We start from the raw sequence: 55388 nt of genomic DNA, 5'->3' as shown, positions 1-55388 counted from the left end.
CAGTTCCTGCAGGGCTTTATCAAGTTCGCTGGCATCTAACCGGTTGCGTGCCATTATGGGTTTCCTCATATACATCAAATCATTTTCCTCCAGACCATAGTGCAACCGCCCATGAAAACCCATCCGCTTCGCTCTGTTCTTTTTGTCTGTCTGGGCAATATCTGTCGCTCTCCGCTGGCCGAAGGCGTGTTTCGCTCGGTGCTTGCCGAGGAAGGAAAAGGGCAGGGGTTTCTCATCGATTCCGCGGGAACCAATGGCTATCATACGGGCGAAGCACCGGATGAACGCTCGATTCTTGCAGCGAAGCAGCATGGGATTGATATTTCCGGCCAGCGCTGCCGACAGCTCAAAGCTGAGGATTACTCGGACTTCGACCTGATCCTTGGTATGGATCGCGCCAATGTGGCAGCCATCGAGGCTCGGCGTCCGGCAAAAGCGACGGCGAAGACCGGTCTGTTCAATGAGGTCGCACTTGGTGAAGCCAGTCAGATACCCGATCCCTATTATGGAACCGGGGCAGACTTTGAGCGTGTCTATCTGATGGTTCTTAAGGCTTCCAAAGGCCTCTCAAAACTCTTCTGATAGGTGCGAGGTGATTCCAGAGGCCAAGCCTCCTCAACGATGTAGGGGCCTCCCCCCACAGAATCGCGCGACGACATCAGGACAAAGCGCCCGATGTTGAAGGGCATCGTAGAGAAATTACCGCGTGAGGCGAGATAGTGCGCGACTTCCTCGTTGCGGGCATTGCGCAACCGCGCCAGCGTGACATGCGGTGTGAATTTGCGCGGATCAGCCGGCAGCATCAGCCGTTGGCAGATGCGCTCGATTTCGCCGTGCAGCGCCTGAATGTCTGGCGATGGTGAAACGGCGGCAAAAACGCTATGGGGCTTCTTTGATCCGAATGCATTCACGCCCGAAAGCTGAAGTGTGAATGATGGTCGCCTTATACGGTCGAGCGCATTGGCTACCTCATCGGCCACATGGCCTTCGACATCACCGATAAAGCGCAGTGTGATGTGATAGTTTTCGACATCGATCCAGCGAGCGCCTGGCAAACCACCGCGTAAGAGCGATAGTGAGAGAGCGGCGTCCCTCGGGATCTCGAGGGCAGTAAAGAGACGCGGCATAAAGCATCCTCCCCGAATCGAGTTGTAACCTCAGGGAATCATTGAATGAGTCCAAGAGCAAGGCACAATTTCACATTCTTTTGCGCCGCGACAAATAAGACACGCAAGATGTGGTGTTAAGATGACAACATTGTGGATAGCTTGCCCCCAAGGTTAAGGAGCATCCGGGTGGTCAGTCAGGCCCGTGGCTGGTCTTGTCGCGGGCTCTATGCAACCTTACTGATCGGTACTATCCGATGTATCTGACGTAACCGTCGGCTGCTTGATTGTTTTTTGCATGATCGGAAGGAAACCCTTCACCATCACGGCGACACCTTCCGTCGTCGGATGCATGCCATCGGCCTGTAGCAGCGATGCCTGTGTCGCGATGCCATCCATGAAGAACGGATAGAGTGGAACGTCATATTTCTTGGCAAGATCGGGGAAGATTGCATTGAACTTCTGTTCGTAATCGCCGCCCATATTTGGCGGAGCGAGCATTCCGGCAAGAATAACCTGAATTTTGCGCTTCTGCAGTTTCTCAATCATCTCAGCCAGGTTCTTTTCGCTAATCTCTGGCGAGATGCCCCTCAACGCATCATTGGCACCAAGTTCGAGAATGACGAGATCAGTACCATCCGGAACGGACCAGTCGAGACGTGCAAGGCCGCCCGTCGTCGTGTCACCGGCGACACCGGCATTGGCGATTGAAATCTCAACACCCTTGCCTTTCAGCGATTTTTCCAGCTGTGCGGTGAAGGAGTCCTGCACCGGTAATTCAAAGCCTGACATCAGGCTGTCGCCAAATCCGACGACGGAGAGCGCATGACCGGACACGGCATTTTGATTGGCCAAGGCGAGGGATGGCAGGGCAACAAGGCCGAGCGACACAATGATCTTTATCAATGGTTTGAATATCATCTTCGGGTACCCATATCTGACCGGATGCGACTAAAGTCAGTGTCGACCATATCGTAAAGGATCTGCTTTCGTGACTAAATCCGTCATCACGCTCGATCACATTGAGTTGACTCTGGGGTCGGGTGCTTCCTCCGTCCACGTTCTCAAAGGCATATCGCTTGCCATTAATAGCGGGCAATCGGTGGGAATTGTCGGGCCATCGGGTTCCGGAAAGTCAACCTTGCTGATGGTTCTGGCCGGGCTTGAACGGATCGATTCCGGCTCGGTCGAGATTGCCGGGCAAAAGCTGGAGACGATGACCGAGGATGCCACGGCAGCCTTTCGCGGCACGAATATCGGTATCGTTTTTCAGTCCTTTCATCTCATTCCGAATATGACCGCGCTTGAAAATGTTGCTGTTCCGTTGGAGCTGGCTGGCAACCCCGATGCGTTTGCCATCGCCGAGCGTGAACTGGCAGCGGTCGGACTGGCAGATCGCGTGACCCATTATCCCGGAGAATTGTCGGGCGGCGAGCAACAACGCGTGGCCATTGCCCGCGCCCTTGCACCATCGCCGAAAATCCTGATTGCCGATGAGCCTACCGGCAATCTTGATACGACCACCGGCCGGCAGATTGCCGACCTTTTGTTCCAGAAACAGAAAGATCTCGGCCTCACCCTCGTGCTCGTCACCCACGATCCCGCACTATCTGCACGGTGCGATCGCGAAATTCGTGTTCGTTCCGGATTGATCGAGGCGGATGAAGATGCACCGGAGTTGAAGAAAACCGCATGAGTGCGACCAGTTCTCCCAAGTCGCCGTCTTTGCGATTGGCGCTGCGTTTCGCTCTGCGCGAGATGCGCAATGGCCTGTCAGGGTTTTACATTTTCCTTGCTTGCATCGCCTTGGGCGTTGCCGCCATTGGCGGGGTCAACTCCGTTGCCAATTCGGTGACATCAGGCATTTCCACACAGGGCCAAAGCATCTTAGGTGGCGATATCCGTTTTCAACTCAACCAGCGTGAGGTCAATCCTGATGAGCGCGCCTTTGTAGAAAGCAAGGGCCTTGTTGCGGTCAGCGCCAATATGCGATCCATGGCCCGTCTGGCTGATGGCTCTGATCAATCGCTGGTGGAAGTGAAGGCGGTTGACAGCACCTATCCGCTCTATGGCGCGCTCGATACGGCGCCGACGCTGGACAGAGATGCGCTCTTTGCTGACAAAAACGGAGCATTCGGCGCCGCCGTGGCACAGATTTTTCTCGATCGGCTTAACCTCAAGCTGGGTGATCGGGTATTGCTCGGTTCTGCAACATTCGAGTTGAGGGCTGTGATCAACAACGAGCCGGATGTTCTGTCGGATGGTTTTGGGTTCGCGCCGCGTTTTCTGGTGTCGCTTGATGGATTGCGTGCTGCCGGACTGGTTCAGCCGGGCAGCCTGGTCGAGCACAGCTACAAGATTGCCCTGCCAGCAGGTGCCAGTGAAGGTGATATCACTGCTATTCGCAACGAGGCGCAAACGAAGTTCCCGCAGGCAGGGTGGACCATCCGCAGCCGTACCAATGCCGCGCCGTCTTTGAGTGCCAATGTCGAGCGGTTCTCGCAGTTTTTGACACTGGTTGGTCTAACGGCGTTGATCGTCGGAGGCGTAGGCGTCGCCAATGCGGTGCGCGCCTATCTCGACGGCAAACGCGGCGTCATCGCCACCTTCAAGTCGCTGGGTGCACCGGGTTGGTTTGTTATTGCCGTTTATCTGATCCAGATTGTGCTGATTGCTCTTATCGGTATCGCAATCGGGTTGGTTCTCGCGGCAATTATTCCTTATGTGGCAGGCTACGCCCTGCAGAGTGTGCTGCCAATCGCGGCCAAGGGCGGCTTTTATCCCGGAGCGCTCGCCTGGGCTGCGCTATTTGGCCTGTTGACTACGCTCGCCTTTGCCATTCTGCCACTGGGCCGGGCGCGGGACATTCCGGCAACTGCCCTGTTCCGCGAGCAGGGTTTTGATCAGCGCGGCTGGCCGAGGCCCGTCTATATCGCTGTGGCGGTCGCCCTTGTCGCCATCCTTTGTCTGTTGGCAGTGTTCTTCGCTTACGACCGGCGTATAGCAGTCACATTCATTGGTGCCGTTGCATTTTCGTTCCTCGTGCTGCGCGCAGTTTCCAGCCTCGTGCAATGGCTTGCGCGCCGCGCGCCACGGGTTCGCTCCACGGCACTTCGCCTTGCCATCGGCAATATTCACCGACCGGGTGCGTTGACGCCGTCGGTTGTCCTGTCGCTTGGTCTGGGTTTGACACTTCTGGTGACACTCGCCTTGATCGACGGCAGCCTGCGCCAGCAGTTGGCAGGTAATTTGCCAGAAAGAGCGCCAAACTTCTTCTTTGTCGATATCCAGAGCACGCAGGTCGACCAGTTCACCAGCCTTCTGCAGAAGGCCGCGCCACAGGGCAAGATCGTCAGTGCACCGATGTTGCGTGGACGTATCGTTGCCTTCAACGGCACGGATATTGGCAAGCTCACCATACCGCCGGAAGGGGCATGGGTATTGCGCGGCGATCGCGGCATTACCTATGCGAAGAAGATACCTGAGAATTCGGTCCTTACAGCCGGCAATTGGTGGCCGGAGGATTATGCGGGTGAGCCGCTGGTGTCATTCTCGGCGGAAGAGGCGCGCAATCTCGGCCTTAAATTGGGCGATACAGTCACGGTGAATGCGCTTGGTCGCAATGTTACGGCACGGATCGCCAATTTCCGGCAAGTTCAGTGGGAATCTCTGGCAATCAATTTTGTCATGGTTTTCTCGCCCAATGCCTTTGCCGGCGCTCCTCACGCATGGCTCGCCACTTTGACTGACCCTTCGGCAACCACGCAGGAAGATGCAACGGTCATGCGTGACGTTACCCGTGCCTTTCCGGCTGTCACATCTGTGCGGGTCAAGGATGCAATTTCAATTGCCAATGAACTTGTGGGCCAGCTGGCCGTTGCCATCCGTGCGGCGGCATCGGTGGCGCTGATTGCCTCGATCCTTGTGCTTGGCGGAGCGCTTGCCGCTGGTAATCGTGCCCGTGTACACGATGCGGTGGTATTGAAGACGCTTGGCGCGACCCGGCGCACGCTCATAAAAGCTTTCAGCTATGAGTACGTGATCCTTGGATTGGCAACGGCGACCTTTGCGCTTTTCGCCGGCGGGCTGGCTGCCTGGTACGTGATTGTACAGGTCATGAAGTTGCCTGCTTCATTTCAACCCGAAGTGGCCATTTCAACAGTGGTGCTGGCTCTGGTTTTGACTGTAGGATTCGGTTTGGCGGGAACATGGAGAATCCTAGGTCAAAAGGCTGCGCCAATCCTGCGAAACCTCTGAAATTGTTAAAAAAGCGTAATATTTGCACGTTTTACGCCCGTTTGGTGGCCCAACACGCGATCTTGAGCAAAACAGGACTTGTTATCGCCCTGTTGAGTCCCCATAATTCAGCACAAGGCATGCTGGGGTCCCGCCAGCGGCGCCTGGGAATAACCCCCGACACCCGACGGGACGTAGCAATGAGGAAAACCATGGCTGACTATCGCAACATCCAGGCCCGTACATCGGCCGGAGTGCGTGTGGACGCGGGGATCGATCAAGGTCTGCGCAGCTACATGCTGAAGGTCTATAACATGATGGGGATCGGTCTCGCAGTGACCGGTCTGGCCGCACTCGCAATCGTTTATCTCGCAACCACCAATGATCCTTCCCTTGCCGCAGCACAAATGTCAAACGGCAAGATGCTGACGAGCTTCGGTGTTGTTTTCTATACATCGCCGTTGAAATGGGTTGTCATGCTCGCACCGCTCGCCGCAGTGTTCTTCCTGAGCTTCCGCATTGAAAAAATGTCGGTTCCTGCAGCCCAGGCAACATTCTGGGTTTATGCTGCGCTTGTAGGTCTTTCACTGTCGACAGTCTTTCTGGTGTTTACATCGGGCAGCATCGTCCAGACATTCTTCATCACCGCTGCATCTTTCGGTGCTTTGTCGCTCTACGGCTACACAACGAAGCGCGATCTCTCCGGAATGGGCTCGTTCCTGTTCATGGGCTTGATCGGCATTCTGCTTGCAGGTTTGGTCAATATCTTCCTGCAGTCGAGTGCTTTGCAGTTCGCAATCTCGGCGATCGGTGTTCTGGTCTTTGCTGGCCTGACTGCCTATGACACGCAGAGCATCAAGGAAATGTACTACGAGGGTGACAGTTCAGACACTTATGGCCGCAAGGCTATCATGGGTGCGCTGCGTCTCTATCTCGACTTCATCAACATGTTCATGTTCCTGCTGCAGTTCCTGGGCAACCGTAACTGATCGCAGACGACATAAACGGACGAACGAGGGCAGCGGAAACGCTGCCCCTTTCTTTGGACGTTGCGAAAAGCATAGTGCGTGGTTCGACAAGCTCACCATGAGGGAGAGGGGTGGGCTGCAATGACAATAGCAAAAGTTGCAGAATATAACTCCCCTCATCCTGAGCTTGTCGAAGGGCCTCATGGTGAGCTTGTCGAACCACGCACACCATAATCTTATGTTTACAAACCGATTGTGCTCCATGACCAGCCTCCATATCCGTCCTGCCCAGCCCTCCGACCTACCCGCAATCACTGCTATCTATCGCGATGCTGTTTTGTATGGCACCGCCACCTATGAAATCGAACCACCTGATCTGACCGAAATGACGCGCCGGTTTCACACGATCACCAGTGACGGCTTTCCCTATTGTGTGGCGGAGATCAACGGTGTGGTCGCCGGTTATGCCTATGCAAGTTATTTCCGCACCCGCCCGGCCTATTGGTGGAGCGTGGAGGATTCGATCTACATCGCACCCGAAGCCAAGGGCAAAGGCATCGGCAAAGCCCTGTTGCAACGGTTGATTGTCGATTGCACGGCGCTTGGCTTCCGCCAGTTCATCGCTGTCATTGGCGATGGCCACGACTCATCGGCATCAGTGCGTCTGCACGCAAGTTGCGGGTTCAAACATTCAGGGATAATCAAAGGTTCCGGTTTCAAGCATGGCCGCTGGCTCGATACGGTCCTGATGCAGCTCGACATGAACGGCGGTACGGATACACTTCCAGGTACAGCGCCCCTGAAAGGTTGAGTATGTCTAGCTCTTCACGATCCGCAGGGATTTGTCGAAAATCTTCAAGACGCGGTCGAGTTCCATGCCACGTTTGAGAATAAGGCCGCTTGCGGCAATCACGCTATAGGCACCTTGCTTGCGCGCCAGTCGCGGATTCTTTTCAATACGGTACATCGGCACTTCGCTGGTGCGGCGAAACACGGAAAACACGGCGCGGTCACTCAGATGATCAATGGCATAATCGCGCCATTCACCTGACGAGACCATAAAACCATATATTCTGAGGATTTGATCAAGTTCCCGCCGATTGAATGTAACGGGTAGATCGCGTGCGCTGGAGAGTGAAATGAGTTTTGCCTGCTGTTGCGATTCGTCGCCACCTGCATTGCTGTCCATCAATCAATCCGCCTTTAGATTTGCTGTATGACAACTGGATGACAGAAGGGTGACCTGTTCCGCCCATATTTACAAGGCCGTATCGCGCAACGCCTCGATAAATGAACATAAAACCTGTCGCCAGAGGACTTTCTCACGAAGCAATACGTGTTGTTTCGATTGGTGATACAGGGTCACACTTTCGCCACTTTACCTTCGCATTGCCGCCCGATTCCAGACCGAACTTGCACGTGTTGTCTGAGACGGTTCGGCCTTGAGCGGTCCGATACCCCAAGCCCCCCGCCCAAACGGGCTGTTCTGGCCGAACCATTCAGTCTCCCAGATGACAACAAGCCCCAAGACTCTAGGCTGGTTCTACCCAGCCTTTTTTCTTTTTCAGGAATAGCTTTTAAAATCAGGGCTTTGTCATGATCGATGCGCCGATAATCGGGCCCGGTTTGCCCTCACCAAGCATCTCCTGCAACAGGACAGCGCAGCCCGAGGCCTTCTTGCTGGCGATCTCGGTCAACGGAATTTCGATCTTCTGTGATTTGCCATCCCACATACCAACCGTTTCCATGGCGCGCACACTATTGGCATAGCTCACATTGCGTCCGCCATTCTCCCCATCGGGGATGGAGACAATGGTTTCCTTGTTGAAATAGGCAAGGAGAACGCGCACCGGATTTTTTGCGGCCGGACCTTCACCAATATTGATAATCAGCCGATCAGGCGCCGTTTTTTCGATGGAAACGGGTACGGTCAAGCCAGAATCATTACTGCGCATCTCATCGATTCGGCGGCGGATACGCGTGCCATCCTGACCATTGACGTGTTCGCGGCCATTGAGGATTGCTTGAGGTGTATAGACACCTGTCAGGCCAAGCGCCTTGCGATAGGCATTCTGGCGCGCGGTATTTTCGGGCAATGCGAGATTGTCGATCCAGCCACGATAGTCCCAGTAGTCCACGTGAAAAGCCAGAGCGACGACCTTGCCTTCCGCAACCAGTTGCTTGAGCACAGCATCGGCGGGAGGACATGAGCCGCAGCCCTGCGACGTATAGAGTTCGACCACGCCATCGGGTTTCTTGCCAATGTCCTCAGCGCAAACTGGCCAAGCAAACGCAGCAGCCGCAACGAGCGGGCTGGCGACGAGAATGGCTTTGAACAGAGGGCGCAGGGTCAAGGGTACGAGCTTTCTTCCCGAATTCTTCTTCGATCTTCTATGAGAGTGATTGCCAGATAATTGATAGGGATGCGTTATATCAAGAGGAAGTCACTTTGAGGTGAATTCAATCACGTTTACAGGCAAAACCTTATAAATATTGGATAAACCGCGCAAAAAAGGCCGCCGGTTGCCCGGCGGCCTTTCATTTCTTCATATATTCGCTGGTTTAAGCAGCAAGATCTCGCAGAACGTATTGGAGGATGCCGCCGTTCTTGAGGTATTCGAGTTCATCGATTGTATCGATGCGGCAGATCAGCGGGACCTGTTTGACGGCGCCATCGGCGAACGTCACCGTGGCATGGGTCTTCTGGCGTGGCTGGATCGTGGCAAGCCCCTCGATCGAAACCATCTCGTCACCTTTCAACCCAAGTGACTGCCAGCTGGTGCCATCCTCAAGCACGAACGGGACAATGCCCATGCCGACGAGGTTCGAACGATGGATGCGCTCGAACGACTGGGAGATCACCGCGCGAACACCGAGAAGGTTGGTGCCCTTGGCCGCCCAGTCACGCGATGAACCGTTGCCATATTCAATACCGGCAAAGATGACCAGCGGGACATTCTCGGTGCGGTACTGCATGGCCGCATCATAGATCGGCATTTCCTCTTTCGAGGGGTAATGGATCGTGTAACCGCCTTCACGGCCGTTCTCGCCGAGCATGTGGTTGCGGATGCGGATATTGGCGAAGGTGCCACGCATCATCACTTCGTGATTGCCACGCCGTGTGCCGTACTGGTTGAAGTCCAGCGGTGCCACACCATGATCGGTAAGATACTTGCCCGCAGGCGAAGCCGCCTTGATCGAACCGGCCGGAGAAATGTGGTCGGTGGTGATCTTGTCGCCGAACAGACCAAGAATGCGCGCACCCTTGATGTCATTGACGATGCCCGGTGTCTTGCCCATGCCGACAAAGTAAGGCGGGTTCTGCACATAGGTGGAATTGTCGTCCCATGCATAGGTCTGGCCTGCCGGAACCTTGACGTCCTGCCAGTTCTGATCGCCCTTGAACACATCCGCATATTTGGCGGAGAACAGCTTGCGGGTAACGTTTTTGGTGATGAACTCCTGAATCTCATGCGAAGACGGCCAGATGTCCTTGAGGAACACCGGATTGCCGTTCTGGTCTTCGCCGAGCGGTTCTGTCGTCAGGTCCTTGGTGACCGATCCGGCCAGCGCATAGGCAACAACCAGTGGCGGTGAAGCCAGATAGTTGGCCTGCACATCAGGCGAGACGCGACCTTCAAAGTTGCGGTTGCCGGAAAGAACAGCCGCCGCAATCAGACCCTTGTCGTTGATGGTTTTGGAAATCGGCGCCGGCAGCGGACCCGAATTGCCGATGCAGGTGGTGCAGCCAAAGCCAACCAGATTGAAGCCAAGCTTGTCGAGTTCAACCTGCAAGCCTGCGCTTTCCAGATAGGCAGCCACAACCTGCGAACCGGGAGCGAGCGAAGTCTTGACCCATGGTTTTGACTTCAGGCCCTTGGCAGCAGCATTGCGGGCCAGAAGACCAGCTGCAATCAGCACGCTCGGGTTTGACGTGTTGGTGCAGGAGGTGATTGCCGCAATGGCAACATCGCCATGACCGAGATCATAATCCTCGCCTTCAACCGCATAGCGGGCGTCAAGCTGGGTGGTCTTCTTGTATTCCTTCTGCAGCGACTCGCGGAAACCGGCAGCAATGCCTTCCAGCGCAATGCGACCTTCCGGGCGCTTCGGACCAGCCATGGATGGAACAACAGTGCTGAGTTCGAGTTCCAGCGTATCGGTGAAGACAGGATCGGCGGAACCCGGCTCACGCCACATGCCTTGTGCCTTGGAGTAGGCTTCAACCAGTGCCAGACGCTCTTCATCGCGGCCGGACATGTGCATGTAGTTAATGGTTTCGCGGTCAATCGGGAAGAAGCCGCAGGTCGCACCATATTCCGGACCCATATTGCCGATGGTGGCGCGGTCAGCCAGCGTCATGCTTTCAAGGCCGGGGCCGAAGAACTCGACGAATTTGCCGACAACACCCTTCTTGCGCAGCATCTGCACGACGGTCAGCACCAGATCGGTTGCTGTCACGCCTTCCTTGACCTTACCGGTCAGGCGAAAGCCAATAACCTCTGGCAAAAGCATGGAAACTGGCTGGCCCAGCATGGAGGCTTCGGCCTCAATGCCGCCAACACCCCAGCCAAGCACGCCAAGGCCATTGACCATGGTTGTGTGCGAATCGGTGCCAACGCAGGTATCGGGATAGGCAACGGTGACGCCGTCTTCTTCCTTGGTCCAGACGGCCTGTGCCAGATATTCCAGATTGACCTGATGACAGATACCGGTGCCGGGCGGAACTACGCGGAAGTTCTTGAATGCCTGCTGGCCCCACTTCAGGAAGCGATAGCGCTCGCCATTGCGTTCATATTCCAGATCCACATTGCGCTTGAATGCCTGCGCATTGCCGAATTCATCAACGATGACCGAGTGATCAATAACCAGATCGACAGGCACCAGCGGGTTGATCTTCTCCGGGTCACCACCCAGATTGACCATCGCATCGCGCATGGCAGCCAGATCAACAACCGCCGGAACACCGGTGAAGTCCTGCATCAGAACCCGCGCCGGGCGATAGGCGATCTCCGCACCCGCACTCCCGCGGTCAACAAGCCATTTGGCAACGTTTTCAATGTCCTTCTTGAAAACCGAGCGGTCATCTTCAAAGCGAAGCAGGTTTTCGAGGAGGACTTTCATGGAGAAAGGAAGTTTGGAAATGCCTTCCAGGCCGTTTTTCTCAGCTTCGGTCAAGCTGTAATAAACATATTCCTTATCCCCTACGGTTAGGGTTTTACGGCATTTGAAACTGTCGATTTGAGACATGTTGCGTCGTCCTTATGCTACTGGCCTCACCCGGGACGAACGCCTTTGCCGCGTTTCAAGGACGCGCTAAGGTGCGGGTGCAGTCATTTCCGCTGTCCGTCCCGCTACAGGTCCGAAAAGGTGCCCGTATGGAGATCGGCCAAAAATGGTTTCCACACCGACCGCTGGTATGGTTGACTGCTATATAGAGATTTTCGTCGATCTGTGCCAGACCGACATTCGTCAAAAATACGGGCTGCGTCGAAATGCACATGCGCTGGTCCAGATTCAATAAAGAGCGGGAACTTCATGCGGTTAGTCGCCGAAAATCTGGCAGGAGAGCGGGGCGGGGAGATTTTATTTTCCGGGCTAAACTTCACCATAACAGGCGGAGAGGCGCTGATGATTACCGGACCCAATGGTGCGGGAAAATCTACACTGCTGCGAATCATTGCAGGACTTCTGGAGAAGGCAGAGGGAAGTATCCGGCTTGATAATGCACCTGCCGGTTTCGAGAGCCTTGTTGGTGCCTGTCATTATCTCGGTCACCTCAATGCCATGAAGCCGGTTTTGAGCATCGAAGAGAATTTGCGTTTCTGGCAGTCATTTAACGGCGCTGGACAACACACACTTCGCGAGGCGCTGGACCGTGTCCAACTCGGTGATATCGGACATCTGCCTTTTGCTTATCTCTCAACCGGGCAAAAACGACGGGCAAGTATTGCACGGCTATTGATCAGCCATCGGCCGGTCTGGTTGCTGGATGAACCGACGGCAGGTCTCGACAAGGCATCGGAAGAGCAATTTGCCGGATTGATGCGTGGGCATCTGACGAGCGGAGGAATTGTAGTTGCCGCGACTCATTTGCCCCTGGGGCTTGGCGACGCACAAGAGCTCGTGATGGGAGGCAATGGGCAGAATCATGCCGGAAGTCGGGAGTATAGCGCCTGATGCTCTCGCTCTTTCTACGCGACACACGATTGGGTCTGCGCGCCGGTGGTGGTGTTCTTATCGGAATATTATTCTTTCTGGCAGTCATTGCTGTTGTGCCATTCGGTGTTGGGCCGGATCTCAAGCTGCTAAGTCGCATCGGCGCAGCCATGCTATGGATCGGTGCATTGCTGGCAACGCTGCTTGGTCTTGACCGGTTGTTTCAGGCGGATCGCGATGATGGCTCTCTCGACCTGCTGATCATGGCTTCAGACCGGCACATCTTGGCTCTGACCGTTCTCATCAAATGTCTTGCGCACTGGACCACCAGCGTATTGCCGCTTGTTATAGCTTCACCGCTGCTCGGCCTTTTCATGAATATGGAGCCCGCCGCCATCGGCGCTACTACACTGACGCTGCTTGTTGGTACGCCTGCAATCACGTTGATAGGGGCTGTCGGTGCGGCGGTCGCTGTGGCACTGCCGCGAGGCGGTCTGCTCGTATCGGTGATCATCCTGCCGCTGACCATTCCAGTGCTGATTTTTGGCGTATCGGCGGCCTATGGCGCTGTGGAGGACCCTGCGCCTTTTGTCGCGCCCTTCCTTATTCTGATTGCAATTACACTGTTCTTTGCCGTCATTGGACCATTGGCTGCGGCTGCGGCGCTGAAATCGTCAGCCGATTGACATGGGTGAACAGGCGCACGATGTGATGGTGAATTGCGAAACAGAGCGGGGGAAGCTACAAAATCGCCATGAGTGAAGCAGTGTCAAAGGCTCGCCGCTGGGTCGATCTGGCTAATCCCACCCGGTTTATCAATTTCGCGGGTATCGTTCTGCCATGGCTTGTCGGAATCACCTTGCTGGTTCTGGCTGCGGGATTGTGGATGTCGTTTCAGGCGCCTGATGATTATCAGCAGGGCTCGACCGTCAAGATCATGTTCATCCATGTGCCTTTCGCGTGGCTGTCGATGATGTGCTACACGGTCATGAGCATTTCCGCGATTGGAACGCTGGTGTGGCGTCATCCCCTGGCGGATGTTTCAGCCAAGGCGGCAGCGCCTATTGGTGCTGCTTTTACCGCACTCGCCCTGATAACCGGTTCGCTGTGGGGTAAGCCCATGTGGGGTACCTGGTGGGTCTGGGATGCGCGTTTGACGTCGGTTTTCGTGTTGTTCCTGATGTATCTCGGCATTATTGCCCTGACACGGGCGATGGACGATCCAGCGAAATCCTCCAAGGCAACGGCTATCCTGACGCTGGTCGGTTTCATCAATATCCCGATTATCAAATTCTCCGTCGACTGGTGGAATACGCTACATCAGCCCGCTTCCGTTATTCGGATGGGCGGGCCGACGATACATCCGTCATTGCTCTGGCCGTTACTGGTCATGGCTGTTGGTTTCACGTTGCTGTTTTTCACGCTGCACATGATGGCCATGCGCAATGAAATCTGGCGCAGGCGCGTCGTTGCCATGCGCCGTATCGCGGCCCGCAGTGCTGAGCGGAGGGGAACGCAATGATGACCCATACCGGCTTTGTTGTGGCGTCTTATGGCGTTTCCATTGTTGTGCTCGTGGCGCTTGTCAGCTGGATATTGATCGATCAGCGGGCTCAACGGCGCGCATTGCAGGAACTGGAAACGCGCGGCGTGCGCCGTCGTTCCGAGGCTCGAACGGACGGCGCATCGTGAGCGGACCTGATATTACGGAGCAGGCACCCCGCAAGCGCTTCTCGCTGTTTGCCTTCCTGCCTCTGCTGCTTTTCGTGGTTCTCGCCGGTATTTTTGCCTTTCAGCTCGCGCTGGGACGCGATGAAAGTGTTATTCCATCGGCATTGATCGGCAAGCCGGTGCCAAAGCTGACGCTTCCGGCGCTGGCAGGTTTAACCAAAAACGGTCAGCCTGTTCAGGGGATCGATCCCGCATTGTTCAAGGGGCAATTGACGCTGGTCAACGTGTTCGGTTCATGGTGCGTGCCGTGCCGGGCTGAACATCCCCTGCTGATGCAACTGTCTAAAGACAAACGTTTCCGCCTTGCTGGTCTTAATTACAAGGACAAAGACGAGAACGCGCTGCGTTTCCTTGGCGAGCTGGGCAATCCGTTCGACGTGATCGGGGTGGATGCAAGCGGTCGGGCGGGAATTGAATGGGGCGTCTATGGCGTGCCGGAAACTTTTCTTGTCGGCCGTGACGGTACGATTCTTTACAAGCACGTCGGACCATTCAGCGAGGTCTCGATCCGGGACGATCTGATGCCCGCGATCGAGAAAGCTCTGAAGCCATAAATCCGTTATTCGCTGTCGAGCATCGCGTAACGGCGGACCCATCCGTTTGCGCGCGAGGCGGCTTCCGCCGTGCTGTCATAGGCATGGGCCAACGGCACCTCAATCATCCGGTAGCCGAAGGAGGTTTTCTGCGCGACGGTTACGGGGGCATCAATGGGCGTGCCCAGTGCGATGGTATCAAGTGGTCGATCCGGTGCGGGCTGGGGAATAGCAAATGAGCGGCTTGCGACCAAGGTTGACGGATGTTTCGCCTTGATGGTGCAGGTCGCGGTCACCAGCGGATAGCTTGCCCCTGCAGTCTTGCGAATCTGATTTTCAAGATCTGTCCGGCAATTCTCGACGCTGGTCCAGCCCGCATCTGCGGTCTTGATGTATTCGCAGATTTTCGCATCGCAGTCGCAACCCATGAGGGTCATGACGATGAGGGCCGTTTTCATGGTTCGCGCTCTTTCCGGATAGAATTGCCGTAAGTGCGATATCTGAGCCAGGATCGCGGCGGGATTTCGTCGCGATCTGTCAGGAATTGCGGTTCTTTTCAGCTCAATTGTGGCAGCTATTTTTCTTTGCGTTTGTCCAGCAGCGGCTCAAGCGAATGTCTCATCACCAGCGGCATCTGCGCGAATGTGAAAAGCAGGGTGATCGGCATGGTACCCCAGACCTTGAAAGCAACCCAGAAATCCGTGGAGAAACTGCGCCAGACCACTTCGTTCAATACAGCCAGAAACAGGAAGAAAATGCCCCAGCGCATGGTGAGCTTGCGCCAGCCCTCTGCGTCAAGCTTGAAGGCACTGTCGAAGACATAGCCAAGCAAGGATTTGCCGAAATAGAGGCCGCCAAGCAGAATAATTCCGAACAGCGCATTAACGATGGTTGGCTTCATCTTGATGAAGGTTTCATTGTGCAGATAAAGCGTTAGCGCACCGAAGATCAAAACGACAATGCCTGAGATAAGCGGCATGATCGGCAGGCTGCGCGTCATTATCCAAGATGTGATCAGCGCAATGGCGGTCGCGGCCATGAACAGGGCCGTAGCGATAAAAATCGGCTCACCAATAGTAGACAGCACTGGAAATCGCTCGATCAGCCATTCACCGCGGGCATTGGCAAAGAAAAAGACCATCAATGGCCCGAGTTCAAGTGCCAGTTTGAGAAGTGGCGCGACTTCCTTACGGGAGGGATCGGAAGGGTCACGTTCGAATACGGATTGGTCCATCAAGCAACTCCTGCGATGGCTTTGGCAAAATCTTTGGCAGCGAAGGGTTCGAGGTCTTCGACCTGCTCGCCGACACCGATGAAATAGACAGGTAATTTATGCTTGGCCGAAATGGCAACAAGAATGCCGCCACGCGCCGTGCCGTCCAGTTTGGTCATGACGAGGCCGTTGACACCGGCAATGTTCTTGAAAATTTCGACCTGATTGAGCGCGTTCTGGCCTGTGGTGGCATCAAGCGTCTGTAGCACCGTGTGCGGCGCTTCCGGATCGTTCTTCCCGAGAACGCGGACAATCTTTGCGAGCTCGTCCATCAGTTCCGTACGGTTCTGCAGCCGTCCGGCTGTGTCGATAATCAGGACGTCACTTCCAGCTTCTTTCGCCTGCTGCCATGCATCATAGGCAAGGCCTGCGGCATCAGCACCAAGCTTTGATGAAACCACCGGTGCGCCCGTCCGTTTACCCCAGATATGCAGTTGTTCAATAGCCGCCGCGCGGAATGTATCGCCTGCGGCCAACATGACGCTCAGACCGCCCGCGGTCAGTTTTGCAGCAAGCTTGCCAATGGTCGTTGTCTTGCCGGTGCCGTTGACACCGACGACCAGAATCACGTGCGGCTTGTGCGACAGGTCAAGTTCCAGTGGTTTTGCCACTGGTCCGAGCACCTTTTCGATTTCCGTTGCCATGATGGTTCGGACTTCTTCCGTGCTGATGTCCTTGCCATAGCGGGTCGCGCTCAGGGATCCAGTGATGCGGATAGCTGTTTCCATGCCGAGATCCGCCTGGATCAGCACATCTTCAAGGTCTTGCAGCGTGTCTTCGTCAAGCTTGCGCCGCGTGAAGATGCCGCCGATGGAATCGCCCAATTGTTGCGATGAGCGCGCAAGACCCTTGCGCAGACGTTCGAACCATGAAAGCCGTTTTTCCGGTTCGGCAGCAACCGGCTCCTCAGCCTGCTTTTCCTCAACCGTCTTGGTCACGGTTACTTTTGACGAGGCAGGTTTTGCCGGTGCTATTGGTTCAACCGGTGCCGGTACGTCTATGGCGGGTTCAATCTCGGGTACGTGGACCGGCGGTATGACCGTCTCGGCAATGGTCTGTTCGAAAGGTTCTTCCGGCAAAGTGATTGGAACCGGGCGATCTTCTTCAACAACTGGTTCTAGTTCTGGTTCCGGTACCGCTACTATTTCGGGTTCTGCCGGAGGTGCCGCAGGTACAGGCTCGGGCAGGATTTCCGGTTCAACGGGTTGCTGAAGTTCTGCCGCGGTTTCGGGTTCCGGTTCCAACACTGCAGGTGCTGGTTCTTCTGTGATAGCAGGCTCTATCACAATCGGCTCTGCTTCGACCAGCACCTCCGGCTCGGCCGGTTGTTCGACGAGATTTGCTTCTGCTACGGGCGTGGGCTCGTCTTTTGGTCCGGCTTCGATGATCTCAGTTTCAACAGGTTCTGGATCTGTCGAAAGGGGCAATGATTCCTGCGCAGTCGTGTCTTCATAGACCTGTTCGGTTGTCTGATGAATGGGCGCTTCGAGCGCTGCAACGGGCACTTCCGCCGGCGCCTCTTCGACAACTTCCTTTTTGCCGAATGAAAATATCTTCTTGATAAAACCCAGAGCCATGAATGCTGCTTTGCTCGTTGTGATTACGCTGCGCGCCGGTCGCTGTCTGCGGCCAGCAGCTTGTCGCTATCATGTCCGCTGATCGGCCGTTCAATAATTTCACCCGGAGCACCGCCATTCAGGCCGACAAGGGTAAATCCTTCCGAACGGCCAAGACCTTCGCGTTCGATGAGTATTCTTTGGGTCGTACCGACAAGACGGTCGAGATGGGCACGATAGGCTGTCTCGCCAGCCGCACGCAGCCGGGCAGCGCGGGCCTTGACGATTTGCCTGTTCACCTGCGGCATGCGGGCAGCCGGTGTGCCTTCGCGCGGGCTGAAGGGGAAGATATGCAGATGTGTCAGTCCGCATTCTTCGACAATGCGGATGGAATTTTCGAACATTTCATCGGTTTCAGTGGGAAAGCCAGCGATAATATCAGCGCCGAAAACAATGTCGGGCCTGATATTGCGAACATTCTCACAGAATTCGATGGAGTTTTCGCGCAAATGACGCCGCTTCATCCGCTTCAGAATCATGTTGTCACCCGATTGCAGCGACAGATGCAGGTGCGGCATCAGGCGGCTTTCCGTCGCCAGTGCTTCCATCAGGTCATCATCTGCCTCAATGGAGTCGATGGATGAGAGGCGCAGGCGTTTCAGATCGGGCACTTGGCCCAGCACTGTTTTTACCAGCTTGCCAAGACGCAGGCTACCCGGCAAGTCGGGGCCATAGCTGGTCATATCGACGCCTGTCAGAACCACTTCATTATAGCCATTGCCGACGAGCCGCTTGACCTGTTCGACAACACCGCCCATCGGCACGGAACGGGAATTGCCGCGGCCATAGGGGATGATGCAAAAGGTGCAGCGATGATCGCAGCCATTTTGCACCTGAACAAAGGCGCGGGCACGGCCCTCGATGGCATCGACCATGTGGGAAGCCGTTTCGCGCACTTCCATGATGTCGTTGACGCGGACTTTCTCGAACTGGTTCACACCAAAATCCGGCAGCATACGATAGGAATTGGATTTCAGTTTTTCTTCATTGCCGAGAACGAGATCGACTTCATCCATGGCGGCGAACTCGTCGGCGCCCGTTTGTGCGGCGCAGCCGGTGACAATAATGCGTGCCTGCGGATTGTCGCGGCGTGCCTTGCGGATGGCCTGACGCGCCTGACGGACTGCTTCGCTGGTGACGGCGCAGGTGTTGAAGATGATCGCGCCATTTTCCAGCGTGCCAAGTCCGGCTGCATCGGCTTCGCGCTTCATCACCTCGGATTCATAGGTGTTGAGGCGGCAACCAAAGGTAACGACGTCCACAGCCATCAGGCAGCTCCCTGCGATGGTGTTGCTTCGTCGCGCTGCCATTCGCCGGTATGCGGATCAAATGAGCCGGAGAATTCCCATTCAGCCGGGCCGGTCATCAGAACGTGATTGTTTTCCAGCCACTCGATTACGAGCGGACCACCGGGGACAGTGACTGTCACCGTGCGTTCGGTGCGGCCGGTACGGGCAGCCGAAACAGCTGATGCGCAGGCAGCCGAGCCACAGGCGCGTGTAAGGCCGGCACCGCGTTCCCAGGTACGCAAAGTAATTGCGTTGCGGCTGGTCACATGGGCAATCGAGATATTGGCGCGCTCGGGGAAAATCGGGTGATTTTCGAGCAACGGGCCAAAACGCTCCAGATCATAGGTCCAGACATCCTGATCGACCCAGAAGATCGCATGCGGGTTGCCCATGCTGACAACGGAAGGTGAATGCAGCACAGGCGCATCGATGGGCCCGATCTGCAATTCGATCTTGCGCGTGTCGTGGAAAGGCTCAGCCAGCGGAATATCCTGCCAGTCAAAACGCGGCATTCCCATATCGACGGATATCAAGCCATCGGGATGCTCGTGGGCTGTGATGATTCCAGAAATCGTTTCGAAAGTGAATTCCCGCTTGCCGGTTTCAGTGGCAAGCGCCTGCACGACACAGCGCATGCCATTGCCGCAGGTCTGCGCCTGCGTACCATCCGAATTGATGATCTCAATGTAGGCATCCGCATCTTGCCTGCGTGGTGCGTGGATCGCCATGATCTGATCGAACTTTGTCGCAGGATCATTATTGAGCGCTATGGCTGCACCGGGTGCAACATGGTCGGTATGGTGACGCATGTCGGCAACGATTATCTCGTTACCAAGTCCGTTCATCTTTGCAAATTGCGCGCGCACTGCCATGCTTCCGTCAGCCTGTATTGCCATTCTGATGTCGATAGAGGGCTTATATGGCGGAAAAGGTGAAGAATTGCCAGTACCAGCCTTATCAAAGCTACGAAACTGGCAATCAGATACATCTGCTATCAGGCGACGCGGATGACCAGCTTGCCGAAATTATGCCCTTTCAGAAGCCCCATAAAAGCTTCGGGCGCATTGGCGAGCCCATCAACAATATCTTCGCGGTATTTGACTTCACCGCTACGCAACCATCCACTCATGGTTTCAAGGAATAAGGGCCGCTGATCGACAAATTCGCGCTGGATGAAACCGCGTACCGTCAGGCTCTTCTTCAGAATGTCGCGCATGAGCACGGGCAGGCGATCCTTGCCCGACAGGTCAAGTTCGTCATATTGCGCGACGAGACCGCAGACGGGGATGCGGGCGAAGGTGTTGAGCAGCGGAAAAACCGCATCCCAGACGGCGCCACCGACATTTTCGAAGTAGACGTCAATGCCTTTTGGGCAGGCCAGTTTCAACTGCGCTGAAAAGTCAGGCGCCCGGTGATCAATGGCGACATCGAAACCAAGCTCATCGCGGATGTAGGCGCATTTTTCCGCGCCGCCCGCAATGCCAATGGCTCTCGCCCCTTTGATTCGTGCGATTTGACCAACCGTTGCCCCAACTGCACCGCTGGCAGCCGCTACAACAACTGTTTCTCCGGGCTTGGGCTGACCGATGGTCAGAAGGCCCGCATAGGCGGTGAAGCCGGGCATGCCGAGAATACCGACAGCGGTCGAGAGGGGAGCGGCGTTCGGGTCAAGCTTGCGCAGGCCAACGCCATTGGAAATGGCGTAGCTTTGCCAGCCGGAGTGAGAAAGAACGATATCACCGGGATGAAAATCGGGATGCCTGCTCTCGACCACCTCGGCAACAGTCCCGCCTTCCATCACGGCGTTGACGGCGACTGGAGCGGCATAGGATTCTGCATCATCCATGCGACCGCGCATATAAGGATCAAGGGACAGGAACAGGATCTTGAGTAATATTTCGCCGTCACCGGGTGCAGGTATCTGCTGGGTTTCGATGCGGAAATTGTCAGGCTTCACAGGGCCACTCGGCCGGGATGCAAGCACGATACGGGTATTTTGCGGCTGAGACATCGTTTTGTCCTTATGGGGAGGGCGTCTACCCTACCCCAGCACTGTCAGCCCGGCAATGTAAGTATATGTCAGTGGGGTTCGTGTGCGTCAGCAACGCCGCGCAGCCAATAGCCAGCGGCCTTCACCCATTCGCTGTTGAAGCCGCGCTCTTCAACGAGGTGATTGCGCACCGATTTCGAAATCCCGCTTTCACAGGCGATAAAGGCATAGCAATCGCCTTCCGGCAGGGCGAGGCTTTTGACGGTTTGTAGCAGAAGATCGTTATTGCCCGCTTCCGCTCCGTTGCGGTGAACCCAGATGATCTCGGCCTTGGCGCTGGTCTTGATATTCTGTTCCTCGGCTTTGTCAGCGACCTCAATAACCGCAACGACGCGCGCCGATGCCGGTAATTCTTCCAGTCGGCGGCTGATAGCGGGCAGGGCCGTTTCATCACCTGCGAGGAAATACCAGTCATAGGCATCCGGAATGATCATCGAGCCGCGCGGCCCGCCGATGACAATCTGCTGGCCGGGTTTTGCCTGTGCTGCCCATGTGGAAGCCGGGCCGTCACCATGCAGCACAAAATCGACATCGAGGGTGTTGGTTGCCGGGTGATAGTTTCGAGGTGTGTAGTCACGCATTTCCGGACGTGGCTTGTCTTCCGGAAAGCTGATGCCATCGGGACCCAGAACCGGGACAATCGGTCCGCTGCCGGCGGGCGGGAAGAAAACCTTGATATGATCACCGTAACCGGCGCTGACAAACCCATCCAGCTGATCACCGGCGAGTGTCACGCGCACCATGAGGGGCGTCAGATGTTTGACGTCCTGCACTTCAAGGAGGCGCAGGCGGGTTTCGTGGCGGATTCTTTGGGGTGTTTTATTTATGAGTGTCATACTCAACAAATACCTTTCGGTCTTGCGGACTTCAATGGGGTTCTTCACACATTTGCGTCATCAGTCGTTTGCGCCATCATAAGACTTTATTCACCTTAAAATGATTGACTTGAAACAAGCGTATGGTTTCCACCAATCGGAAACAGACCTGAACAGTGTGGCGATATTGCCAGTTCGGCAAGTTTTTGACGCTTCTGCCACGGGCATCGGCCGCAAACAGGCCGGTTTTGCCGCGTGGCGGGTTGAAATTTGGCCGCGATACCCTTTTATCGTGGTTAATAAATGCCAAGTCGAATCGCATTTTTTCTGTTTGATGCGTAGATGGAGAGTAAGACTATGGGGACTTTGAACGTCAATTTGCTGGCCGTTGCCGCTGTCGGCATGGTTCTGGCAGGATGCCAGAGTACGCGTTTTGACAACGATATGGACCGTGTCACACCCTCACCCGCCCCGTTGCAATCTGCGCCGGCCGGATCGGTGACCCAGAGCCAGTTGCCGCCTCCCGGCGGCGCCAACCAGTTTCCGACAGCGCCGACTACGGGCAACGGTGCAGCACCAGGTGGTCAGGGGACGCAGGTTGCATCGCTGCCGCCGGCAAATGCACCTGATGTTACGGCCAGCAGCGTCGCAGGCGTGTGGAATGCTTCGCTTGGTGGCCAGAGCTGCAAAATTGCGACGCCGCAGACAAAGTTTGGTCAGGGTTATCGCGCCGGTCCGTTGCGCTGTCCGGGTGAGCTTGCAAACCTCACATCATGGGCAGTCAGCGGCAAGCAGCTCACCCTTTATGATGCAGCGGGTGGCACTGTCGCTCGGCTCTATTCATCCGGGTCGTCGCGGTTTGATGGTCAGACCACTGGTGGACAGAGTGTGAGCCTGTCACGTTAAGCCCAAAATGGGAGTGTGCAGCACAGGTTCGCCCGCCGCACACGTCCGGAGACTGCAGTTCGCATGTCGCACGATAATCTGAAAGTGTTCCCCTCCGTGCGCGAGCGCTATGATTCGCTCGTGCAAGCCGGGGATATTGATGCGGACCCAGCCCAACAGCTTCTTGCAAGCCGGTTCGACCGGCTGATCCGTGAACTGGCGACAAAGCGGCTTGCGACCAAATCCAGCGCGCTGGGCTGGCTGTTCAGCCGCCGTTCGCCGCGCCACGAGGTGATCAAGGGTCTTTATATTTTCGGTGAGGTCGGGCGCGGCAAAACCATGCTGATGGACATGTTTCATCAGCTCGTTCCAGCCAAACGCAAACGCCGTGCGCATTTTCTCGATTTCATGGCCGACGTGCACGAGCGCATCAATGCGCATCGAAAAGCGCACAAGAATGGCGAGACCAAACAGGATGATCCTATCCCACCCGTTGCCGATGCGCTGGCGGAACAGGCTTGGGTACTGTGCTTCGATGAATTCACCGTGACTGATATTGCTGATGCAATGATTCTGTCACGGCTGTTTAAGGCATTGTTCGAGCGCGGTGTTGTCCTCGTCGCCACATCCAATGTGGAACCGGACAATCTTTATCGGGACGGGTTGAACCGGCAGCTTTTTCTACCCTTTATCGATCTCTTGAAAACCAATGTTGACGTTATCAATCTGGACGCGCGTACGGATTACCGGCTGGAAAAACTCAACCGCATGCCGGTTTATCTCTCACCTCTGAGCGAGGATACAACGCGCAAAATGGATGACGCCTGGCATGCGGCGACCGATGGGGCGACCGTTGCCGAAGACAGTTTCAAGGTCAAGGGCCGCACGGTTATTGTTCCGCAGGCGGCCCGTCATGTGGCGCGTTTTACATTCGCTGATCTTTGCTCAAAGCCATTGGGTGCCTTGGACTATGCAGCCATTATTTCGCGGTACCAGACAATCTTTATCGATGACGTTCCGATTCTTGATTACTCAAGGCGCAATGAGGCCAAGCGGTTCATCATCCTCATTGACATTCTCTATGACCACCATGTGCATGTGGTAATTTCCGCGGCAACTTCGCCTGACAAGCTTTATGAGGCCAATCGCGGCACGGAGGCTTTCGAGTTTGACCGGACAGCTTCGCGCCTCTTTGAAATGCAGAGCGCGGACTATCTCGCGGAAGCAGCACCGGCGCCTGAAGAACCAAGACCCGCAGAGGCCTGAGTTCGCTATCAAATGACTGTGATGCGGGTCGCCCTTATTTCATCATTTTGATATGTTGCCTATGTTAGATAACTCCAGAAAATCCTTCCTCAGGCTAAATTCAATTGACGTTTACGTAAATCCCATCAAATCTAAACGATTGAATTTATTGGGGGGAAAATTTTTGGTTGAGTTATTTTTGAAAGAGGAATATTCGAACGTCCCAACGCAAAGGCGCATGGTCATGGGCTCTGCCCAACGTCGTTGTTGTCCTTTGGCGTCCGTCCAGACTTCAGATCAGGGAAGTAACCAGCATGGCACGTAACAAAATCGCCCTCATCGGTTCAGGCATGATCGGTGGAACATTGGCACATTTGATCGGGCTCAAGGAGCTCGGTGATATCGTGCTCTTCGACATCGCAGAAGGCACTCCTCAGGGCAAAGGGCTCGATATTGCCCAGTCATCACCGGTTGATGATTTTGACGCCAAGCTCGTCGGCGCCAATGATTATTCGGCGATCGAGGGTTCGGATGTGGTCATCGTGACCGCAGGTGTACCGCGCAAGCCCGGCATGAGCCGCGACGATCTGCTCGGTATCAACCTTAAGGTCATGGAACAGGTTGGCGCGGGCATCAAGAAGTATGCACCCAACGCTTTCGTCATCTGCATCACCAACCCGCTCGATGCGATGGTCTGGGCCCTGCAGAAGTTCTCCGGTCTGCCAAAGAACATGGTTGTCGGCATGGCTGGCATTCTCGACAGCGCCCGCTTCCGTTATTTCCTCGCCGATGAATTCAAGGTTTCGGTCGAAGACGTCACCGCTTTTGTTCTCGGCGGTCATGGCGATTCGATGGTGCCGCTGGCCCGTTACTCGACCGTTGCCGGTATTCCGTTGCCTGATCTCGTCAAGATGGGTTGGACCAGTCAGGAAAAGCTCGACCAGATCATCCAGCGCACCCGTGATGGTGGTGCGGAAATCGTTGGTTTGCTGAAGACCGGTTCGGCCTTCTACGCACCGGCTTCCTCTGCGGTCCAGATGGCTGAAGCCTTCCTGAAGGACAAGAAGCGCGTTCTACCTGTTGCCGCGCATCTTTCCGGTCAGTACGGCGTCAAGGACATGTATGTCGGCGTGCCTGTGATCATTGGTGCTGGCGGCGTGGAACGCATCATCGAAATCGATCTCAACAAGACCGAAGAAAAGGCCTTTGAAAGCTCAGTGGCTTCCGTCGCTGGTCTTTGCGAAGCCTGCATCGCCATCGCGCCGAACCTCAAGTAATTCGGCCTGAACATTCTGAAACGATCCAGTGTTTGTGCCGGATTTTTCGTAGAGGAAGTTAACTGATGAATATTCACGAATATCAGGCCAAGCGCCTGCTCCACTCCTTCGGTGCGCCGATTGCCAATGGCGTTGCCGTCTATTCCGTCGAACAGGCGGAAGAGTGGGCAAAGACGCTGCCCGGTCCGCTTTATGTGGTCAAGAGCCAGATTCATGCCGGCGGTCGCGGCAAGGGCAAGTTCAAGGAACTCGGTCCTGATGCGAAAGGCGGCGTTCGCCTTTCAAAGTCGGTCGAGGAAGTTGTCGCCAATGCCAAGGAAATGCTGGGCAATACGCTTGTAACCAAGCAGACTGGTCCCGCTGGCAAGCAGGTCAATCGCCTCTACATCGAAGATGGTGCGGACATTGACCGCGAGCTTTATCTGTCGATCCTCGTTGATCGTACGGTTGGCCGTCCGGCTTTCGTGGTTTCCACGGAAGGCGGCATGGACATTGAAGCTGTAGCCCATGACACGCCGGAAAAGATCATCACCGTGGCGATCGATCCGGAAAAGGGCGTGACAGCGGATGATATAACGAAGATCAGCGATGCTTACGGCCTGACTGGCGAAGCGCGCACGGACGGCGAAACACTGTTCCCGATCCTCTACAAGGCTTTCACCGAAAAGGACATGAGCCTGCTCGAAGTTAACCCGCTGATCGTCATGACCAATGGCCGTCTGCGCGTTCTCGATGCCAAGGTTTCCTTCGATGGCAACGCATTGTTCCGTCATCCTGACGTGGTTGAACTGCGTGACACCACGGAAGAAGACGCCAAGGAAATCGAAGCATCCAAGTATGATCTCGCCTATGTCGCCCTCGACGGCAATATTGGCTGCATGGTCAATGGTGCCGGTCTCGCCATGGCCACGATGGACATCATCAAGCTTTATGGCGCCGAGCCTGCAAACTTCCTCGACGTTGGCGGCGGTGCCAACAAGGAGAAGGTTACTGCTGCGTTCAAGATCATCACTGCCGATCCGGCTGTCGAAGGCATCCTGATCAACATTTTCGGCGGCATCATGAAGTGTGATGTGATTGCTGAAGGTGTGATCGCTGCGGTCAAGGAAGTGGGCCTCAAGGTTCCGCTGGTTGTCCGCCTTGAAGGCACCAATGCCGAGCTCGGCAAGAAGATCATCAATGAAAGCGGCCTCAACGTCGTTTCCGCCGATGATCTCGATGACGCGGCTCAGAAAATCGTCAAGGCTGTGAAGGGAAACTAAGGCATGTCTATTCTTGTTAACAAAGACACCAAGGTTCTCGTTCAGGGCCTGACCGGCAAGACCGGCACATTCCATACCGAGCAGGCTCTGGCCTATTACGGTACCCAGATGGTCGGTGGTATTCATCCGAAAAAGGGCGGCGAGACCTGGGAAGGCAAGTTGCCGACCGGTGCTGGCGCCCAGTTGCCGATCTTCGCATCGGTTGCCGAAGGCAAGGATCGCACCGGCGCCAACGCCTCGGTGATCTATGTGCCGCCAGCAGGCGCTGCGGAAGCCATCCTTGAAGCAATCGAGGCGGAAATCCCGCTGATCATCTGCATCACCGAAGGCATTCCGGTTATCGACATGGTTCGCGTCAAGGCTCGCCTCGACCGTTCGACGTCGCGCCTGATCGGCCCGAACTGCCCCGGCGTCCTGACCCCTGAAGAATGCAAGATCGGCATTATGCCGGGCAATATCTTCCAGAAGGGTTCGGTGGGTGTTGTATCCCGCTCCGGCACACTTACCTATGAAGCAGTGTTCCAGACAACGAATGAAGGCCTTGGCCAGACAACGGCAGTCGGTATTGGCGGTGATCCTGTAAAGGGTACCGAATTCATCGACATACTTGAGATGTTCCTGGCTGATGAAGCAACAAAGTCCATCATCATGATTGGCGAAATCGGCGGCTCGGCTGAAGAAGACGCAGCACAGTTCATCGCCGACGAAGCCAAGCGCGGTCGCAAGAAGCCAATGGCCGGTTTCATCGCCGGACGTACGGCTCCTCCCGGACGCACCATGGGCCATGCCGGCGCTGTTATTTCGGGCGGCAAGGGTGGCGCAGAAGACAAGATCGCTGCCATGGAAGCTGCAGGTATCCGCGTTTCGCCTTCACCGGCGCAGCTCGGCAAGACATTGGTTGAAGTCCTCAAGGGCTAAAACCTCAGCCGGGCAGATTTCTGCCCGGATTGCAGACCAAGACAGATCGGGGCGGCTGTTCGCCCTGATCAATCCACGGGGATTTCCCGGCAAGGGCCGGAAACCTCAACCCAGAGTGTTCTTGGGTCACGATGATCCCGGACGCTCTCATCAAGGGAGACGGAGCGGGTGCTCCGGTCAACACACATGGCACGTCAAGAACAGGCCAACGACATTTTCGCGCTCACATCATTTCTCTATGGTGGCAATGCCCATTATATCGAGGAACTGCATGCGCAGTATGAGAAGGACCCGGCATCGGTTGGTCCCGAATGGCAGGAATTCTTTGCCAATCTCAACGACACCAAAGCCGATGTCATCAAGAACGCTCAGGGCGCATCCTGGGAAAAGCCAAACTGGCCGATCGCTGGCAATGGTGAACTCGTCTCCGCGCTCGACGGCAATTGGGGTGAAGTTGAAAAACACATCACTGACAAGCTGAAGGCCAAATCCACCAATGGCGCAGCAAACGGTGCGGCAGTATCGGCTGCCACAGCCACGGCGGACATTATCCACGCGGCCCGCGATTCCGTACGCGCCATCATGATGATCCGCGCCTACCGTATGCGTGGTCACCTGCATGCCAAGCTTGATCCGCTTGGTCTTGCCGAGGTGAAGGAAGACTATAACGAGCTGTCGCCCGAGAGCTATGGTTTCTCGCCCGCAGACTATGACCGCAAGATCTTCATCGACAATGTGCTGGGTCTCGAATACGCGACCATCCCGCAGATGCTCGACATTCTACAGCGTACCTATTGCTCGACCATCGGCGTCGAGTTCATGCACATTTCCGATCCGGTGGAAAAGTCGTGGATTCAGGAACGCATCGAGGGCCCGGACAAGGGCGTTGCCTTCACCGCTGAGGGCAAGAAGGCCATTCTGTCGAAGCTGATCGAGGCTGAAGGTTTCGAGCAGTTCATCGATGTCAAGTATAAGGGCACGAAGCGTTTCGGTCTTGATGGCGGTGAATCGCTCATCCCGGCGCTGGAGCAGATCGTCAAGCGCGGCGGCTCGATGGGCCTCAAGGAAATCGTCCTTGGCATGGCGCACCGCGGCCGTCTCAACGTGCTCAGCCAGTTCATGCGCAAGCCGCACCGCGCGATCTTCCACGAATTCAAGGGCGGCTCCTACGCGCCTGATGATGTCGAAGGTTCCGGTGACGTGAAGTACCATCTGGGTGCGTCATCGGACCGTGAGTTCGATGGCAACAAGGTTCACCTGTCGCTGACGGCCAATCCGTCGCATCTGGAAATCGTCAATCCGGTTGTCATGGGCAAGGCCCGCGCCAAGCAGGATCTGCTGGCCGGTCGTGACCGCGACGATATGGTGCCGTTGTCCGAACGCGCCAAGATCATGCCGCTGCTGCTGCATGGCGATGCCTCGTTTGCCGGTCAGGGTGTGGTTGCGGAATGTCTTGGCCTTTCCGGCCTGCGCGGTCACCGCGTTGGCGGTACGGTGCATTTCATCATCAACAACCAGATTGGTTTCACCACCAATCCGCGCCTGTCGCGTTCTTCGCCTTATCCATCCGATGTGGCCAAGATGATCGAGGCACCGATTTTCCACGTCAATGGCGACGATCCGGAAGCGGTTGTTTATGTGGCGAAGATTGCCACCGAATACCGCATGACATTCCACAAGCCGGTTGTCATCGACATGTTCTGCTATCGCCGCTTCGGTCACAATGAAGGCGACGAGCCTGCATTCACACAGCCGCTGATGTACAAGACCATTCGTGGCCAGAAGACAACGGTTCAGCTCTACTCTGCCAAGCTGATCGAGCAGGGTCTGCTTGCTGAAGCTGATGTCGAGAAGATGCGTGCCGCGTGGCGCGAAAACCTCGAACAGGAGTTTGAAGCCGGCCAACACTACAAGCCCAACAAGGCCGATTGGCTGGATGGTGCGTGGAGTGGTCTGCGTACGGCTGATAATGCGGATGAACAGCGCCGCGGCAAAACAGGGCTTCCGTTGAAGACAGTCAAGGAAATCGGCAAGAAGCTTGCCGAAGTTCCAGCTGGTTTCAATGTACACCGGACGATCCAGCGCTTTCAGGACAACCGGGCCAAGATGGTCGAAACCGGTGAAGGTTTCGATTGGGCCATGGCTGAAGCTCTGGCTTTTGGCTCGCTGGCCATTGAAGGTCATCCAATCCGTCTGTCGGGTCAGGATGTCGAGCGCGGTACATTCAGCCAGCGTCATTCGGTTCTCTACGATCAGGAAACCGAACAGCGTTACATTCCGCTCAACAACCTGCAAAAGGGTCAGGCGATCTACGAAGTCATCAACTCGATGCTTTCCGAAGAGGCAGTCCTTGGTTTCGAGTATGGCTATTCGTTGTCCGATCCGCGTGCGCTGACCCTGTGGGAAGCCCAGTTCGGCGATTTCGCCAACGGTGCGCAGGTTGTGTTCGACCAGTTTATCTCGTCGGGCGAACGCAAATGGCTGCGTATGTCAGGTCTCGTCTGCCTTCTGCCGCATGGCTATGAAGGTCAGGGTCCGGAGCATTCATCGGCTCGTCTCGAACGCTATCTGCAGCTTTGTGCGGAAGACAATATGCAGGTGGCAAACTGCACCACACCTGCCAATTACTTCCATATCCTGCGCCGCCAGATGAAACGCGACTTCCGCAAGCCGCTCATCCTGATGACACCGAAATCACTGCTGCGTCATAAGCGGGCTGTGTCCTCGATCAGCGACTTTACCGGTGATTCTTCGTTCCACCGCCTGCTGTGGGATGATGCGCAGCTCCTGAAGGATCAGGTCATCAAGCTGCAGAAGGATTCAAAGATTCGGCGGGTCGTCCTGTGCTCGGGCAAGGTCTATTACGACCTTTATGAAGAGCGCGAGAAGCGTGGTATTGACGATGTCTATCTGCTGCGTGTCGAACAGCTTTATCCTTTCCCGGCCAAGGCGCTGATCACTGAGCTGTCCCGCTTCCGCAATGCGGAAATGGTCTGGTGTCAGGAAGAGCCCAAGAACATGGGTGCCTGGGCCTTTATCGATCCTTATCTGGAATGGGTTCTGGCGCATATCGATGCCAAGCATCAGCGCGTTCGTTATACCGGACGTCCTGCCGCTGCGTCGACTGCAACAGGCCTCATGTCCAAACACCTTGCACAGCTCGAAGCATTCCTTGAAGATGCCCTCGGCTCCTAAACCACAACAAACAGAAGTCATCTGACGATCAACGGAAGAGCAAGATCATGGCAACCGAAATTCGCGTCCCAACGCTGGGCGAATCCGTTTCCGAAGCGACCATTGGCAAATGGTTCAAGAAAGTCGGTGAGGCAATTGTCGCCGACGAGCCGCTGGTAGAACTCGAGACCGACAAGGTAACACTTGAAGTTCCGGCTGCCGCTGCCGGTGTTCTTGAAGAAATCACCGCCAAGGAAGGCGATACGGTCGAGGTTGGTGCCTTGCTCGGGATGATCGGTGCAGGTGGTGCTGCCCCGGCTGCCAAGAAGGAAGAAGCCAAGCCGGAAGCCGTTGCACAGGCATCAGGCGCAGCCGGCGCATCTTCGGTCGCTGAAGCTGAAGCAAAGGCCGGCGAAGTTGCAGGCAACACACCAGTAACCGCGCGCAACGAAAGCGAAATGCCTGCTTCCCCGGCGGCTTCCAAGCTGCTGGCTGAAAAGGGTGTTTCCGTTTCGCAGGTCGATGGTTCCGGCAAGCGTGGTCAGGTGCTCAAGGGTGATGTGCTCGATGCCGTTGCCAAGGGTATCGCTGCACAGCCAGCCGCCGCTCCTGCACCGCAGGCCGCCCGTCCGGCCTCTTCGGCGGATGATGCGTCACGCGAAGAGCGGGTGAAGATGACCCGCCTGCGCCAGACCATTGCGCGCCGCCTCAAGGATGCGCAGAGCACTGCAGCGATGCTGACCACTTACAACGAAGTGGACATGTCGGCGGTGATGGATCTGCGTAACCGCTACAAGGAAATTTTTGAGAAGAAGCACGGCGTCAAACTCGGCTTCATGGGCTTCTTCACCAAGGCTGTGACCCATGCGCTGAAGGAAATTCCTGCGGTTAATGCGGAAATCGACGGCACTGACATCATCTACAAGAACTTTGCCCATGTCGGCGTTGCTGTCGGTACGGATAAAGGTCTGGTTGTTCCGGTTGTGCGCAATGCTGATCAGATGTCGATTGCCGAAATCGAGAAGGACATTGGCCGTCTCGGCAAGGCAGCCCGCGATGGCGCGCTTTCAATGGCTGACATGCAGGGCGGTACATTCACCATCTCCAATGGTGGCGTTTATGGCTCACTGATGTCCTCGCCGATCCTCAATGCACCGCAGTCCGGCATTCTCGGCATGCACAAGATTCAGGACCGTCCGGTTGTTGTCGGCGGCCAGATCGTCATCCGCCCGATGATGTATCTTGCCCTGAGCTATGACCACCGCATCGTTGACGGCAAGGAAGCCGTGACCTTCCTCGTCCGTGTCAAGGAAAGCCTGGAAGATCCGGAACGTCTGGTTCTCGATCTCTAAGGACAGCAATCGTCGGCCCTGTTCCATCAAAGGAACGGGGCTGCACTTTGTGGTGTGGTGAATCGGATCAGGTTGAGTTAATTTCGCTACCCGATCACAAGGCCGGTGCCTCTGCGGTCGATACGTCTGGTATCCATGTTTTGCCGATCTTCGGAAGAACGGCATGAGATGAAAGGCAACGCAAATGGCTTTTGGACCGAACTTCCCACCCCTTGAACCTCATATCTGCGTCAAAGGCGGCCTTGAAGCGATCGCCTTTTACGAAAAGGCCTTTGGTGCTGAAAACACATTCACGCAGTTGGCCGAAGATGGCAAACGCGTCATGCACGCCAATATTCATCTCTTCGGTGGTTCGTTCATGCTGCATGACGAGTTTCCTGAGTATAAGAATCAGGGCGGTGAGAACGATGTGATGTCACCGCTCACCCGTGGCGGAGCCAGCGTTGCGCTCAATGTCAACCTATCCAAGCCAGCCGATGTTGATGCAGCGGTGGACCGGGCAGTCAAGGCAGGCGCGACCCTGATCATGCCGGTTGAAGATACGTTCTGGAATGCCCGTTATGGCCGTATTCGTGACCCGTTCGGTCATGTCTGGGCTTTTAATGCCGCCCTTGAGGCTGCGGGAGAATAATAAGCATGTCGCATTACATGTATGAGTTTCTCGGCCTCATGGCGGTCTTCTCGATCATGATCGTTTCTCCGGGTGCCGACTTTGCCATTGTTGTACGCCAGAGCATCGTGCATGGCCGTCGTAGCGCCATCATGACCAGTTTTGGCATCGGCGCTTCACTGCTCTTTCATATCAGCTACACCATTCTCGGCCTTGGCCTGCTGGTGTCGAAATCTCTGTTCCTGTTCGGCATGTTGAAATGGGCCGGTGCGGCCTATCTCTTCTATCTCGGCGTCAAGGCACTACGTGCACCCGGAATGGAAGCGCCTGCCATTGTCGCGGGTGAAAAGGACAAGAATATCTCCGATTGGCGTTGTTTCCTGATGGGCTTCGTCACCAATGCGCTCAACCCAAAGCCTGTTTTGTTCTTCCTGTCGTTGTTTTCGGCTCTCGTCAGCCATGAAACGCCAGCGCTGGTGCAGGCAACCTATGGCCTGTTCATGGCGATAGCGCTGATCGCCTGGTTTGTCGCGGTTTCAACGTTCTTTACCATGCAATCCGTGCGCGACCGGTTTGTATCTTGGGGGCGCTGGTTCAACCGTGTGACCGGACTTGTCTTCATCGGGCTCGGAATCAAGCTCGCAACCCAGCAAGCGAGCTAGAGCACTGATGATCTTGTCCTCTCGCCATCGTCTGGGAAAATGCGCTGCCGTTCTTGCGGTGTTCGGTGTGCTGGTGTCGCAACCGGCTTTTGCCGCGTGCCTGCAGGATCATGCCGTCTATACGGATAGGGACGATGATTTTACGCTGACGTTCAAAAGCGCCCCGGATGACGGACCGGCGGTCATGCCGAATGAATTCACAATCCGGATGAATGACAGCGATCTCAAGCTTGATGGTGTTGTTATGTGGGACAAAGACGGTGGGAGGCCCAATGCCACTGTCATGTACAAGTGCCCGGCGGGTGACGTAACCGGCGACGAGTTGCAGCGATGCACTGTCTGGAAAGGTGTTGTCTATGCCTTGAAGGAGGGCGCTGACGCCGAACTTCTGCCAACGGCCAAGGAGCCTTCCGCACAGGCGCTGCTCCTGCCGGATTTTTCCGGCGCGATGAGCAGTTTCAATTTCAAACTCGAAAAACCCCTTGAGACTTTTCCATGGGAAGTCTTCCGTTTCAAAGAATGCGTGCCCGAACAGTAGTTTCGAGTTGCGTCACAGAAGAAGGATTTAATCATGTCATATGACGTCGTCATCATCGGAACAGGTCCGGGCGGTTATGTCTGCGCGATCAAGGCTGCGCAGCTTGGCCTGAAGACCGCGGTGATTGAAAAGCGCGATACGTTTGGCGGCACCTGCCTCAACATCGGTTGCATTCCCTCCAAGGCATTGCTGCACGCTTCGGAAGTGTTCCATGAAGCAGGTCATTCGCATGCGACGCTGGGTGTGGACGTTGGTACACCAAAGCTCAATCTGAAGGCGATGCTTGCGCACAAGGATGCAACGGTTGAATCCAACGTCAATGGCGTGGCCTTCCTGTTCAAGAAGAACAAGATTGATACATTCAAGGGTACCGGTAAGGTCGTTGCGGCGGGCAAGGTTTCCGTGACCGGCGATGATGGCAAGGTACAGGAAATCGAGACAAAGAACATTGTCATCGCCACCGGTTCCGACGTTGCTGGTATTCCCGGTGTCAATGTCGAATTCGATGAAAAGGTCATCGTTTCCTCGACCGGCGCGCTGGAGTTTACCAAGGTTCCGGAAACGCTCGTGGTTGTTGGTGGCGGTGTTATCGGCCTCGAACTGGGTTCGGTCTGGGCGCGTCTTGGCGCCAAGGTAACGGTCGTTGAATTCCTCGACAAGATTCTCGGACCGATGGACGGCGAAGTATCGCGTCAGTTCCAGCGCATGCTGGAGAAACAGGGCATCGAGTTTAAAATGAGCGCCAAAGTGACCGGCGTTGAAAAGTCCGGCAAGGGTGCCAAGGTTACATTTGAGCCAGTCAAGGGCGGTGAGGCCCAGAGCGTTACGGCTGATGCGGTACTCGTTTCAACGGGCCGCCGCCCCTATACGGACGGTCTTGGCCTGAAGGAAGCCGGTGTTGAGGTCGATAATCGCGGACGCGTTGCCATCAATGATCATTGGCAGACCAATGTGGCTGGTATTTATGCCATTGGCGACGTGGTTCAAGGGCCTATGCTCGCGCATAAAGCTGAAGATGAAGGCATCGCTGTTGCGGAAATTCTGGCCGGTCAGGCCGGTCATGTGAATTTCGATGCCATTCCGAGCGTCGTCTACACGCAGCCGGAAGTGGCCTCAGTCGGCAAGACGGAAGAAGAGCTGAAAGCAGCCGGTATTGATTACAAGGCGGGTAAATTCCCGTTCACGGCCAATGGCCGTGCCCGCGCCATGCTGCACACGGACGGTTTCGTCAAAATCCTTGCGGATAAGGCGACTGATCGTGTGCTTGGTGTTCACATCGTCGGTTTTGGCGCTGGCGAGATGATCCATGAAGCGACCGTGCTGATGGAATTTGGCGGCTCATCGGAAGATCTGGCTCGCACAACGCACGCACATCCAACCATGTCGGAAGCAGTGCGCGAAGCGGCTCTCGCGACCTTTGCCAAGCCGATCCATATGTGATCCGGACTATAGACGAATAAGAAAAAGGCCCGGAATACCGGGCCTTTTAGTTTCATTACCTATCCGGCATTAATTGTTGCTAGGAGCCGGTGTGGTTGGAGCCGGAGCCGGCTGAGCCGGGGCAGGCGTTGCTGGTGCTGTGGATGCCGGTGGCTCAGCTGTTGCAGGCGCAGGGGCCCGCGTTGTCGGTGCTGGCGGTGCCGGAGCATCCATTGTCGTGCTGCTATTCAGATAATAATAACCGCCGATAACCAAAGCAGCGATCAATATACCTGCAATAAGGAATCCGCTTCCGCCTCCGCTTCTCTGAACCACTCTTGGTTCAGGATCTGTCTGCGCGTCCACGGGACGTTGCAAGTTGGGGTCATAGGTCATCTCACGTCCTCCGTAATGCTCTTGCGTTCAAGAAATATAACGATTCATCGCGTTGTAAGTTCCAATATTACGCGGATAGGTTGTGACAGTTACGGGATATATCATTCAAAACCAAGTATTTATCCGATTGCCGAGAGCGATAATTATTGCGCCGTAACTGTGTATCCCTTGGCGCGGAAGAGCGTCACAAGCCCGTTTTTCCCCGGAAGATGCAGGGCACCAACAGCTATAAAGACATTTCCTTTGTCGATAATGGGGATGGCGCGCTCCACCATGACCCGGTTGCGGGCATCAACCATCTTTTCTTCGAAAGCCGCGTAGTTCTCACCGGTCGCTGTACCATCCGGAGAAAGGGAACGCATGAAGGGAAAGATCAGGGCCGCATCGCCATGGGTATAGAGCACCACCATGGTTTCGAACATGTCAGGCAGCTTTGATGCCAGATTAAGCGTCTCGATCAGACCATCGACATGGAATTTCAGCGGCAAGGATGCCATGGCGCTGAGCTGATCCTTGATGGTTTCAAGCCCGGCAATTTCCTTGCCCTGTGTCTTGGCATCCCGGGCAAGCTTGATATCGAGAAAGGCCTGACCGCTTTTGCCACGTTCAAGCTCGCAGGGAGACATGGCAAGCATGCTGGTGATGATCCAGGGCTGCATTTTGTTAAGCGCCGCCAATGACAGGCCTCGCGCAGCAAGTCCCGTTTTCACGTCCTCAAGCTTGTCGGCTGGTATGAGCTTTTCCAATGTATTGTCATCGGTAAACATCATCAGTCCCGGATCCTGCGCCATGACCTTCAACGGCGCTTTTGGATCAAGGACTTCATCTGTCTCGATCACAACCGTTCCTGCGTCCTGATAGGCGCGTTGCGCTGTATCGGAGAGCTTCAATACACGCGGATCGGTCAGATGCATGGTGCCAAAAAGCCATGATGGTTTCGTTCCGGGCTTTTCGATCTTCCACAGAATGCTTTTACCGTTCTCCGTGGCTTCCGCTTCCTTTCGCAAGGCCGCAAGTTTTTCAGGATCGGACTTGGCCATTTCAGCGATGAGGTCATGCCCTCCGCAGGATATGTCTTCGGCACGCGCATGGGTTGCGGTGAACGCAACAATCAGGAAAGAGGCGAGCAAAAGCCAGCTCAAGAAAGCCAGAAGACGCAGGGCGCCGTCGGCTATACGATCAAGAGAAATGGTTGGGCCGGTATGGGTCATGGTCTGTTCATACGGTTGGTTTGGCAAAAAGGCGTTAAAACCATTCTGCAAATTGTTTGTAACACAGATATTGTCGGTCTTCAGGCGCGGGGATGTGCCTTGTCATAGATTTCCATCAGCCGCTCCGTATCAACGCCGGTATAGACCTGTGTTGTGGAGAGGCTCGCATGGCCGAGCAGTTCCTGAATCGTGCGCAGATCACCGCCGCGCCCGAGCAAATGGGTGGCAAAGGAGTGGCGCAGCGCATGCGGGGTTGCCGTGTCGGGCAGGCCAAGCGCACCGCGCATCTTCTGCATGTCGCGCTGGATGATTGCCGAATGCAATTCGCCACCGCGTGCGCCGCGGAACAGCGGCTTTCCCTCTTCCAGTTCGTAAGGGCACAGCTGGCGATATTCCTCTACAGCCCTGTGAACGATGGGCAGAAGCGGCACCATACGCGTCTTGTTACCCTTGCCGGTGATAGGAATGGAGCGGGCCGAAGGGTCGCGCAATGCGCTGCCGTCAAGGTTAAGCGCTTCGGAGATGCGCAATCCGCAACCGTAAAGCAAGGTCAGAACCGCTGCATTGCGCGCGGCGATCCATGGTTCCTCATTGAGCTGTTCACCCTTTTCCACCACGCGCCGGGCATCAACAGTGGTCAATGGTTTCGGCAGTGATTTGGGCTGCTTCGGCGCGCGCATGGCGATGGAGGCTGCGGCGTTGGCCATGCCCTGCTTCTCCAGATAACGCAGAAAGGAGCGAATGCCTGCAAGGCCACGGCCGAGGGTACGCGCGCCTGCACCATCATTGCGTCGGCGCGCCAGATAGGATCGCAGATCAGCAATACGCAGGGTCGCAACGTCTTTCAGCGACGGTGGCTCGGCGAGGTGACCAGTGAGAAACTGAAAAAACTGACGGGTGTCGCGCTCATAAGCCTCAAGTGTATTGGCTGCGAGACGACGGGTGTTTTTCAGCGATTTCAGCCATTCTTCCCGCGCGGTAATCAGGTCAGGTCGAGCCGAAACCAGAAATTCGGCACTCTGTGGCTGCACGACCATGGCAATACTCCTCAACCCTATTTCCGCCTGACAATGCCACAGCAGTCCTTACGGAGTCGTTTCGCCTGTCCTTCTCACTTGGCGTTTGGCCAAAGACAGAGTAATTCCTCCAACGAAGAAGATAGGAATGGAAAAAGCCTATGGCAAAATTGAATGATCCGGTGCAGCTCGCCATTATCGGTGCAGCGCATGGAACGCGCGGTGAAGTGCGGGTAAAGACTTTTACCGGCGATCCCCTGGCATTGGCTGATTACGGCCTGCTTTATGATGTGACCGGCAGAAGCTTTGAGATATTGGCAATCCGCCCCGCCAATACCGTTGTCGTTGTGCGGTTCCGGGGTGTCAATGACCGCACAATGGCCGAAGCGTTGAATGGAACAATGTTGTTTATTGATCGCGCACAACTGCCTGAGGAACTCGATGAAGACGAGTTTTATCATGCGGACCTCATTGGGCTTGATGCGGTTGACGGTGAAGGCAAACCCTATGGCAAAGTCTCGGCCATGTTCAATTTCGGTGGCGGTGATCTCATCGAGCTGACGATACCGGGCCGCCGGCCGATGCTGGTTCCGTTTACACAAGCCGCTGTCCCATCCATCGACGTAAAGGCAGGGCAGGTCGTCATTGATCCGGCTGCGGCTGGGCTTATCGCCGATGAGAATGAGGAAGAAGAGCGGCGCAGGCAGCTTGGCGGCGATGGCGGGAAAGAGCGTCCATGAGCGGCAATGCCGGTTTCCGGGCCACTGTCTTGACACTCTACCCGGAAATGTTCCCGGGACCACTTGGCGTATCCCTCGCAGGCAAGGCATTGGCCGACAAAGCATGGTCGCTTGAGACAGTGCAGATACGCGAATTTGCGACGGACAAGCACCGCATGGTCGATGACACTCCCGCTGGCGGTGGTGCCGGTATGGTGATGAAAGCGGATGTGCTCGCGCGTGCCGTAGATCAGGTGGCTGATGGGCGACCAAGGCTGTTCATGAGCCCGCGCGGCAAACCGCTCAGTCAGGAACGGGTGCGAGAGCTTGCCGCAGGTCCGGGTGCCGTCATTTTGTGCGGCCGGTTCGAAGGCGTTGATGAACGGTTGATCGAAGCACGGCAGTTTGAAGAAGTTTCGATCGGCGATTACATCCTGTCAGGCGGTGAGACTGCGGCCATCGTTGTTCTTGATGCAATTGTGCGACTTCTTCCCGGCGTAATGGGCAATGCGCAGTCAGGTGAGACGGAGAGCTTTGAGACTGGTCTGCTGGAGCATCCGCAATATACCAAACCGCAGGAGTGGGAAGGGCGGCGTATCCCCGATGTGCTGCTTTCCGGTAATCACGGAGCCATCGAGAAGTGGCGCAAGGCGGAGGCTGAAAAGCTGACGCAGGAGCGGCGCCCCGACCTTTGGGATCGCTATCCGCAGACGAAGAAGCCGCGCAAATAGGTGGAGCCAACACAATGCAGTTTCGAAGCGGTGCGGTGGGTGACATTCCCGCCATTGCAGCAATTGAACGGGCTTCCGCGTTGCGATTCCTTGATATCGGCATGGTGGAGATCGCCAATGATGATCCAACACCTGATGCTGTCTTGCTTGAGCGGATCGGTCAAGATCGCCTTTTTGTCGCCGTTGATGCGAAGCCGATTGCCTTTGTGATTTTTGGCTTGGTCGATGACCAGCTTTATATCGAACAAATCGACGTTGACCCGGAATATACAGGAAAACGCATCGGGGCGGCGCTGATCGGGCTGGTGGAAGAGCAAGCCCGCAAAGAAGGCAGGCAAGGGCTTTTGCTTTCAACCTTCCGGGATGTTCCGTGGAATGCACCCTATTACCGCAGGCTTGGCTTCACCGATATTGTTGATGCGGCATTGAGCCCGGCGCTGTTGCAAATCCGACAGGAACATATCGAAAGAGGTCTCGACGAAACGCGAAGGGTTTTCATGCGAAAACCTCTCATCCTCGACTCTGCGGCCAATCAGCGTTAAAAAGAATCGCTGCCAGAGGTGACAAAGCGACTTTTATGGTGTATCTGGCCGCCAACTCGGGAAAAACCCAAGTCCACAATCAATGGATGGTGAATTCGCTCCTGCCTCACTAGAGGCATAGAAATGCGGCCAAAGATGCTGCATGGCAAGTGTTGAGCGCTCTGACTGTTTGAAAAGAAAAGGATGAAGACGATGACCGTCGATATTATTCGTCAGCTCGATCTCGAACAGAGAGCAAAGATCGAAGCAAAGCGCACACTGCCTGATTTCAAGCCAGGTGATACAGTCCGCGTTAACGTACGCGTGACGGAAGGTACACGTACCCGCGTTCAGGCTTATGAAGGCGTTTGCATTGCGCGCAATGGCGCAGGCATTAACGAGAACTTCACAGTTCGCAAGATTTCCTACGGTGAAGGCGTTGAACGCGTATTCCCGATTTTCTCACCACTGGTTGAAGGTGTTGAAGTGGTCCGCCGCGGTAAGGTCCGTCGTGCGAAGCTTTACTACCTGCGTGGTCTGACCGGTAAGGCAGCCCGCATTGCCGAGAAGAAAGACAACCGCAAGGGTAAGACTGCTGTTCCAGTCACTGGTACAGCTGAAAAGGTAACGGAAGAAACCGTTGCCAAGGCACCTGCTGCTGAATAAGCGCAGTTCATTTTAAATTTGAAAAGGCGGTCTTCGGGCCGCCTTTTTCTTTTGCTCGGTACTCGTCGCAGTTGTCATTCTACAGTTGAAAAAATGATGCTTGCGCAATAGCGAATAAAGCAGTTGCATGCCGCTTGAGGGGATTGACGGAGCCTTTACAAAGTGAAATTTGTGCTTCGATTGATCAAAACGCAATATTAGAGGTCTGACATGAATTTGCGATCCGTTATTCTGGCGGGGCTAATGCTCGCTACCGTGCCGTTTTCGGCTTTGGCTGCGCAACTGCCCGATCTGGGCGGCAAGAAGGTTGCCGTTGTTACGGAAAATGCCTATCCGCCTTTGCAATTTATCGATCCAAAAACCGGCAAGGCTGTGGGCTGGGAATATGATGCCATGAATGAAATCGCCAAGCGATTGAATTTCAAGGTGGAGTATCTGAACACGAGCTGGGATGCGATGATCCAGTCGGTGGCCGATAACCAGTATCAGATCGGCATGACAGGCATTACCATCAATGACGAGCGCAAGCAGAAGGTGGATTTCTCCGAGCCCTATATGCGTTCGGAGCAATTCATGCTGGTTCGCAGTGATGAAAAGCGTTTCTCGGATGCAAAAGGCTTTGCAGAAATCAAGGATGGTCTCGTCGGGGCTCAGCCCGGCACAACCAATTTCTATGTAGCCGTCTATAATCTGCTTGATGGTAACGAGCAAAACCCGCGTATCAAGCTGTTCGAGACGTTCGGTGCGACCATTCAGGCACTCAAGACCGGTGACGTCGATGTCGTTCTGACAGACAGTACGGCGGGCAAGGGCTATGTGGATGCATCGGATGGCAAGTTGAAGCTCGTAGGCGGCCCGCTGGGCGCGGAAGATTTCGGCTTCATCTTTGCCAAGGGCTCTGATCTCGTCGCCCCTGTTAATGCAGCCATTGCTGCCATGAAGGCTGACGGTACCTTTGATGCGCTGAACAAGAAGTGGTTTCTCGACTACAAGCTTGGCCAATAGTTGTCGATTCCCTCACAGAACAGAAGTCCTTTTGTCAAAAAGGACTTCCCCTGGTGGCTGGTCGTTGCGGTGGCAATCGCCATTGCGCTTGGCATAGCCATTCTCGTCAGTGATATTTACGGGCAGGTTTTTTCCACAGTCTCGCAAGGCATCTGGATTACCATCTGGGTATCGCTTCTTGCCTTCTGTCTGGCATCGGGATTTGGCCTTCTGCTCGCGGTCATGAGCCTTTCCGAACACATCGTCTTGCGTCAGACGGCGCGGTTCTACGTTGAGATTGTTCGCGGCATACCCTTGCTGGTGCTTCTGTTCTACATCGCATTTGTTGGCGCGCCTGCCATTGTCGCGCTCTGGAATTTCATCACCCATCCGCTGCAAAATGCCGGACTGTTTGACCCCCTTCAAGTGCGAGATTTTTCTTTGTTGTGGCGGGCAATCATCGCGCTGACGCTCGCTTATGCGGCGTTTCTGGCGGAAATCTTCCGTGCAGGCATTCAGGCCGTTGATAAGGGGCAGATCGAGGCGGCAAAGGCACTTGGCCTGAAACGGTTCCAGCGGTTCCGTTTAATCGTGATACCGCAGGCGCTTCGCACAATTCTGCCACCCTATGGCAATGACTTCATTTCGATGGTGAAGGATTCTTCACTTGTATCCGTGCTTGGCGTTGTTGATGTCACGCAAATGGGCAAGGTCTATGCATCAGGATCATTCCGTTTCTTCGAAACCTATTCCGTCGTCGCCTATGTCTATCTGATCCTGACGATCAGCCTGTCACTGGGGCTGCGCTGGATCGAGGCTCGGTTGAACGATCGGACTTAAGCCTGCGGTACCCAAGCATCTGCCTCAAGAACAGCCATTGCATTCCCGGTCAAAGCGCGGGTTGCAAATGGCAGGCGAAAGAAGCCGGAAACGGAAGCAACGGTCGCAAGACCGCCCAGCACAACAATACGCCGCGAAACCATTTGCGCCTCCCTTTTGCCGCTCGCAAACGAAATGGCTCGGGAATCGCGGCAAAATCATGGAGAAACCGGCTGTCATCGCGGCGCTTTGTCGCCGAAATATTACTTTTATCGCTTGTTTCTTGACGTAAGTGGGCACCGAGTGCATATGTCCACGACATAATCTTACAGCACCATACCATTGCCGAGGATATCGCGATGACTGCGCCACGTACACTCTATGACAAGATCTGGGATGATCATCTGGTTGATCAGCAGGCCGATGGCACCTGCCTTCTTTATATTGATCGTCACCTTGTTCATGAAGTGACCAGTCCGCAGGCTTTCGAAGGGCTCCGTCTTACGAACCGCAAGGTCCGCCATCCCGAAAAGACACTGGCTGTGGTTGACCACAATGTGCCAACCTCGCCGGATCGCGTCAACGGCATCAAGAACGAGGAAAGCCGCATTCAGGTTGAGGCGCTTGCCAAGAATGCCCTGGATTTTGGTGTCGAGTATTATTCCGAGAAGGATATTCGTCAGGGTATCGTGCACATCATTGGACCAGAGCAGGGCTTCACCCTGCCGGGTATGACGATTGTATGCGGCGATAGCCACACCTCGACGCATGGCGCCTTTGGCGCGCTGGCCCATGGTATCGGCACGTCGGAAGTCGAGCACGTATTGGCAACCCAGACGCTGATCCAGTCAAAAGCCAAGAACATGCTGGTGCGCGTTGATGGCGTTCTGCCAGCTGGCGTTACCGCCAAGGACATCATTCTGGCCATTATCGGCGAGATCGGTACAGCCGGTGGCACCGGCTATGTCATCGAATATGCGGGCGAAGCCATTCGCGCGCTGTCGATGGAAGGCCGCATGACCATCTGCAACATGTCGATTGAAGGCGGTGCCCGTGCAGGTCTGATTGCACCTGACGAGATTACCTTTGCCTATGTGAAGGACAAGCCGCGCGCGCCGAAGGGTGAAACTTTCGATCAGGCGGTCGAATACTGGAAAACGCTCCAGACCGATGAAGGCGCGCATTTCGACAAGGTTGTTGTGCTCAATGCTGCTGACCTGCCGCCAATCGTTTCCTGGGGCTCATCGCCTGAGGATGTGATTGCCATCACCGGTTCCGTACCCAATCCCGATGAAATTCCAGATGAAACCAAGCGCACCTCGAAGTGGCGGGCGCTCGATTATATGGGTTTGAAGCCGGGTACACCGATGACCGACATCAAGCTGGACCGTGTCTTCATTGGCTCCTGCACCAATGGTCGTATCGAAGATTTGCGCGCGGTTGCCAAAGTCGTGGAAGGCCGCACAGTGGCTGAAACCGTTGATGCGATGATTGTTCCGGGCTCCGGTCTGGTCAAGGAACAGGCGGAAGCTGAAGGCCTCGACAAGATTTTCAAGGCTGCCGGTTTTGACTGGCGTGAGCCGGGTTGTTCCATGTGCCTTGCCATGAATGATGACCGGCTGAAGCCGGGCGAGCGTTGTGCTTCCACTTCAAATCGCAATTTCGAAGGACGACAGGGCTTCAAGGGCCGCACCCATCTCGTTTCGCCAGCCATGGCGGCGGCGGCGGCGATCGCCGGTCACTTCGTCGATATCCGCGAGTGGAAGTAAGCTTCTTTACATCACGACCTGCAACATGACGGGGCCATTGGCCCCGTTTTTTTGTGAGCATGAATGGTGCGGGCTTCTTCTGCCGTCAAAGGCAATGTTGCTCGTCCGGAGCGCTAGTCCGCCAGCGTTGTTGTGAAAGCTGGATCGCCTTGCAATGTGTTGCTCACGGTACAAATCTCGGTCTCGGCTGCCTCAACGATGGCATGTTTTGTCGCTTCATCGATATCGCCTGTTATCATGAAGGCAATGTGGAAGCGCTCTATACGGGAAAGACCTTCCTTCGCCTTGTCACCGGTAACGTGCGCCTGAACAGATTCCAGCTTGTCGGCAACACCGAAACGGGAAGCCGCTATTTTGGCACTGAGGACAAGGCAGGCGGAAAGCGACGCATAAAGCAGATCAAGCGGTCCAAAACCCGGTTCTGAAACCGAATGAGCGACGTTCAGCACACCGCCCGTATGGGAAGTAACAACCGGTTGGCCGCCGCGTTGCAGAACAGCCGTCGCGCCGACATCCCGTGTTCTTACCTTGAGCTCAGCCATTTGATTGTTCCTTTGTCTTAGCCGCGTCCACGATAGGCGGGTACGCCCTGATCAGGCAACCAGAGTCCTTCCGGGACAGGTCCGGTCTGCCAGAACACATCAATCGGGATACCGCCGCGCGGATACCAATAGCCGCCGATACGCAGCCACAAAGGCTTCACGGCTTCGACGATCCGCTTGCCGATACTCACTGTGCAGTCTTCGTGGAATGCACCATGGTTGCGGAAGCTGGTCAGAAACAGTTTAAGCGACTTGGATTCGAGCAATGCCTGATCCGGCGCATAATCAATGACCAGATGGCCGAAATCCGGCTGGCCGGTCACCGGGCAAAGTGAGGTGAATTCCGGGCAGGCAAAGCGGGCGAGAAAGAGTGTTCCCGCCTGTGGGTTCGGTACAGCGTCGAGCAGCGCCTCGTCGGGGTGGTGGGGAATAGGTACATCCTTGCCCAGCATCATTGCCTGTTCTGCGTAATGACTCATGCCGCCTCCTCCAGCGTTTCAAACTCGCCCTGATATTCACAGCCCTCGCCGCAACTGTCGCGGTAAATGCCGATCTCGGCCAGTGCCGGAAGATCCGAAGCAATGCGCCGCCATAGCCATATGGCGATGCTCTCGAGCGTCGGCAACTCCAGACCGTCAATTTCATTGAGATATCGATGGTCTAATGCATGGCGGGCGCTTTTAATGGCGGTTTTGACGGTGCCCAGATCAGCAATCAGGCCGGTTTTCGGATCAGGCCTTCCCTGCAGGGTGACGCGAACGCGAAAACTGTGGCCATGCAGACGCTGGTTGACATGCCCATCGGGAAAAGAGTGCGGCAGATGGTGCGCCGCTTCAAATGTGAAGTCGGTAAAGATTCTCATGGTGTTCCTCATCGGCACTGGCGCAATAGGCGCCCGCCAAAACTGCCCTTTAGGGCAAGCCAATCAATTTATGTGTCTGCGTGCTCAGCCGCCAAAGCGGATGGGCGAGGCAATAGGCCGCTGCAGATGCCACATGCCGGGCGGTTTGCGCCGGATCACCGATGACGTCAAGGGGCTGCAAATAGAAATGCTGAAATGGGAGCCGTTCGAAATGGATGGGATCGGTTGCTGCTTCCGCCTGCGGATAGACGAGTTTGATTTCGTGACCACTGGTCTGAACAAGCTTGGTATTGGCCTTGGGCGAAACGCAGATCCAATCGATACCTTCAGGGGCTGCAATCGTGCCATTGGTTTCGACACCGACTTCAAATCCCCTGGCATGAAAGGCGTCAATCAACGGCTTGTCCAATTGCAGGAGCGGTTCGCCGCCTGTGCAGATGACATAGGGCTTGCCATTGGAGCGCTCGCCCCTTGGCCATGCATTGGCAACAGCATCGGCAAGTGCATCGGCCGTTTTGAACTTGCCGCCGCCGGGGCCATTGACCCCGACGAAATCTGTATCGCAGAACCGGCATTGGGCATCGGCACGATCGCGTTCAAGCCCTGACCACAGATTGCACCCGGCGAACCGCATGAACACGGCGGCGCGGCCGGTGTGATTGCCCTCGCCCTGAAGCGTCAGATAGATTTCTTTGACGGCGTAGGTCACGCGGCTTCTGCCTTGAATTTGTGCCAGCCACCGGCGCGCAATTCGCAGGCCGGGCAGGTGCCGCAACCATAGCCCCATGCATGGCGGGTGGAACGATCACCGAGGTAGCAGGTGTGGGTGTTTTCAACGATCATATCGAGCAATGGTTCACCGCCGATATCACAGGCAAGAGCGAAGGTTTCGGCTTTATCCAGCCACATCAATGGTGTTTCGATGGTGATACGGCGATCCAGCCCCAATGAAAGCGCCACTTGCTGCGCCTTGAGTGTGTCGTCGCGGCAATCGGGGTAGCCGGAATAATCGGTCTCGCACATGCCACCAACGATGACACGCAGTCCGCGGCGATAGGCGAGCGCGGCGGCGAGCGTGAAAAACAGGAGATTGCGGCCCGGGACAAATGTATTGGGCAGGCCATTTTCGGCCATTTCGATGGCAATATTGCCAGTCATGGCAGTAGCGCCAAGCTGACCAATCACACTGGCATCCAGCCTGTGATCATCGCCGAGCCGCGCGGCCCATTGCGGAAATTGCTCGATCAGCTTGGCCCGGAAGTCGTCGCGCACATCAAGCTCCACGCGGTGACGCTGGCCATAGTCGAAACCGACTGTTTCCACCCGGTCAAACCGGGAGAGCGCCCAGGCGAGACAGGTTGCGGAATCCTGCCCGCCGGAAAAAAGGACGAGTGCGCCATCAGCGTTACGAGCCATGAATGAACCTCTTCAATGAAGCGGCCCCCATACAGGGCGCGGGTCAGCGAGGCAAATCAAATGTGAAAAGAGTGGGCTATTGGCAGCCCGGAAGGCCGAGAACGGGTGTTTCGTTGCGGTCAATGCCGTACATATAGCCGCGTCCCCGTATGACGATAGGGCTATCGCAGCTGGTGTTGGGCGCCGGTATAACGCCGACCACATAGGGGTCACCGGGTGGTGAGATGATGGCAGGGCCCCGGCCACGTTTGTAAACCGGGACCTTCCGGCGCAATTCCTGCACGAGGGCATCGGATTTGGCGGATGTCGAACCAACGAAGATCATTTTGGGACCGGATGGGTCCTGCACGACGATATTGCCATATTCGTCACCATAGGCATCGGCCAGATTGATGTCGTATGCGGCGGCATTTTGCATTGCAGCAAGAGAAGCCGTGAACACCATGACGCCTGATAATAAAAGCGCAGTCATTTGTCTGTGCAGGGCGAACATGGACAAGCTCCCGTAGCGATCCGGTTCCGATCCCCATAAGCATTAACCTATTATTAACGCTTGTCATCCGCCAAAAAGCTTTTGAATCGATTTTTGCCGGGGTCCGCCGGTTGACGTGCGCAGCACAATCAACCAATCCTCAATATCAGCGGGACAGCCGAAAGTGCTGCCAGAATGAAAGGGATGATGCGACCATGACGACAAAGACCGCAGACGAACACGCCGTCGACATTTCTCTGCTGCATCTGAACGATGCCCATGAGTTTGCGCCCCTTCTGGCAAGCTATGCGCAGGCGCTCAAGCGTGGTGCGCCACGCCGTCCTGATGATTATTACGCCGAAAACCTGTTGCGCGACCGCGCTGCGGAAATCGCTGGCGCAAGGCTTGATGGTCATCTGGTCGGGTTCGTTATTTTCTATGATTTGCCCGAGCCTGTTTCAGGCATGCGGGCGGGGCAGGTGGATCATATCTATGTGCATCATGATCATCGCGGCAAAGGCATCGCCAAGGCACTGATCGATGTGCTCGCCGACAAGGCGGAAGAGCGCGGCTGGACCAAATTGTCGCTCAATGCACCGCGCCTTCCGGAAGATGGCCGCAAACTTTACGAGCAGATTGCTGCGCCTGCCGACTGGACGAGTTTCATTATCCGCTTCGGCAACCAGTAAAAACTGGCCCCACTCTTGGACTAAAGACGAACGGAACATCCTGAGAACGACTCGGAATGTTCCGTTCGCGTTTGCACAATAGGGCGTCCGAAGGCGGCAAAATCGATTAAACTGGACAGACTCACTCAAATAAAATTGATCGGGTTTAAAGGGCAAAATGAGACCCTTTTGAACCCGATATCGCGCTTTAAACGATTGAATTTTCTAAACAAACCTTATGGGCTTGCTATTGGTGCCAATTCGCCGCATGAGGGGGGTGAATGGGCCTTTGACGCAGTGCAAAAACGGGACTAAAACCCTTCTAAATTTGCCTCTATCCAGCCTTTCGGCCCTGCCCGTCAATCAAGGTTCAAATGGCGCGGCGCTTATCATTGGGGACGCTATGAGCAAGACAAACCTGCATGCGAACCGGCCACTGTCGCCGCATCTGCAAATCTACAAACTAATTCCCACCATGGTCATGTCCATCGTTCACCGCATCACCGGCGGAGCGCTCTATTTCGGCACGTTGCTGGTGGCATGGTGGTTGATTGCGACAGCCACGAGCGAGGCGCAGTTCAACTTCGTCAGCTGGGTGCTTGGTTCGTGGATCGGCCTTCTGGTTTTGCTTGGCTACACTTGGGCGCTCCTGCACCATATGATCGGTGGTATCCGCCATCTCATCTGGGATACAGGCCGTGGCCTTGACAAGCACACCACCACGAAGATGGCCTGGGCTTCTCTTGTTCTCTCCATTGCGCTGACGGTCCTGATCTGGATCGCCGCGTTCACGATTTTGTAAAGGAGGCGGGACAATGAGCGATATGCGCACGCCGCTTAAGAAGGTTCGCGGACTTGGTTCTGCGCACGAGGGTACGGATCATTTCTGGCGCCAGCGTTTGACGTCGGTTGCCAACATTCCGTTGCTTCTGTTTTTCATCGGTCTGATCGTTTATCTGCACGGCGCAAGCTTTGCGGAAACGAGGGCCGCTCTTTCACACCCGCTGATCGCGCTGGTGCTGCTGATGGTGATCATTTCTGGTCTCGTTCACATGCGCTTGGGCATGCAGGTCATCATCGAAGACTACGTAACAAGTGAAGGCAAGAAGATCGCCTGTCTGATGCTGAATACGTTTTTCACCCTCGTGGTGGGCGTTGCCTGCGTCTTTGCGATCATCAAGCTGAGCTTCGGAGGCTAATCTTGGCAGCAACAGACAAGAACAGGACTGTCGGCAAGGACGGCAAGGCCTATACATTCGTGGACCACAAATTTGATGTGGTGGTGGTTGGTGCCGGTGGTGCAGGCTTGCGTGCGACCCTCGGTATGGCCGAGCAGGGTCTGAAGACGGCGTGCATCACCAAGGTTTTCCCGACCCGCTCACATACGGTTGCGGCGCAGGGCGGTATCGCCGCTTCGTTGAGCAATATGGGTCCGGATTCATGGCAGTGGCACATGTACGATACCGTCAAGGGATCGGACTGGCTCGGTGATACGGATGCGATGGAATATCTGGCACGCGAAGCGCCAGCTGCGGTCTACGAGCTGGAGCATTACGGCGTTCCTTTCTCGCGCACAGAAGCGGGCAAGATTTATCAGCGCCCCTTTGGCGGCCACATGATGAATTACGGTGATGGTCCGCCCGTACAGCGCACCTGCGCTGCGGCTGACCGCACAGGCCATGCCATCCTGCACACGCTTTATGGCCAGAGCCTGCGCCACAATGCGCAGTTCTTCATCGAATATTTCGCGCTTGATCTCATTCAGGATGCGGATGGCACGATTACCGGTGTTGTTGCCTGGAACCTCGATGATGGCACAATCCACCGCTTTGCCGCCAAAATGGTTGTTCTGGCAACCGGCGGTTACGGGCGCTCCTATTTCTCCGCAACATCAGCCCACACCTGTACAGGTGATGGCGGCGGCATGGTCGCACGCGCCGGCTTGCCATTGCAGGATATGGAGTTCGTTCAGTTCCACCCAACAGGTATTTACGGCGCAGGCTGCCTGATCACCGAAGGCGCACGCGGCGAGGGTGGTTATCTCGTCAACTCTGAGGGTGAGCGCTTCATGGAGCGCTACGCGCCATCGGCCAAGGATCTGGCATCGCGTGACGTGGTTTCCCGCTGCATGACGCTGGAAATTCGCGAAGGCCGCGGTGTTGGCAAGGACAAGGATCATATCTTCCTGCATCTTGACCATCTGGACCCGGCTGTTCTGCATGAGCGTCTGCCTGGCATTTCGGAATCGGCCAAGATTTTCGCCGGTGTCGACTTGACCAAGGAACCTATCCCCGTTCTGCCGACAGTGCATTACAATATGGGCGGCATCCCGACCAATTATTGGGGTGAAGCACTCAATCCAACCAAGGATGATCCGGATCGCATTCAGCCGGGTCTGATGGCTGTCGGTGAAGCAGGGTGCGCTTCCGTGCATGGCGCCAACCGTCTTGGCTCAAACTCGCTGATCGATCTCGTGGTGTTCGGCCGTGCTGCCGCAATCCGCGCCGGTCAGGTTATTGACCGCAACGCCAAGATCCCGACGATCAACGAAGCATCGGTTGAAAAGATCATGGAGCGCTTTGACCGTCTTCGTTTTGCCGATGGTGGAACACCGACGGCGGTTCTGCGTGAAAAGATGCAGAAGACAATGCAGGAAGATGCAGCCGTGTTCCGCACCTCGGAATCGCTGAAATCCGGTGTTGAGCGGATGGAGAAAATCTGGAGCGAGCTGCCAGATGTCAAGGTCACCGACCGTTCAATGATCTGGAATTCCGACCTGGTGGAAACACTGGAGCTGGAAAACCTGATGGCCAATGCGCTGACGACAGTGGTTGCCGCCGAAGCCCGCAAGGAAAGCCGCGGCGCCCATGCGCATGAGGATTTCCCCAAGCGCGATGACGTCAACTGGCGCAAGCACAGCCTTGCCTGGCTTTCGCCCGATGGTGAGGTCAAACTCGACTACCGTCCGGTTCATCTTGACCCGCTGGTCAAGGAAGAGGATGGCGGCATCAGCCTCGCCAAGATCGCGCCGAAAGCGCGCGTTTATTGATCAAGGGACCAGAGCATTATGGTTGAACTTGCACTTCCCAAAAATTCGAAGATGCGTCCCGGCAAGACCTGGGACCGTCCGAAGGGCGCCAATAATATTCGCGAATACCGCATCTATCGCTGGTCGCCCGATGATGGCGAAAACCCGCGGATCGATACCTATTATGTCGATCTTGATGATTGCGGTCCGATGGTTCTCGACGGCCTGTTGTGGATCAAGAACAAGATCGATCCAACGCTGACGCTGCGCCGCTCCTGCCGTGAAGGTATTTGTGGTTCCTGCGCGATGAACATCGACGGAACAAACACGCTTGCCTGTACCAAGGGCATGGACGAGATCAAGGGCGCGGTCAAAATCTATCCTTTGCCGCATCTTCCGGTGGTCAAGGATCTGGTGCCTGATCTGTCAAATTTCTATGCCCAGCATCGTTCGATTGAGCCTTGGCTCAAGACCGTGTCGCCGGAGCCTGCGAAAGAGTGGCTGCAGAGCCACGATGACCGCGCCAAGCTCGACGGGCTGTACGAATGCATCCTGTGCGCCTGCTGCTCGACATCCTGCCCGAGCTATTGGTGGAACGGCGATCGCTATCTTGGACCGGCAGTCCTGTTGCAGGCCTATCGCTGGCTGATCGACAGCCGCGACGAGGCAACGGGCGAGCGTCTCGACAATCTGGAAGACCCGTTCCGGCTCTATCGCTGCCACACCATCATGAACTGCGCGCAGACTTGCCCCAAGGGATTGAACCCCGCCAAGGCAATTGCAGAGATCAAGAAGATGATGGTCGAACGTCGGGTTTAGCAGGTTAGCAATACCCGTTTGTGTGGTTGTGGTTCGTGGTTCGACAAGCTCACCATGAGGCCCTTCGACAGGCTCAGGGTGAGGGGAGCTTTATTCTGTAGCGTTTGCGATTAGCGTTGAGCGTTGCATCCTCACTCTCCCTCATGGTGAGCTTGTCGAACCACGAACCACGCACAACTGACTGAACAAAAGCGGGCGCATTTGCGCCCGCTTTGTTTGAATTGTAGAAGCATTATTCACGCCAGCTTTACATCAAGCGTTACCTGAATAGCGCCAAGTGCCTTGGAAAGCGGGCAGGACGCCTTTGCCTGTTCGGCAAGTTTGGCAAAAGTGTCCGCATCAATGCCGGGCACATCGCCGACCAGCGTGATTGCGCTTTTGGTGATTTCAAAACCGCCGCCTGCGGCAGGATTAATGCTCACGGCTGCCTTGGCATCGAGCTTTTCAGCCGGAGTGCCGTTTTCCGCGAGAAAGTGGGAAAGCTGCATGGCAAAGCAGCCTGCGTGCGCCGCTGCCAGAAGCTCTTCCGGATTGGTCCCTGACGTGCCGCTCGCATCTTCGAAACGTGCCTTGAAGTTATAGGGAAGGCCCTTGAGCGCGCCACTTTGCGTATCAAGCGTGCCCGTGCCGTCTTTCAAGGCGCCTTTCCAGATTGCCGTCGCTTGTCTGTCCATCGCTCATTCTCCCTTGGTTGGTATGTCCGGGCTTCTGCCCTCTTGCTAACGCCAGAACGCTACAGCAGTTCCGTGTCATAGATACGATGTTGGAACTTGCTAGATTTTACAAGCTGCGGCAACAATGGGGTCTTTTCCAAAGACGGACTTTTGATTAATCAGTTTATTGGGGCGAATGGGGTTTTAAATATGCATATTGTACTTGCTGTGATTGGAATTTTGGGCGCAGGGCTTATCTGGTGGTATCGCATTCGCATGCTCGGGGACGCAGCCAGCGAGGTTGCCGATGGTGTTGGCCGGGCACGCGGCTATTTCCGCAGGCAGAAAATCCGTCGGCAAACGGAACATTCGCCGCTTACGGCAATCAACGATCCGGTACTCGCAGCCGCCACAGTTATCTACGCCATTCTTACGGAAGATATGCCGCATTCGGATAGTTATGCCGAGGCTGTGCGTGCGGAAATTCTGGAGATCAGCGATGCCGCCAAGGCCGAGGAAGCCGTGATTTATGCCAAATGGGCAAATGATCAAATTGGCGACGCGGTGATCGTGATCAACAAAACGTCACCTTTGTTGCGCCAGCAGTTGAACGATGTGGAAAAGCAGGATTTGATTGCTATGGTGGCCAAGGCCGCTGCCGCAGTACAGACCTCCCCTCACTACGGCCAGCGCGTCCGGAAGCTGAAGCAAAAGCTCGGCCTCGAAATTGATCGCTCTTGAATTCAAAACAGGAAAATCCCCGTGAAACTGAAAAAGCTTGGCCGGACGGATATTGACGTCACGGAAATTTGCCTCGGCACCATGACCTGGGGCGTACAGAACACCGAAGCGGATGCGCATGCCCAGATCGACTATGCGCTCGAATCCGGAATAAACTTCATGGATACGGCGGAGATTTATGCCGTTCCGCCAACCGCTGAAACCTATGGCAAGACCGAAACCTATATCGGTACTTGGTTCAAGAAGACCGGCAACCGCGATAAATTCGTGCTGGCAACGAAAATTGCCGGCGGCGGACGCAACAGCTGGATTCGCGGCGGCAGCCTGATGAGCAAGTCGACAATTGCCGAAGCGGTTGATGGCAGTTTGAAGCGCCTGCAGACCGATTATATCGATCTTTATCAGGTACACTGGCCGGTGCGTGGCCACTATCATTTCGGTTCCGGTTGGGAATATGCGCCGCATCATCAGAACAGGGCCGAGGTGGTTCCGCAGATTGAGGAAGCGCTCGCCGGTCTCGATGATATGGTGAAGGCGGGAAAGATCCGGCATATCGGTCTTTCCAATGAAACCGCATGGGGTATTGCGCAATGGCTGAAACTGGCCGAACGCAAGGATCAACCGCGCGTTGTTTCGGTGCAGAACGAATATAGCCTTCTGCAGCGTGCCTTTGACCTTGATCTGGCAGAGCTCAGCCACCATGAAGATGTCGGACTTCTTGCCTATTCGTCTCTGGCTTCGGGTGTTCTCACCGGCAAATATCTGGATGGAAAAGTACCGGCTGGCTCACGCGCATCCTTGCAGGCGCTATGGCGCAACAGCGAGCATGCCGAACCGGCAATCAGGGCCTATATTGACCTTGCGCACAAGCACGGGCTTGAGGTGGCTCAACTGGCTATTGCGTTTGCGCTGAGCAGACCGTTCGTCACGTCAGTTATTATCGGCGCGACAACCATGGAACAGCTGAAGATCGATATTGAGGCCGCAGATGTAACGCTAACGCCTGACATCTTGAAGGAAATCGAGGCGATCCACCGCACCTATCCCCGACCGCTTTAGGGGAGGAGAAGCTGCTTCAGATCGATTGACCCTGAAGCAGTTTCGGCGATGTCGTTGACAATCCCGCGGCCTGACGGATGAAAAATCCCTTGAGCCGCGGCATGCGCTCCACGAGGCCAAGGCCGAAATCGCGCAGGGCGCGCACCGGGACATTGTCGTTGGAGAACAGACGGTTCAGAACGTCAGTGGTCACACCCATCTGCACGGTGTCGAAACGGCGCCAGGTCTGGTAGCGCTCAAGCACCGCAATGGAGCCAATATCGAGACCAAGGCGATCCGCATCGACAATGGTTTCTGCAATCGCTGCTGCATCCTTGAAGCCAAGATTAAGCCCCTGACCGGCAATCGGGTGAATGCCGTGGGCGGCATCGCCAACCAGTGCAAAGCGCGGTTTGACGAAATCACGCGCCAGCGTCAGACCAAGCGGGAAAGCCTTGCGCGAGCCTTCAATACGCAGCTCTCCCAGCTTCAAGCCAAAACGCTGTTCAAGTTCCGCTTCGAAGACAAAATCATCCTCTCTGATCAACCGCTCTGCGTCTGCCGTACGCTCGGTCCAGACAAGCGAAGAGCGATTACCGCTGAGTGGCAGGATGGCAAAGGGGCCAGCGGGAAGGAAATGCTCTTCCGCGCGGCCATTGTGGGGGCGCTCATGCGCTACTGTGCAAACAATGCCGGACTGGCCATATTCCCAGTTTACCGTCTTGATGCCTGCCATATCGCGGAGCCGCGATTTCACGCCATCGGCAGCCAGCAGCAGGCGCGCGCGCAGGCTCTTGTCATCGCCATAACGGACGGTCAGATGAGTTTCCTCATGGTCAAAGCCATGGACAGGAGCGCCTTCAATAAATGTGACGCCAATCGCGTCGGCCTTTGAGCGCAGGGACGCATTGAGCACGCGATTCTCGACCATGTGCGCAAAGGGTTCACCGGGCTCGATCTCACCATTGAAGGTGAGATATACGGGGCGCACGGGATCGGAGGTGCGAGAATCTGTAACGATCATCTCGTTGATCGGCTGCGCTTTCGGCAGGATTTCCTCCCAGCAGCCCAATCGGTCAAGCATACGGCTCGCAGCAGCGGCTATAGCCGAGGCGCGGGTGTCATTGCGCCAGACGCCGGCCGGGGCTGCATCAATCACCGTGATGGCAAGATGTGGTGCGGAAGATTTCAGCGCGACG

The 55388-nt window shown here is 55.7% G+C and carries 59 protein-coding genes (2 of these 59 only partly in view); 35 read left to right on the top strand and 24 right to left on the bottom strand.

Going from position 1 to position 55388, the window contains the following annotated elements:
• Positions 1–54: the beginning of a 4a-hydroxytetrahydrobiopterin dehydratase gene (locus AB4Y96_RS03470; protein WP_091879420.1), read on the bottom strand. The gene continues 243 nt to the left of window position 1, outside the view; 54 of the gene's 297 nt are visible here — the first part of the coding sequence; the start codon lies at positions 52–54; its stop codon lies off the left edge, out of view.
• 57 nt (positions 55–111) lie between these two features.
• Here AB4Y96_RS03470 and AB4Y96_RS03465 point away from each other — a divergent pair, with 57 nt between their 5' ends.
• Positions 112–582, top strand: a complete 471-nt coding sequence (locus AB4Y96_RS03465) for a low molecular weight protein-tyrosine-phosphatase (RefSeq protein ID WP_441915658.1) — start codon at positions 112–114, stop codon at positions 580–582.
• Here AB4Y96_RS03465 and thpR read toward each other — a convergent pair.
• On the bottom strand, positions 534–1127 hold the full coding sequence (gene thpR / locus AB4Y96_RS03460; protein ID WP_091879423.1) for an RNA 2',3'-cyclic phosphodiesterase: 594 nt from the start codon (positions 1125–1127) through the stop codon (positions 534–536). The two genes, AB4Y96_RS03465 and thpR, sit on opposite strands and share 49 nt — an antisense overlap.
• A gap of 216 nt (positions 1128–1343) precedes the next feature.
• Positions 1344–2027: an arylesterase gene (locus AB4Y96_RS03455; protein ID WP_441915656.1), complete on the bottom strand. Its 684-nt coding sequence runs from the start codon at positions 2025–2027 to the stop codon at positions 1344–1346.
• Positions 2028–2097: 70 nt separating this feature from the next.
• Here AB4Y96_RS03455 and AB4Y96_RS03450 point away from each other — a divergent pair, with 70 nt between their 5' ends.
• The 4 genes from AB4Y96_RS03450 to AB4Y96_RS03435 all read left to right on the top strand — a co-directional run bounded on the left by AB4Y96_RS03450 (position 2098) and on the right by AB4Y96_RS03435 (position 7121).
• Entirely contained in the window at positions 2098–2802 is a 705-nt protein-coding gene (locus AB4Y96_RS03450; RefSeq protein ID WP_091879426.1) for an ABC transporter ATP-binding protein, read from the top strand.
• The gene (locus tag AB4Y96_RS03445) at positions 2799–5363 is read left to right on the top strand and encodes an ABC transporter permease (RefSeq protein WP_441915654.1); all 2565 of its coding nucleotides are present in this window, start codon (positions 2799–2801) and stop codon (positions 5361–5363) included. The genes AB4Y96_RS03450 and AB4Y96_RS03445 overlap by 4 nt, the downstream gene beginning before the upstream one ends.
• Positions 5364–5554: 191 nt before the next feature.
• Complete coding sequence (locus AB4Y96_RS03440) at positions 5555–6331, top strand: Bax inhibitor-1/YccA family protein (RefSeq protein WP_091879429.1); 777 nt, start codon at positions 5555–5557, stop codon at positions 6329–6331.
• 241 nt (positions 6332–6572) lie between these two features.
• Positions 6573–7121, top strand: coding sequence for a GNAT family N-acetyltransferase (locus tag AB4Y96_RS03435; RefSeq protein ID WP_441915653.1), 549 nt, complete (start codon positions 6573–6575; stop codon positions 7119–7121).
• A gap of 6 nt (positions 7122–7127) precedes the next feature.
• Here AB4Y96_RS03435 and AB4Y96_RS03430 read toward each other — a convergent pair whose 3' ends face one another.
• The 3 genes from AB4Y96_RS03430 to acnA all read right to left on the bottom strand — a co-directional run bounded on the left by AB4Y96_RS03430 (position 7128) and on the right by acnA (position 11560).
• A complete protein-coding gene (locus tag AB4Y96_RS03430) occupies positions 7128–7499 on the bottom strand; it encodes a DUF2794 domain-containing protein (RefSeq protein WP_091879430.1) in 372 nt (123 codons plus the stop codon).
• A 394-nt stretch (positions 7500–7893) separates the two neighbouring features.
• Positions 7894–8664 carry a DUF1223 domain-containing protein gene (locus AB4Y96_RS03425; RefSeq protein WP_441915652.1) on the bottom strand — a complete coding sequence of 257 codons (771 nt, stop codon included), beginning with the start codon at positions 8662–8664 and terminating at the stop codon, positions 7894–7896.
• A 208-nt stretch (positions 8665–8872) separates the two neighbouring features.
• Positions 8873–11560 (bottom strand): aconitate hydratase AcnA, encoded by a 2688-nt coding sequence (gene acnA, locus AB4Y96_RS03420; protein ID WP_441915650.1) that lies wholly within the window; start codon positions 11558–11560, stop codon positions 8873–8875.
• Between the two features lie 288 nt (positions 11561–11848).
• On the opposite strand from acnA, the gene ccmA reads away from it, so the two are divergent.
• From ccmA to AB4Y96_RS03395, 5 genes are all read left to right on the top strand, one after another.
• Positions 11849–12490 (top strand): heme ABC exporter ATP-binding protein CcmA, encoded by a 642-nt coding sequence (ccmA, locus tag AB4Y96_RS03415; RefSeq protein WP_441915648.1) that lies wholly within the window; start codon positions 11849–11851, stop codon positions 12488–12490.
• The gene (ccmB, locus tag AB4Y96_RS03410) at positions 12490–13155 is read left to right on the top strand and encodes a heme exporter protein CcmB (RefSeq protein ID WP_091879436.1); all 666 of its coding nucleotides are present in this window, start codon (positions 12490–12492) and stop codon (positions 13153–13155) included. The genes ccmA and ccmB overlap by 1 nt, the downstream gene beginning before the upstream one ends.
• 68 nt (positions 13156–13223) lie before the next feature.
• Positions 13224–13991: a heme ABC transporter permease gene (locus tag AB4Y96_RS03405; protein WP_091879437.1), complete on the top strand. Its 768-nt coding sequence runs from the start codon at positions 13224–13226 to the stop codon at positions 13989–13991.
• Positions 13988–14161, top strand: a complete 174-nt coding sequence (gene ccmD, locus AB4Y96_RS03400) for a heme exporter protein CcmD (protein ID WP_441915646.1) — start codon at positions 13988–13990, stop codon at positions 14159–14161. Before AB4Y96_RS03405 ends, ccmD begins: the two co-directional genes overlap by 4 nt.
• Positions 14158–14754 carry a DsbE family thiol:disulfide interchange protein gene (locus AB4Y96_RS03395; RefSeq protein WP_441915645.1) on the top strand — a complete coding sequence of 199 codons (597 nt, stop codon included), beginning with the start codon at positions 14158–14160 and terminating at the stop codon, positions 14752–14754. Before ccmD ends, AB4Y96_RS03395 begins: the two co-directional genes overlap by 4 nt.
• A gap of 5 nt (positions 14755–14759) precedes the next feature.
• On the opposite strand, the gene AB4Y96_RS03390 is transcribed toward AB4Y96_RS03395, so the two are convergent.
• The 7 genes from AB4Y96_RS03390 to AB4Y96_RS03360 form a co-directional block, all read right to left on the bottom strand.
• Positions 14760–15191 (bottom strand): hypothetical protein, encoded by a 432-nt coding sequence (locus tag AB4Y96_RS03390; RefSeq protein WP_441915643.1) that lies wholly within the window; start codon positions 15189–15191, stop codon positions 14760–14762.
• 116 nt (positions 15192–15307) lie between these two features.
• The gene (locus tag AB4Y96_RS03385; protein WP_091879443.1) at positions 15308–15967 is read right to left on the bottom strand and encodes a septation protein A; all 660 of its coding nucleotides are present in this window, start codon (positions 15965–15967) and stop codon (positions 15308–15310) included.
• A complete protein-coding gene (gene ftsY, locus AB4Y96_RS03380) occupies positions 15967–17583 on the bottom strand; it encodes a signal recognition particle-docking protein FtsY (protein WP_441915641.1) in 1617 nt (538 codons plus the stop codon). Before ftsY ends, AB4Y96_RS03385 begins: the two co-directional genes overlap by 1 nt.
• 23 nt (positions 17584–17606) lie before the next feature.
• The gene (gene mtaB / locus AB4Y96_RS03375; RefSeq protein ID WP_441915639.1) at positions 17607–18890 is read right to left on the bottom strand and encodes a tRNA (N(6)-L-threonylcarbamoyladenosine(37)-C(2))-methylthiotransferase MtaB; all 1284 of its coding nucleotides are present in this window, start codon (positions 18888–18890) and stop codon (positions 17607–17609) included.
• On the bottom strand, positions 18890–19783 hold the full coding sequence (gene dapF / locus AB4Y96_RS03370; RefSeq protein ID WP_091879448.1) for a diaminopimelate epimerase: 894 nt from the start codon (positions 19781–19783) through the stop codon (positions 18890–18892). Before dapF ends, mtaB begins: the two co-directional genes overlap by 1 nt.
• Before the next feature lie 122 nt (positions 19784–19905).
• Positions 19906–20922, bottom strand: a complete 1017-nt coding sequence (locus AB4Y96_RS03365; RefSeq protein ID WP_441915637.1) for an NADP-dependent oxidoreductase — start codon at positions 20920–20922, stop codon at positions 19906–19908.
• 68 nt (positions 20923–20990) lie between these two features.
• A complete protein-coding gene (locus tag AB4Y96_RS03360) occupies positions 20991–21797 on the bottom strand; it encodes a siderophore-interacting protein (protein WP_441915636.1) in 807 nt (268 codons plus the stop codon).
• A 336-nt stretch (positions 21798–22133) separates the two neighbouring features.
• Between AB4Y96_RS03360 and AB4Y96_RS03355 the strand changes: the two genes are divergently transcribed.
• The 11 genes from AB4Y96_RS03355 to lpdA all read left to right on the top strand — a co-directional run bounded on the left by AB4Y96_RS03355 (position 22134) and on the right by lpdA (position 35139).
• On the top strand, positions 22134–22682 hold the full coding sequence (locus tag AB4Y96_RS03355) for a protease inhibitor Inh/omp19 family protein (protein WP_091879453.1): 549 nt from the start codon (positions 22134–22136) through the stop codon (positions 22680–22682).
• 63 nt (positions 22683–22745) lie between these two features.
• Positions 22746–23927, top strand: a complete 1182-nt coding sequence (zapE, locus tag AB4Y96_RS03350) for a cell division protein ZapE (protein ID WP_441915634.1) — start codon at positions 22746–22748, stop codon at positions 23925–23927.
• A gap of 293 nt (positions 23928–24220) precedes the next feature.
• Positions 24221–25183: a malate dehydrogenase gene (mdh, locus tag AB4Y96_RS03345; RefSeq protein ID WP_091879456.1), complete on the top strand. Its 963-nt coding sequence runs from the start codon at positions 24221–24223 to the stop codon at positions 25181–25183.
• A 65-nt stretch (positions 25184–25248) separates the two neighbouring features.
• Complete coding sequence (sucC, locus tag AB4Y96_RS03340) at positions 25249–26445, top strand: ADP-forming succinate--CoA ligase subunit beta (protein ID WP_091879458.1); 1197 nt, start codon at positions 25249–25251, stop codon at positions 26443–26445.
• Positions 26446–26448: 3 nt separating this feature from the next.
• Positions 26449–27363, top strand: a complete 915-nt coding sequence (gene sucD / locus AB4Y96_RS03335; protein WP_091879459.1) for a succinate--CoA ligase subunit alpha — start codon at positions 26449–26451, stop codon at positions 27361–27363.
• A 186-nt stretch (positions 27364–27549) separates the two neighbouring features.
• Positions 27550–30558 (top strand): 2-oxoglutarate dehydrogenase E1 component, encoded by a 3009-nt coding sequence (locus AB4Y96_RS03330; RefSeq protein ID WP_091879461.1) that lies wholly within the window; start codon positions 27550–27552, stop codon positions 30556–30558.
• Between the two features lie 47 nt (positions 30559–30605).
• Positions 30606–31889 (top strand): 2-oxoglutarate dehydrogenase complex dihydrolipoyllysine-residue succinyltransferase, encoded by a 1284-nt coding sequence (odhB, locus tag AB4Y96_RS03325; RefSeq protein ID WP_441915632.1) that lies wholly within the window; start codon positions 30606–30608, stop codon positions 31887–31889.
• 184 nt (positions 31890–32073) lie between these two features.
• On the top strand, positions 32074–32520 hold the full coding sequence (locus AB4Y96_RS03320; protein WP_441915631.1) for a VOC family protein: 447 nt from the start codon (positions 32074–32076) through the stop codon (positions 32518–32520).
• Positions 32521–32525: 5 nt separating this feature from the next.
• Positions 32526–33161, top strand: a complete 636-nt coding sequence (locus AB4Y96_RS03315; protein ID WP_091879466.1) for a LysE family translocator — start codon at positions 32526–32528, stop codon at positions 33159–33161.
• Positions 33162–33168: 7 nt separating this feature from the next.
• Entirely contained in the window at positions 33169–33699 is a 531-nt protein-coding gene (locus AB4Y96_RS03310) for a hypothetical protein (protein WP_441915629.1), read from the top strand.
• Positions 33700–33732: 33 nt separating this feature from the next.
• Positions 33733–35139 carry a dihydrolipoyl dehydrogenase gene (gene lpdA / locus AB4Y96_RS03305; protein WP_091879469.1) on the top strand — a complete coding sequence of 469 codons (1407 nt, stop codon included), beginning with the start codon at positions 33733–33735 and terminating at the stop codon, positions 35137–35139.
• Between the two features lie 518 nt (positions 35140–35657).
• On the opposite strand, the gene AB4Y96_RS03300 is transcribed toward lpdA, so the two are convergent.
• Both AB4Y96_RS03300 and AB4Y96_RS03295 read right to left on the bottom strand, forming a co-directional pair.
• A complete protein-coding gene (locus AB4Y96_RS03300; RefSeq protein WP_441915627.1) occupies positions 35658–36725 on the bottom strand; it encodes a TraB/GumN family protein in 1068 nt (355 codons plus the stop codon).
• A gap of 80 nt (positions 36726–36805) precedes the next feature.
• The gene (locus AB4Y96_RS03295; protein ID WP_441915625.1) at positions 36806–37762 is read right to left on the bottom strand and encodes a tyrosine recombinase XerC; all 957 of its coding nucleotides are present in this window, start codon (positions 37760–37762) and stop codon (positions 36806–36808) included.
• 140 nt (positions 37763–37902) lie between these two features.
• Here AB4Y96_RS03295 and rimM point away from each other — a divergent pair, with 140 nt between their 5' ends.
• The 6 genes from rimM to AB4Y96_RS03265 all read left to right on the top strand — a co-directional run bounded on the left by rimM (position 37903) and on the right by AB4Y96_RS03265 (position 42202).
• Positions 37903–38481, top strand: coding sequence for a ribosome maturation factor RimM (rimM, locus tag AB4Y96_RS03290; protein ID WP_091879474.1), 579 nt, complete (start codon positions 37903–37905; stop codon positions 38479–38481).
• Complete coding sequence (gene trmD / locus AB4Y96_RS03285) at positions 38478–39191, top strand: tRNA (guanosine(37)-N1)-methyltransferase TrmD (protein ID WP_113095380.1); 714 nt, start codon at positions 38478–38480, stop codon at positions 39189–39191. The genes rimM and trmD overlap by 4 nt, the downstream gene beginning before the upstream one ends.
• Positions 39192–39205: 14 nt before the next feature.
• Complete coding sequence (locus tag AB4Y96_RS03280; protein WP_441915623.1) at positions 39206–39733, top strand: GNAT family N-acetyltransferase; 528 nt, start codon at positions 39206–39208, stop codon at positions 39731–39733.
• A gap of 192 nt (positions 39734–39925) precedes the next feature.
• Positions 39926–40378 (top strand): 50S ribosomal protein L19, encoded by a 453-nt coding sequence (gene rplS / locus AB4Y96_RS03275; protein ID WP_091880211.1) that lies wholly within the window; start codon positions 39926–39928, stop codon positions 40376–40378.
• A 210-nt stretch (positions 40379–40588) separates the two neighbouring features.
• Entirely contained in the window at positions 40589–41383 is a 795-nt protein-coding gene (locus tag AB4Y96_RS03270; RefSeq protein WP_441915620.1) for a basic amino acid ABC transporter substrate-binding protein, read from the top strand.
• Positions 41384–41452: 69 nt separating this feature from the next.
• Positions 41453–42202 carry an amino acid ABC transporter permease gene (locus AB4Y96_RS03265; RefSeq protein WP_441915619.1) on the top strand — a complete coding sequence of 250 codons (750 nt, stop codon included), beginning with the start codon at positions 41453–41455 and terminating at the stop codon, positions 42200–42202.
• Here the strand turns inward: AB4Y96_RS03265 and AB4Y96_RS03260 are convergent.
• Entirely contained in the window at positions 42199–42345 is a 147-nt protein-coding gene (locus tag AB4Y96_RS03260) for a hypothetical protein (protein ID WP_441915617.1), read from the bottom strand. The genes AB4Y96_RS03265 and AB4Y96_RS03260 overlap by 4 nt on opposite strands.
• A gap of 195 nt (positions 42346–42540) precedes the next feature.
• Between AB4Y96_RS03260 and leuC the strand changes: the two genes are divergently transcribed.
• Complete coding sequence (gene leuC, locus AB4Y96_RS03255; RefSeq protein ID WP_091879479.1) at positions 42541–43950, top strand: 3-isopropylmalate dehydratase large subunit; 1410 nt, start codon at positions 42541–42543, stop codon at positions 43948–43950.
• A gap of 113 nt (positions 43951–44063) precedes the next feature.
• Here leuC and AB4Y96_RS03250 read toward each other — a convergent pair whose 3' ends face one another.
• The 6 genes from AB4Y96_RS03250 to AB4Y96_RS03225 all read right to left on the bottom strand — a co-directional run bounded on the left by AB4Y96_RS03250 (position 44064) and on the right by AB4Y96_RS03225 (position 47242).
• A complete protein-coding gene (locus tag AB4Y96_RS03250) occupies positions 44064–44492 on the bottom strand; it encodes an OsmC family protein (RefSeq protein ID WP_091879481.1) in 429 nt (142 codons plus the stop codon).
• Between the two features lie 17 nt (positions 44493–44509).
• Entirely contained in the window at positions 44510–44971 is a 462-nt protein-coding gene (gene queF / locus AB4Y96_RS03245) for a preQ(1) synthase (RefSeq protein ID WP_441915615.1), read from the bottom strand.
• Complete coding sequence (locus tag AB4Y96_RS03240; RefSeq protein WP_441915613.1) at positions 44968–45354, bottom strand: 6-pyruvoyl trahydropterin synthase family protein; 387 nt, start codon at positions 45352–45354, stop codon at positions 44968–44970. The genes queF and AB4Y96_RS03240 overlap by 4 nt, the downstream gene beginning before the upstream one ends.
• 49 nt (positions 45355–45403) lie before the next feature.
• A complete protein-coding gene (gene queE, locus AB4Y96_RS03235; RefSeq protein WP_441915611.1) occupies positions 45404–46063 on the bottom strand; it encodes a 7-carboxy-7-deazaguanine synthase in 660 nt (219 codons plus the stop codon).
• A complete protein-coding gene (gene queC / locus AB4Y96_RS03230) occupies positions 46060–46770 on the bottom strand; it encodes a 7-cyano-7-deazaguanine synthase QueC (RefSeq protein WP_441915609.1) in 711 nt (236 codons plus the stop codon). The genes queE and queC overlap by 4 nt, the downstream gene beginning before the upstream one ends.
• Before the next feature lie 76 nt (positions 46771–46846).
• The gene (locus AB4Y96_RS03225) at positions 46847–47242 is read right to left on the bottom strand and encodes a hypothetical protein (RefSeq protein ID WP_441915607.1); all 396 of its coding nucleotides are present in this window, start codon (positions 47240–47242) and stop codon (positions 46847–46849) included.
• A gap of 215 nt (positions 47243–47457) precedes the next feature.
• Here AB4Y96_RS03225 and AB4Y96_RS03220 point away from each other — a divergent pair, with 215 nt between their 5' ends.
• From AB4Y96_RS03220 to AB4Y96_RS03200, 5 genes are all read left to right on the top strand, one after another.
• Entirely contained in the window at positions 47458–47931 is a 474-nt protein-coding gene (locus AB4Y96_RS03220) for a GNAT family N-acetyltransferase (RefSeq protein WP_091879490.1), read from the top strand.
• A gap of 382 nt (positions 47932–48313) precedes the next feature.
• Positions 48314–48712 (top strand): succinate dehydrogenase, cytochrome b556 subunit, encoded by a 399-nt coding sequence (sdhC, locus tag AB4Y96_RS03215; protein WP_441915605.1) that lies wholly within the window; start codon positions 48314–48316, stop codon positions 48710–48712.
• A gap of 13 nt (positions 48713–48725) precedes the next feature.
• Positions 48726–49109, top strand: a complete 384-nt coding sequence (gene sdhD / locus AB4Y96_RS03210) for a succinate dehydrogenase, hydrophobic membrane anchor protein (RefSeq protein ID WP_091879492.1) — start codon at positions 48726–48728, stop codon at positions 49107–49109.
• 2 nt (positions 49110–49111) lie between these two features.
• Positions 49112–50959, top strand: coding sequence for a succinate dehydrogenase flavoprotein subunit (gene sdhA, locus AB4Y96_RS03205; RefSeq protein ID WP_441915603.1), 1848 nt, complete (start codon positions 49112–49114; stop codon positions 50957–50959).
• Between the two features lie 18 nt (positions 50960–50977).
• Positions 50978–51757 carry a succinate dehydrogenase iron-sulfur subunit gene (locus AB4Y96_RS03200; protein WP_091879495.1) on the top strand — a complete coding sequence of 260 codons (780 nt, stop codon included), beginning with the start codon at positions 50978–50980 and terminating at the stop codon, positions 51755–51757.
• A 236-nt stretch (positions 51758–51993) separates the two neighbouring features.
• On the opposite strand, the gene AB4Y96_RS03195 is transcribed toward AB4Y96_RS03200, so the two are convergent.
• On the bottom strand, positions 51994–52431 hold the full coding sequence (locus AB4Y96_RS03195; RefSeq protein ID WP_091879497.1) for an OsmC family protein: 438 nt from the start codon (positions 52429–52431) through the stop codon (positions 51994–51996).
• A 189-nt stretch (positions 52432–52620) separates the two neighbouring features.
• Between AB4Y96_RS03195 and AB4Y96_RS03190 the strand changes: the two genes are divergently transcribed.
• The gene (locus AB4Y96_RS03190) at positions 52621–53151 is read left to right on the top strand and encodes a hypothetical protein (protein WP_441915601.1); all 531 of its coding nucleotides are present in this window, start codon (positions 52621–52623) and stop codon (positions 53149–53151) included.
• A gap of 21 nt (positions 53152–53172) precedes the next feature.
• Complete coding sequence (locus AB4Y96_RS03185; protein WP_441915600.1) at positions 53173–54210, top strand: aldo/keto reductase; 1038 nt, start codon at positions 53173–53175, stop codon at positions 54208–54210.
• Positions 54211–54226: 16 nt separating this feature from the next.
• On the opposite strand, the gene AB4Y96_RS03180 is transcribed toward AB4Y96_RS03185, so the two are convergent.
• Positions 54227–55388, bottom strand: the 3' portion of a protein-coding gene (locus AB4Y96_RS03180; protein WP_091879501.1) for a ubiquinone biosynthesis hydroxylase. Its footprint extends 92 nt past the window's final position; the window shows 1162 of its 1254 coding nt (coding positions 93–1254); its start codon lies beyond the right edge, outside the window; its stop codon occupies positions 54227–54229.

Source organism: Phyllobacterium sp. TAF24, from assembly GCF_052113785.1.
Classification (GTDB): domain Bacteria; phylum Pseudomonadota; class Alphaproteobacteria; order Rhizobiales; family Rhizobiaceae; genus Phyllobacterium.
The sequence above is the reverse complement of the archived record's forward strand: the minus strand, read 5'-3'. Positions and strand labels throughout refer to the sequence as shown.

Coding starts and splice junctions, on each gene's coding strand:
- AB4Y96_RS03465 (WP_441915658.1), top strand. CDS start 112: ATGAAAACCCATCCGCTTCGCTCTGTTCTTTTTGTCTGTCTGGGCAAT.
- thpR (WP_091879423.1), bottom strand. CDS start 1,127: ATGCCGCGTCTCTTTACTGCCCTCGAGATCCCGAGGGACGCCGCTCTC.
- AB4Y96_RS03455 (WP_441915656.1), bottom strand. CDS start 2,027: ATGATATTCAAACCATTGATAAAGATCATTGTGTCGCTCGGCCTTGTT.
- AB4Y96_RS03445 (WP_441915654.1), top strand. CDS start 2,799: ATGAGTGCGACCAGTTCTCCCAAGTCGCCGTCTTTGCGATTGGCGCTG.
- AB4Y96_RS03440 (WP_091879429.1), top strand. CDS start 5,555: ATGGCTGACTATCGCAACATCCAGGCCCGTACATCGGCCGGAGTGCGT.
- AB4Y96_RS03435 (WP_441915653.1), top strand. CDS start 6,573: ATGACCAGCCTCCATATCCGTCCTGCCCAGCCCTCCGACCTACCCGCA.
- AB4Y96_RS03430 (WP_091879430.1), bottom strand. CDS start 7,499: ATGGACAGCAATGCAGGTGGCGACGAATCGCAACAGCAGGCAAAACTC.
- acnA (WP_441915650.1), bottom strand. CDS start 11,560: ATGTCTCAAATCGACAGTTTCAAATGCCGTAAAACCCTAACCGTAGGG.
- ccmA (WP_441915648.1), top strand. CDS start 11,849: ATGCGGTTAGTCGCCGAAAATCTGGCAGGAGAGCGGGGCGGGGAGATT.
- ccmB (WP_091879436.1), top strand. CDS start 12,490: ATGCTCTCGCTCTTTCTACGCGACACACGATTGGGTCTGCGCGCCGGT.
- AB4Y96_RS03405 (WP_091879437.1), top strand. CDS start 13,224: ATGAGTGAAGCAGTGTCAAAGGCTCGCCGCTGGGTCGATCTGGCTAAT.
- ccmD (WP_441915646.1), top strand. CDS start 13,988: ATGATGACCCATACCGGCTTTGTTGTGGCGTCTTATGGCGTTTCCATT.
- AB4Y96_RS03390 (WP_441915643.1), bottom strand. CDS start 15,191: ATGAAAACGGCCCTCATCGTCATGACCCTCATGGGTTGCGACTGCGAT.
- AB4Y96_RS03385 (WP_091879443.1), bottom strand. CDS start 15,967: ATGGACCAATCCGTATTCGAACGTGACCCTTCCGATCCCTCCCGTAAG.
- ftsY (WP_441915641.1), bottom strand. CDS start 17,583: ATGGCTCTGGGTTTTATCAAGAAGATATTTTCATTCGGCAAAAAGGAA.
- mtaB (WP_441915639.1), bottom strand. CDS start 18,890: ATGGCTGTGGACGTCGTTACCTTTGGTTGCCGCCTCAACACCTATGAA.
- dapF (WP_091879448.1), bottom strand. CDS start 19,783: ATGGCAGTGCGCGCGCAATTTGCAAAGATGAACGGACTTGGTAACGAG.
- AB4Y96_RS03365 (WP_441915637.1), bottom strand. CDS start 20,922: ATGTCTCAGCCGCAAAATACCCGTATCGTGCTTGCATCCCGGCCGAGT.
- AB4Y96_RS03360 (WP_441915636.1), bottom strand. CDS start 21,797: ATGACACTCATAAATAAAACACCCCAAAGAATCCGCCACGAAACCCGC.
- AB4Y96_RS03355 (WP_091879453.1), top strand. CDS start 22,134: ATGGGGACTTTGAACGTCAATTTGCTGGCCGTTGCCGCTGTCGGCATG.
- zapE (WP_441915634.1), top strand. CDS start 22,746: ATGTCGCACGATAATCTGAAAGTGTTCCCCTCCGTGCGCGAGCGCTAT.
- mdh (WP_091879456.1), top strand. CDS start 24,221: ATGGCACGTAACAAAATCGCCCTCATCGGTTCAGGCATGATCGGTGGA.
- sucC (WP_091879458.1), top strand. CDS start 25,249: ATGAATATTCACGAATATCAGGCCAAGCGCCTGCTCCACTCCTTCGGT.
- sucD (WP_091879459.1), top strand. CDS start 26,449: ATGTCTATTCTTGTTAACAAAGACACCAAGGTTCTCGTTCAGGGCCTG.
- AB4Y96_RS03330 (WP_091879461.1), top strand. CDS start 27,550: ATGGCACGTCAAGAACAGGCCAACGACATTTTCGCGCTCACATCATTT.
- odhB (WP_441915632.1), top strand. CDS start 30,606: ATGGCAACCGAAATTCGCGTCCCAACGCTGGGCGAATCCGTTTCCGAA.
- AB4Y96_RS03320 (WP_441915631.1), top strand. CDS start 32,074: ATGGCTTTTGGACCGAACTTCCCACCCCTTGAACCTCATATCTGCGTC.
- AB4Y96_RS03315 (WP_091879466.1), top strand. CDS start 32,526: ATGTCGCATTACATGTATGAGTTTCTCGGCCTCATGGCGGTCTTCTCG.
- AB4Y96_RS03310 (WP_441915629.1), top strand. CDS start 33,169: ATGATCTTGTCCTCTCGCCATCGTCTGGGAAAATGCGCTGCCGTTCTT.
- lpdA (WP_091879469.1), top strand. CDS start 33,733: ATGTCATATGACGTCGTCATCATCGGAACAGGTCCGGGCGGTTATGTC.
- AB4Y96_RS03300 (WP_441915627.1), bottom strand. CDS start 36,725: ATGACCCATACCGGCCCAACCATTTCTCTTGATCGTATAGCCGACGGC.
- AB4Y96_RS03295 (WP_441915625.1), bottom strand. CDS start 37,762: ATGGTCGTGCAGCCACAGAGTGCCGAATTTCTGGTTTCGGCTCGACCT.
- rimM (WP_091879474.1), top strand. CDS start 37,903: ATGGCAAAATTGAATGATCCGGTGCAGCTCGCCATTATCGGTGCAGCG.
- trmD (WP_113095380.1), top strand. CDS start 38,478: ATGAGCGGCAATGCCGGTTTCCGGGCCACTGTCTTGACACTCTACCCG.
- AB4Y96_RS03280 (WP_441915623.1), top strand. CDS start 39,206: ATGCAGTTTCGAAGCGGTGCGGTGGGTGACATTCCCGCCATTGCAGCA.
- rplS (WP_091880211.1), top strand. CDS start 39,926: ATGACCGTCGATATTATTCGTCAGCTCGATCTCGAACAGAGAGCAAAG.
- AB4Y96_RS03270 (WP_441915620.1), top strand. CDS start 40,589: ATGAATTTGCGATCCGTTATTCTGGCGGGGCTAATGCTCGCTACCGTG.
- AB4Y96_RS03260 (WP_441915617.1), bottom strand. CDS start 42,345: ATGGTTTCGCGGCGTATTGTTGTGCTGGGCGGTCTTGCGACCGTTGCT.
- leuC (WP_091879479.1), top strand. CDS start 42,541: ATGACTGCGCCACGTACACTCTATGACAAGATCTGGGATGATCATCTG.
- AB4Y96_RS03250 (WP_091879481.1), bottom strand. CDS start 44,492: ATGGCTGAGCTCAAGGTAAGAACACGGGATGTCGGCGCGACGGCTGTT.
- queF (WP_441915615.1), bottom strand. CDS start 44,971: ATGAGTCATTACGCAGAACAGGCAATGATGCTGGGCAAGGATGTACCT.
- AB4Y96_RS03240 (WP_441915613.1), bottom strand. CDS start 45,354: ATGAGAATCTTTACCGACTTCACATTTGAAGCGGCGCACCATCTGCCG.
- queC (WP_441915609.1), bottom strand. CDS start 46,770: ATGGCTCGTAACGCTGATGGCGCACTCGTCCTTTTTTCCGGCGGGCAG.
- AB4Y96_RS03225 (WP_441915607.1), bottom strand. CDS start 47,242: ATGACTGCGCTTTTATTATCAGGCGTCATGGTGTTCACGGCTTCTCTT.
- AB4Y96_RS03220 (WP_091879490.1), top strand. CDS start 47,458: ATGACGACAAAGACCGCAGACGAACACGCCGTCGACATTTCTCTGCTG.
- sdhC (WP_441915605.1), top strand. CDS start 48,314: ATGAGCAAGACAAACCTGCATGCGAACCGGCCACTGTCGCCGCATCTG.
- sdhD (WP_091879492.1), top strand. CDS start 48,726: ATGAGCGATATGCGCACGCCGCTTAAGAAGGTTCGCGGACTTGGTTCT.
- AB4Y96_RS03200 (WP_091879495.1), top strand. CDS start 50,978: ATGGTTGAACTTGCACTTCCCAAAAATTCGAAGATGCGTCCCGGCAAG.
- AB4Y96_RS03195 (WP_091879497.1), bottom strand. CDS start 52,431: ATGGACAGACAAGCGACGGCAATCTGGAAAGGCGCCTTGAAAGACGGC.
- AB4Y96_RS03190 (WP_441915601.1), top strand. CDS start 52,621: ATGCATATTGTACTTGCTGTGATTGGAATTTTGGGCGCAGGGCTTATC.